The 55028-nt window shown below is 69.1% G+C and carries 58 protein-coding genes and 6 pseudogenes (1 of these 64 only partly in view); 33 read left to right on the forward strand and 31 right to left on the reverse strand.

Translation table 11 applies throughout. The features are described from left to right. A pseudogene (locus tag BN971_RS18375) lies at positions 1 to 165 on the forward strand (alpha/beta hydrolase); the annotation flags it as partial. Between the two features lies 1 nt (position 166). Here BN971_RS18375 and BN971_RS18380 read toward each other — a convergent pair. Both BN971_RS18380 and dut read right to left on the reverse strand, forming a co-directional pair. Next, a complete protein-coding gene (locus tag BN971_RS18380) occupies positions 167 to 895 on the reverse strand; it encodes a DUF3710 domain-containing protein (protein ID WP_085181252.1) in 729 nt (242 codons plus the stop codon). Continuing rightward, positions 895 to 1359 (reverse strand): dUTP diphosphatase, encoded by a 465-nt coding sequence (dut, locus tag BN971_RS18385; RefSeq protein WP_085181253.1) that lies wholly within the window; start codon positions 1357 to 1359, stop codon positions 895 to 897. Before dut ends, BN971_RS18380 begins: the two co-directional genes overlap by 1 nt. Before the next feature lie 25 nt (positions 1360 to 1384). On the opposite strand from dut, the gene BN971_RS18390 reads away from it, so the two are divergent. Further along, a complete protein-coding gene (locus BN971_RS18390; RefSeq protein ID WP_085181254.1) occupies positions 1385 to 1876 on the forward strand; it encodes a DUF3093 domain-containing protein in 492 nt (163 codons plus the stop codon). A 12-nt stretch (positions 1877 to 1888) separates the two neighbouring features. On the opposite strand, the gene BN971_RS18395 is transcribed toward BN971_RS18390, so the two are convergent. After that, positions 1889 to 2191: a DUF4193 domain-containing protein gene (locus BN971_RS18395; protein ID WP_067115263.1), complete on the reverse strand. Its 303-nt coding sequence runs from the start codon at positions 2189 to 2191 to the stop codon at positions 1889 to 1891. Positions 2192 to 2373: 182 nt separating this feature from the next. On the opposite strand from BN971_RS18395, the gene cei reads away from it, so the two are divergent. Continuing rightward, complete coding sequence (gene cei / locus BN971_RS18400; RefSeq protein ID WP_085181255.1) at positions 2374 to 3024, forward strand: envelope integrity protein Cei; 651 nt, start codon at positions 2374 to 2376, stop codon at positions 3022 to 3024. A 3-nt stretch (positions 3025 to 3027) separates the two neighbouring features. Here cei and BN971_RS18405 read toward each other — a convergent pair whose 3' ends face one another. Beyond that, a complete protein-coding gene (locus BN971_RS18405; RefSeq protein WP_085181256.1) occupies positions 3028 to 3891 on the reverse strand; it encodes an inositol monophosphatase family protein in 864 nt (287 codons plus the stop codon). A 103-nt stretch (positions 3892 to 3994) separates the two neighbouring features. Between BN971_RS18405 and ppgK the strand changes: the two genes are divergently transcribed. The 11 genes and pseudogenes from ppgK to BN971_RS26740 all read left to right on the forward strand — a co-directional run bounded on the left by ppgK (position 3995) and on the right by BN971_RS26740 (position 12662). Further along, positions 3995 to 4804 carry a polyphosphate--glucose phosphotransferase gene (ppgK, locus tag BN971_RS18410; protein WP_085181257.1) on the forward strand — a complete coding sequence of 270 codons (810 nt, stop codon included), beginning with the start codon at positions 3995 to 3997 and terminating at the stop codon, positions 4802 to 4804. 188 nt (positions 4805 to 4992) lie between these two features. Next, positions 4993 to 6374, forward strand: a pseudogene (locus tag BN971_RS18415) (RNA polymerase sigma factor). A gap of 91 nt (positions 6375 to 6465) precedes the next feature. Further along, a complete protein-coding gene (locus BN971_RS18420) occupies positions 6466 to 7395 on the forward strand; it encodes a tyrosine-type recombinase/integrase (protein WP_245836771.1) in 930 nt (309 codons plus the stop codon). Positions 7396 to 7575: 180 nt separating this feature from the next. Continuing rightward, positions 7576 to 7851 (forward strand): hypothetical protein, encoded by a 276-nt coding sequence (locus BN971_RS18425; RefSeq protein ID WP_245836773.1) that lies wholly within the window; start codon positions 7576 to 7578, stop codon positions 7849 to 7851. Positions 7852 to 7901: 50 nt separating this feature from the next. After that, entirely contained in the window at positions 7902 to 8150 is a 249-nt protein-coding gene (locus BN971_RS24770; protein ID WP_139027141.1) for a hypothetical protein, read from the forward strand. Continuing rightward, on the forward strand, positions 8150 to 9712 hold the full coding sequence (locus BN971_RS18430) for an AAA family ATPase (protein ID WP_085181259.1): 1563 nt from the start codon (positions 8150 to 8152) through the stop codon (positions 9710 to 9712). Before BN971_RS24770 ends, BN971_RS18430 begins: the two co-directional genes overlap by 1 nt. 178 nt (positions 9713 to 9890) lie before the next feature. Beyond that, on the forward strand, positions 9891 to 10400 hold the full coding sequence (locus BN971_RS26325; RefSeq protein ID WP_139027142.1) for a WhiB family transcriptional regulator: 510 nt from the start codon (positions 9891 to 9893) through the stop codon (positions 10398 to 10400). Positions 10401 to 10422: 22 nt separating this feature from the next. Then, positions 10423 to 10716, forward strand: a complete 294-nt coding sequence (locus tag BN971_RS18440; protein WP_085181260.1) for a hypothetical protein — start codon at positions 10423 to 10425, stop codon at positions 10714 to 10716. Beyond that, on the forward strand, positions 10709 to 11194 hold the full coding sequence (locus BN971_RS18445) for a hypothetical protein (RefSeq protein WP_085181261.1): 486 nt from the start codon (positions 10709 to 10711) through the stop codon (positions 11192 to 11194). The genes BN971_RS18440 and BN971_RS18445 overlap by 8 nt, the downstream gene beginning before the upstream one ends. A 174-nt stretch (positions 11195 to 11368) precedes the next feature. Further along, on the forward strand, positions 11369 to 12217 hold the full coding sequence (locus BN971_RS18450) for a phage major capsid protein (protein ID WP_085181262.1): 849 nt from the start codon (positions 11369 to 11371) through the stop codon (positions 12215 to 12217). 133 nt (positions 12218 to 12350) lie between these two features. Then, complete coding sequence (locus BN971_RS26740) at positions 12351 to 12662, forward strand: HNH endonuclease (RefSeq protein WP_085181263.1); 312 nt, start codon at positions 12351 to 12353, stop codon at positions 12660 to 12662. A gap of 378 nt (positions 12663 to 13040) precedes the next feature. On the opposite strand, the gene BN971_RS25155 is transcribed toward BN971_RS26740, so the two are convergent. Then, on the reverse strand, positions 13041 to 13190 hold the full coding sequence (locus tag BN971_RS25155; protein ID WP_169718600.1) for a hypothetical protein: 150 nt from the start codon (positions 13188 to 13190) through the stop codon (positions 13041 to 13043). 460 nt (positions 13191 to 13650) lie between these two features. Between BN971_RS25155 and BN971_RS18465 the strand changes: the two genes are divergently transcribed. From BN971_RS18465 to BN971_RS18475, 3 genes and pseudogenes are all read left to right on the forward strand, one after another. Continuing rightward, the gene (locus BN971_RS18465; protein WP_085181265.1) at positions 13651 to 14421 is read left to right on the forward strand and encodes a type II restriction endonuclease; all 771 of its coding nucleotides are present in this window, start codon (positions 13651 to 13653) and stop codon (positions 14419 to 14421) included. A gap of 44 nt (positions 14422 to 14465) precedes the next feature. Further along, positions 14466 to 15545: a DNA cytosine methyltransferase gene (locus BN971_RS18470; protein ID WP_211279812.1), complete on the forward strand. Its 1080-nt coding sequence runs from the start codon at positions 14466 to 14468 to the stop codon at positions 15543 to 15545. Between the two features lie 41 nt (positions 15546 to 15586). Then, positions 15587 to 15984 (forward strand): annotated as a pseudogene (locus tag BN971_RS18475) (very short patch repair endonuclease). Here the strand turns inward: BN971_RS18475 and BN971_RS18480 are convergent. Continuing rightward, the gene (locus tag BN971_RS18480; protein ID WP_139027143.1) at positions 15969 to 16289 is read right to left on the reverse strand and encodes a hypothetical protein; all 321 of its coding nucleotides are present in this window, start codon (positions 16287 to 16289) and stop codon (positions 15969 to 15971) included. The pseudogene BN971_RS18475 and the gene BN971_RS18480 sit on opposite strands and share 16 nt — an antisense overlap. A 373-nt stretch (positions 16290 to 16662) precedes the next feature. On the opposite strand from BN971_RS18480, the gene BN971_RS18485 reads away from it, so the two are divergent. Together BN971_RS18485 and BN971_RS18490 are read left to right on the forward strand one after the other, a co-directional pair. Then, positions 16663 to 17322, forward strand: a complete 660-nt coding sequence (locus BN971_RS18485) for a GAF and ANTAR domain-containing protein (protein WP_245836775.1) — start codon at positions 16663 to 16665, stop codon at positions 17320 to 17322. A 79-nt stretch (positions 17323 to 17401) separates the two neighbouring features. Next, on the forward strand, positions 17402 to 17791 hold the full coding sequence (locus tag BN971_RS18490) for a RidA family protein (protein WP_085181268.1): 390 nt from the start codon (positions 17402 to 17404) through the stop codon (positions 17789 to 17791). Here the strand turns inward: BN971_RS18490 and BN971_RS18495 are convergent. Beyond that, entirely contained in the window at positions 17764 to 18156 is a 393-nt protein-coding gene (locus BN971_RS18495) for a DUF952 domain-containing protein (protein ID WP_085181269.1), read from the reverse strand. The genes BN971_RS18490 and BN971_RS18495 overlap by 28 nt on opposite strands. 134 nt (positions 18157 to 18290) lie before the next feature. Between BN971_RS18495 and BN971_RS18500 the strand changes: the two genes are divergently transcribed. After that, positions 18291 to 18476: a DUF7455 domain-containing protein gene (locus tag BN971_RS18500; RefSeq protein ID WP_085181270.1), complete on the forward strand. Its 186-nt coding sequence runs from the start codon at positions 18291 to 18293 to the stop codon at positions 18474 to 18476. 67 nt (positions 18477 to 18543) lie between these two features. Then, a complete protein-coding gene (locus BN971_RS18505) occupies positions 18544 to 19584 on the forward strand; it encodes a YihY/virulence factor BrkB family protein (protein ID WP_085181271.1) in 1041 nt (346 codons plus the stop codon). Here BN971_RS18505 and BN971_RS18510 read toward each other — a convergent pair. Next, complete coding sequence (locus tag BN971_RS18510) at positions 19571 to 19810, reverse strand: DUF3039 domain-containing protein (protein WP_085181272.1); 240 nt, start codon at positions 19808 to 19810, stop codon at positions 19571 to 19573. The genes BN971_RS18505 and BN971_RS18510 overlap by 14 nt on opposite strands. Positions 19811 to 19868: 58 nt before the next feature. Between BN971_RS18510 and BN971_RS18515 the strand changes: the two genes are divergently transcribed. From BN971_RS18515 to BN971_RS18525, 3 genes are all read left to right on the forward strand, one after another. After that, entirely contained in the window at positions 19869 to 20327 is a 459-nt protein-coding gene (locus BN971_RS18515; RefSeq protein WP_372511838.1) for a DUF3099 domain-containing protein, read from the forward strand. A gap of 161 nt (positions 20328 to 20488) precedes the next feature. Then, positions 20489 to 21460 carry a sigma-70 family RNA polymerase sigma factor SigB gene (gene sigB / locus BN971_RS18520; RefSeq protein ID WP_085181274.1) on the forward strand — a complete coding sequence of 324 codons (972 nt, stop codon included), beginning with the start codon at positions 20489 to 20491 and terminating at the stop codon, positions 21458 to 21460. 133 nt (positions 21461 to 21593) lie between these two features. Then, positions 21594 to 22289, forward strand: coding sequence for an iron-dependent transcriptional repressor DtxR (locus tag BN971_RS18525; RefSeq protein WP_085181275.1), 696 nt, complete (start codon positions 21594 to 21596; stop codon positions 22287 to 22289). Here the strand turns inward: BN971_RS18525 and BN971_RS18530 are convergent. Further along, entirely contained in the window at positions 22286 to 23341 is a 1056-nt protein-coding gene (locus tag BN971_RS18530; protein ID WP_090350428.1) for a DUF4192 domain-containing protein, read from the reverse strand. The genes BN971_RS18525 and BN971_RS18530 overlap by 4 nt on opposite strands. Positions 23342 to 23454: 113 nt before the next feature. Here BN971_RS18530 and sthA point away from each other — a divergent pair, with 113 nt between their 5' ends. Next, a complete protein-coding gene (gene sthA, locus BN971_RS18535) occupies positions 23455 to 24870 on the forward strand; it encodes a Si-specific NAD(P)(+) transhydrogenase (protein WP_085181277.1) in 1416 nt (471 codons plus the stop codon). 3 nt (positions 24871 to 24873) lie between these two features. On the opposite strand, the gene BN971_RS18540 is transcribed toward sthA, so the two are convergent. After that, a complete protein-coding gene (locus BN971_RS18540; protein ID WP_085181278.1) occupies positions 24874 to 25692 on the reverse strand; it encodes a trypsin-like serine peptidase in 819 nt (272 codons plus the stop codon). A gap of 229 nt (positions 25693 to 25921) precedes the next feature. Between BN971_RS18540 and BN971_RS18545 the strand changes: the two genes are divergently transcribed. Together BN971_RS18545 and BN971_RS18550 are read left to right on the forward strand one after the other, a co-directional pair. Beyond that, positions 25922 to 26890, forward strand: coding sequence for a proteasome assembly chaperone family protein (locus tag BN971_RS18545; protein ID WP_085181279.1), 969 nt, complete (start codon positions 25922 to 25924; stop codon positions 26888 to 26890). A 55-nt stretch (positions 26891 to 26945) separates the two neighbouring features. Beyond that, positions 26946 to 27977 carry an alpha/beta fold hydrolase gene (locus tag BN971_RS18550; RefSeq protein WP_085181280.1) on the forward strand — a complete coding sequence of 344 codons (1032 nt, stop codon included), beginning with the start codon at positions 26946 to 26948 and terminating at the stop codon, positions 27975 to 27977. Between the two features lie 2 nt (positions 27978 to 27979). Here BN971_RS18550 and BN971_RS18555 read toward each other — a convergent pair whose 3' ends face one another. The 3 genes and pseudogenes from BN971_RS18555 to BN971_RS18565 form a co-directional block, all read right to left on the reverse strand. Continuing rightward, complete coding sequence (locus BN971_RS18555; protein ID WP_085181281.1) at positions 27980 to 28480, reverse strand: peroxynitrite isomerase; 501 nt, start codon at positions 28478 to 28480, stop codon at positions 27980 to 27982. 9 nt (positions 28481 to 28489) lie between these two features. Further along, positions 28490 to 28969, reverse strand: a complete 480-nt coding sequence (nrdR, locus tag BN971_RS18560) for a transcriptional regulator NrdR (protein ID WP_085181282.1) — start codon at positions 28967 to 28969, stop codon at positions 28490 to 28492. 126 nt (positions 28970 to 29095) lie between these two features. Next, positions 29096 to 29567: pseudogene (locus tag BN971_RS18565) on the reverse strand (hypothetical protein). A gap of 287 nt (positions 29568 to 29854) precedes the next feature. Here BN971_RS18565 and lexA point away from each other — a divergent pair. Beyond that, entirely contained in the window at positions 29855 to 30544 is a 690-nt protein-coding gene (lexA, locus tag BN971_RS18570) for a transcriptional repressor LexA (RefSeq protein WP_085181284.1), read from the forward strand. A 7-nt stretch (positions 30545 to 30551) separates the two neighbouring features. Here lexA and BN971_RS18575 read toward each other — a convergent pair whose 3' ends face one another. From BN971_RS18575 to BN971_RS18605, 6 genes and pseudogenes are all read right to left on the reverse strand, one after another. After that, positions 30552 to 32747 (reverse strand): LGFP repeat-containing protein, encoded by a 2196-nt coding sequence (locus BN971_RS18575; RefSeq protein ID WP_428978066.1) that lies wholly within the window; start codon positions 32745 to 32747, stop codon positions 30552 to 30554. Between the two features lie 414 nt (positions 32748 to 33161). Continuing rightward, the gene (locus tag BN971_RS18585; RefSeq protein WP_085181287.1) at positions 33162 to 34322 is read right to left on the reverse strand and encodes an acyl-CoA dehydrogenase family protein; all 1161 of its coding nucleotides are present in this window, start codon (positions 34320 to 34322) and stop codon (positions 33162 to 33164) included. Positions 34323 to 34485: 163 nt separating this feature from the next. Beyond that, the gene (gene hflX, locus BN971_RS18590; protein WP_085181288.1) at positions 34486 to 35919 is read right to left on the reverse strand and encodes a GTPase HflX; all 1434 of its coding nucleotides are present in this window, start codon (positions 35917 to 35919) and stop codon (positions 34486 to 34488) included. Between the two features lie 46 nt (positions 35920 to 35965). Continuing rightward, positions 35966 to 36877 (reverse strand): diaminopimelate epimerase, encoded by a 912-nt coding sequence (gene dapF, locus BN971_RS18595; RefSeq protein ID WP_276010755.1) that lies wholly within the window; start codon positions 36875 to 36877, stop codon positions 35966 to 35968. After that, a pseudogene (locus BN971_RS18600) lies at positions 36843 to 37349 on the reverse strand (tRNA (adenosine(37)-N6)-dimethylallyltransferase); the annotation flags it as partial. The gene dapF and the pseudogene BN971_RS18600, both read right to left, overlap by 35 nt. Before the next feature lie 107 nt (positions 37350 to 37456). Further along, complete coding sequence (locus BN971_RS18605; protein WP_085181291.1) at positions 37457 to 38428, reverse strand: DMT family transporter; 972 nt, start codon at positions 38426 to 38428, stop codon at positions 37457 to 37459. A gap of 371 nt (positions 38429 to 38799) precedes the next feature. Here BN971_RS18605 and BN971_RS18610 point away from each other — a divergent pair, with 371 nt between their 5' ends. Then, the gene (locus BN971_RS18610) at positions 38800 to 40161 is read left to right on the forward strand and encodes a DUF349 domain-containing protein (protein WP_085181292.1); all 1362 of its coding nucleotides are present in this window, start codon (positions 38800 to 38802) and stop codon (positions 40159 to 40161) included. A 3-nt stretch (positions 40162 to 40164) separates the two neighbouring features. On the opposite strand, the gene BN971_RS18615 is transcribed toward BN971_RS18610, so the two are convergent. The 7 genes and pseudogenes from BN971_RS18615 to pgsA form a co-directional block, all read right to left on the reverse strand. Further along, positions 40165 to 40746, reverse strand: coding sequence for an Rv2732c family membrane protein (locus BN971_RS18615; protein ID WP_085181293.1), 582 nt, complete (start codon positions 40744 to 40746; stop codon positions 40165 to 40167). Next, the gene (miaB, locus tag BN971_RS18620) at positions 40743 to 42287 is read right to left on the reverse strand and encodes a tRNA (N6-isopentenyl adenosine(37)-C2)-methylthiotransferase MiaB (protein WP_264026725.1); all 1545 of its coding nucleotides are present in this window, start codon (positions 42285 to 42287) and stop codon (positions 40743 to 40745) included. The genes BN971_RS18615 and miaB overlap by 4 nt, the downstream gene beginning before the upstream one ends. Positions 42288 to 42348: 61 nt before the next feature. Further along, positions 42349 to 42870 carry a recombination regulator RecX gene (gene recX, locus BN971_RS18625; protein WP_085181294.1) on the reverse strand — a complete coding sequence of 174 codons (522 nt, stop codon included), beginning with the start codon at positions 42868 to 42870 and terminating at the stop codon, positions 42349 to 42351. After that, positions 42836 to 43876 (reverse strand): recombinase RecA, encoded by a 1041-nt coding sequence (recA, locus tag BN971_RS18630; protein ID WP_085181295.1) that lies wholly within the window; start codon positions 43874 to 43876, stop codon positions 42836 to 42838. The genes recX and recA overlap by 35 nt, the downstream gene beginning before the upstream one ends. Before the next feature lie 242 nt (positions 43877 to 44118). Beyond that, a complete protein-coding gene (locus BN971_RS18635) occupies positions 44119 to 44313 on the reverse strand; it encodes a DUF3046 domain-containing protein (RefSeq protein WP_425436615.1) in 195 nt (64 codons plus the stop codon). Between the two features lie 22 nt (positions 44314 to 44335). Then, positions 44336 to 45052, reverse strand: a pseudogene (locus BN971_RS18640) (glycosyltransferase); the annotation flags it as partial. A gap of 1 nt (position 45053) precedes the next feature. Continuing rightward, entirely contained in the window at positions 45054 to 45656 is a 603-nt protein-coding gene (gene pgsA / locus BN971_RS18645) for a CDP-diacylglycerol--glycerol-3-phosphate 3-phosphatidyltransferase (protein ID WP_085181302.1), read from the reverse strand. Between the two features lie 56 nt (positions 45657 to 45712). Between pgsA and BN971_RS18650 the strand changes: the two genes are divergently transcribed. Further along, complete coding sequence (locus tag BN971_RS18650; RefSeq protein WP_170322195.1) at positions 45713 to 46228, forward strand: amino-acid N-acetyltransferase; 516 nt, start codon at positions 45713 to 45715, stop codon at positions 46226 to 46228. Positions 46229 to 46329: 101 nt separating this feature from the next. Here the strand turns inward: BN971_RS18650 and BN971_RS18655 are convergent, their stop codons facing one another. Continuing rightward, positions 46330 to 48621 (reverse strand): FtsK/SpoIIIE family DNA translocase, encoded by a 2292-nt coding sequence (locus BN971_RS18655; protein WP_170322196.1) that lies wholly within the window; start codon positions 48619 to 48621, stop codon positions 46330 to 46332. Between the two features lie 159 nt (positions 48622 to 48780). Between BN971_RS18655 and BN971_RS18660 the strand changes: the two genes are divergently transcribed. From BN971_RS18660 to BN971_RS18670, 3 genes are read left to right on the forward strand one after another with little or no spacing between them, the layout of a single operon-like run. Next, on the forward strand, positions 48781 to 49095 hold the full coding sequence (locus tag BN971_RS18660; RefSeq protein ID WP_085181305.1) for a putative quinol monooxygenase: 315 nt from the start codon (positions 48781 to 48783) through the stop codon (positions 49093 to 49095). Continuing rightward, the gene (locus tag BN971_RS18665) at positions 49095 to 49937 is read left to right on the forward strand and encodes a mycofactocin-coupled SDR family oxidoreductase (protein WP_085181306.1); all 843 of its coding nucleotides are present in this window, start codon (positions 49095 to 49097) and stop codon (positions 49935 to 49937) included. The genes BN971_RS18660 and BN971_RS18665 overlap by 1 nt, the downstream gene beginning before the upstream one ends. 6 nt (positions 49938 to 49943) lie before the next feature. After that, complete coding sequence (locus BN971_RS18670) at positions 49944 to 50816, forward strand: SAM-dependent methyltransferase (RefSeq protein WP_090350432.1); 873 nt, start codon at positions 49944 to 49946, stop codon at positions 50814 to 50816. A gap of 14 nt (positions 50817 to 50830) precedes the next feature. Here BN971_RS18670 and BN971_RS18675 read toward each other — a convergent pair whose 3' ends face one another. From BN971_RS18675 to BN971_RS18690, 4 genes are all read right to left on the reverse strand, one after another. Further along, on the reverse strand, positions 50831 to 52507 hold the full coding sequence (locus BN971_RS18675) for a ribonuclease J (RefSeq protein ID WP_090350434.1): 1677 nt from the start codon (positions 52505 to 52507) through the stop codon (positions 50831 to 50833). A gap of 7 nt (positions 52508 to 52514) precedes the next feature. After that, positions 52515 to 53417 (reverse strand): 4-hydroxy-tetrahydrodipicolinate synthase, encoded by a 903-nt coding sequence (dapA, locus tag BN971_RS18680; protein ID WP_085181309.1) that lies wholly within the window; start codon positions 53415 to 53417, stop codon positions 52515 to 52517. A gap of 213 nt (positions 53418 to 53630) precedes the next feature. Then, positions 53631 to 54395 (reverse strand): FAD-dependent thymidylate synthase, encoded by a 765-nt coding sequence (gene thyX / locus BN971_RS18685; RefSeq protein WP_085181376.1) that lies wholly within the window; start codon positions 54393 to 54395, stop codon positions 53631 to 53633. Positions 54396 to 54438: 43 nt separating this feature from the next. After that, positions 54439 to 55028, reverse strand: partial view of a winged helix-turn-helix domain-containing protein gene (locus tag BN971_RS18690; protein WP_085181377.1) — the end only. It continues 631 nt past the right edge of the window; the window shows 590 of its 1221 coding nt (coding positions 632–1221); the start codon falls outside the window, past its right edge; the stop codon is at positions 54439 to 54441.

The following is a 55028-nucleotide window of genomic DNA, read 5'->3' on the forward strand; positions in this document are numbered from 1 at the left end:
GCCGCGGTCGACGACCCGGTGCACCCGGCGCAGGTGGCCGTCGAGTGGGTCGGCGCAGCGCCGCGCGCGGCGCTGCGCACCGTGACGCTGGACGAGATGGGGGCCGACCCCGCCGCGCTGGGCGCGGCCTGCCTGGCCGCCCTGGCCGAGGCGGGCGAGGTCTGATCTAGCCGCCCGAGGTGGTGCTGCGCAGCTGCTGCATCGCCGACCCGTCGGCGCTGCGGCGCTCCGCGGGCTCGCCGGCGGCCTGCTGCTGCGCCTCCTGCTGGGCCTGTTGCTGGGCGGCCGCGGCCTGCCGCAGCTGTTCGGCCATCGGTTCGGGCAGCTGCACCGTCAGCGGCGTGCGCACCGGCAGCGGGGTGTCGCCGCGGCGAACCACGGTGTCCGCCAATGCCGCTCGCGCCTCGGCGTCCAGCGCGTCGATGGTCTCGTGCGGGCCGTTGATCACGCAGCGGATCATCCAGCGGTAGCCGTCGACCCCGATGAAACGCACCACCCCCGAGGCGACGCCCACGACCTCGCGGCCCCACGGGCCGTCCTTGATGCTGACCTTGGCCGAGTCCTTGCGCAACGATTCGGCCAGCTCGGCGGCCACCTCGCGCCACAACCCGCCGGTCTTCGGCGCCGCGTACGCGGCGATGGTGAAGCGCCCGTTGGGGGTGACGACCCATATCGCGCTCGGCACCCCGGTCTCGGTCAGCTCGACCTGAAGCTGGCCGGTCTCGGGCATCGGAATCAACACCGAGCCCAAGTCGAGCCGGGCCAGCTCCGCCAGGGCCGGGTCGTCGAAGTCGTCGATGTCGAACGGGCCGTCCAACTCCTCGGGCTCGTCGGCCGCCTGCGTCACGACCTCGTCGGGGTCGTCGTCTTTGCCTGAGCGCTTACCGAATGGCATCACAAACTCGCATGTCCGCCGGAGGAACCGTGGCCGCCGTCGCCACGGGAGGTATCTGCCAGTCCGGCCTCGTCGAACGACGAGACCTCGACCAAGTCCACCAACTCGACCCGCTGCACCAGCAACTGTGCGATGCGGTCGCCGCGATGGATCACGATCGGCTCGGCCGGATCGGTGTTGATCAGCGCCACCTTGATCTCGCCGCGGTAGCCGGCGTCGATCGTTCCCGGGCTATTGACGATCGAAAGGCCCACGCGCGCAGCCAATCCCGAGCGCGGGTGAACCAGGCCGACCATCCCGTAGGGAATGGCGACCGCGACGCCGGTCCCTACGAGCGCGCGGTGCCCCGGCTCCAGCCGGAGGTCTTCGGCGCTGTAGAGATCGATGCCGGCATCGCCGTCGTGGGCCCTGCTGGGCAGTGGCAGTTCGGGATCCAGGCGAACGATGGCCAGACTGGTCGACACGGGGCCACAGACTACCCTTGACCGCGTGTCTTCCACGCGCGTCGCGCCGCACAGCGTGCGATATCGCGAACGATTATGGGTGCCGTGGTGGTGGTGGCCGCTGGGCTTCGCCCTCGCGGCCCTGATCGCGTTCGAGGTCAACCTCGGTGTGCGCGCGCTGCCCCAGTGGGTGCCGTACGCGACGCTGTTCGCCGTCGCGGCCGGCGCCCTGCTGTGGCTGGGCCGGGTCGAGATCAAGGTCACAGCCGGCACCGAGAGGTCGGGGACCGACGTCGTGCAACTGTGGGCCGGGCAGGCGCACCTGCCCGTGACGGTGATCACCCGCTCCGCGGAGGTGGCACCCTCCGCGAAGTTCGCGGCGCTGGGCCGCCAGCTGGACCCGGCGGCCTATGTCCTGCACCGGGCGTGGGTCGGCCCGATGGTCCTGATAGTCCTGGGCGACCCGGACGACCCGACGCCCTACTGGCTGGTGAGCTGCCGTCACCCGGAGCGGGTGCTGTCGGCATTGCGCAGCTGACCCCGAAGCCCGTCAAGCCGCGCAGTCGGTGCAGATCATCACGCCGTTCTTCTCGCTCGCGAGACGGCTGCGGTGTTGCACCAGGAAGCAACTCGAGCAGGTGAACTCGTCGGCCTGCTTCGGGATCACCCGAACGGAAAGCTCTTCCCCCGAAAGATCCGCCCCCGGCAGCTCGAAAGATTCAGCGGTTTCGGATTCGTCGACATCGACGACGGCCGAGGCCGCTTCGTTGCGCCGCGCCTTGAGCTCCTCCAGCGAGTCCTCCGAGACGTCGTCGGTCTCGGTTCGCCGCGGCGCGTCATAGTCCGTAGGCATACCTATTCCCCTGCCCTAATCCCCTCTATCCCAAGCCTCGCTTTGTACCAGCGTCGAACGCATCCACCAAATGATTCGTGCCCGTATCGCCGCCCGGTATGGTGTGATTTGCATCACAGTAGCGGTGGGGGCCTTGTGTTCGGCTTTGAACAGTGGTTTTGGCGCCCCGCTAGAGTGCAGCTGTGGTCGCACAAATCACCGAGGGTACCGCTTTCGACAAGCACGGCCGCCCCTTCCGGAGGCGCAATCCCCGGCCCGCCATCATCGTTTTGACCATCCTGGTGGTGCTGACGGGGGTGGTGTGGACGGTCGCGCTGACCCGGCCGGCCAGGGTGCACGAGGCCGTGGTGTGCAACCCGCCGCCGCAGCCGGCCGGATCGGCTGCCCCGCAGCTCGGCGAGCAGGTGTCGCGCAGCGCGATGGCCGACGTCACACCGGCGAAGCTCGCCGACGCCAAGGTCCGGGTCCTCAATGCCAGCGGCCGCGGCGGGCAGGCCGCCGACGTGGCGGGTGCGATGAAGGATCTGGGCTTCGCCCAGCCGACCGCGGCCAACGACCCCGTCTACGCCGGCACCCGGCTGAACTGCCAGGGCCAGATCCGCTTCGGCACCGCCGGGCAGGCGAGCGCTGCCGCGGTGTGGCTGGTGGCGCCCTGCACCGAACTGTTCAACGACAACCGCGCGGACGACACCGTCGACTTCGCGGTCGGCACCGAGTTCACCGGGCTGGCGCACAACGACGACATCGACGCGGTGCTCGCCACGCTGCGCCCGGGCGCCACCGAACCGTCAGATCCCGCACTGCTGGCCAGGATTCACTCCAGCAGCTGCTGAGCGTCAGTCCGTGATCGGGGCGAGGCCGTCGAATCGCTCCAGCGCCGCCAGCAGCGCGTCGGCGACCCCCGGGGCGGCCGCGACCGTCAGGCCGGCCCCGTTCACCTCCGGGCCCGGCAACACCACCCGCGCCCCCGCCTCGGCCGCGATCAGCGCGCCCGCCGCGCGATCCCACGGCTGCAGGCCGTGCTCGTAGAAGGCATCCAGCCGGCCGGCCGCGACCATGCACAGGTCCAGCGCCGCCGAACCGATGCGACGCACGTCGCGGACCACCGGCAGCATCCGGGCCAGCAGCGCCGCCTGAGCCTTTCGCCGCCCCGGGGCGTAACCAAACCCGGTGCCCACCAACGACATCGACAGATCGTCAACGTCGGTGCACCGCAGCGGGTCCGTCCCCCGCCGGTGAATCACCTGCGCGCCAAGGCCGGTCGCCGCGGAGTACACCCGCCGCGCGACGACGTCGGCGACGGCACCGGCGACCGAGAGGCCGTTGACCTGGGCGCCGACCGACACCCCGTAGACCGGGATGCCGTAGACGAAGTTGACCGTGCCGTCGATAGGGTCGAGCACCCAGGTGACCGCGCCGTCGGGCGTGGCGGCGGGGTCGGTGGGCCCGCCGCCCTCCTCCCCGAGAATCGGGTCACCGGGCCGCAATTCCGCCAGCCGGCGCCGCAACAGCCGTTCGGTCTCGGTGTCGACCACGGTCACGGGGTCGGTGGGTGTGCTCTTCGACCGCACCGCGTCACCGTCGTCGGCGGCGCCGGAGAACACCTCGGCGCGGCGCCGGCGCACGAAATCGGCCGCCTCGGCGGCCAGCGTCTCGGCCACCGAGCGCAGCCGCTGCGGAGAGTCTTCGGGTCGCGTCACCGGTCCATCGCATCACAGGCGGCGGGGCTCCGCCGACATGCCCGATCGCCCGCACCATCGGGATAAAGTGAGCGGACATCCCGCGTCCCGCCGAGGGGGTTCGATGACCAGCACCGACTCGACCACTGATACGACCAGCCCGGGCACGGCCGACGGTGGACCGCAGCGTCGGGCCTTCGGCATCGACGTCGGCGGCAGCGGCATCAAGGGCGGGATCGTCGACCTGGCCACCGGGTTGCTGATCGGCGAGCGGTTCAAGCTGCTCACCCCGCAACCGGCGACGCCGTCCGCGGTCGCCAAGACCATCGCCGCGGTGGTCGAGCACTTCGGGTGGACCGGGCCGCTCGGAGTGACCTACCCCGGCGTGGTCACCCACGGTTGGGTCCACACGGCGGCCAACGTCGACGCGTCCTGGATCGGGACCAACGCGCGCGAGGTGATCAGCGCCGAGCTGAACGGCCAGCCGGTCACCGTGCTCAACGACGCCGACGCGGCCGGGCTCGCCGAGGAGCGCTACGGGGCGGGCAAGAACCAGTCCGGTCTGGTGGTGCTGCTGACGTTCGGCACCGGGATCGGCTCGGCGGTGATTCACAACGGGACGTTGATACCCAACACGGAGTTCGGCCACCTCGAGGTCGGCGGCAAGGAGGCCGAGCAGCGGGCCGCGTCGTCGGTCAAGGAGCGCAAGGGCTGGAGCTACGAGAAGTGGGCCGGCGAGGTGACGCGGGTGCTGGTGGCCATCGAGAACGCGATCTGGCCGGACCTGTTCATCGCCGGGGGCGGCATCAGCCGCAAGGCCGATAAGTGGGTGCCGCTGCTGAAGAACCGGACCCCGGTGGTGGCCGCCGCCCTGCAGAACAGCGCGGGCATCGTGGGCGCGGCCATGGCCGCCACGGTCGATGTGACGCACTGATTCTGGCCGGTAAGCCGGTGTGAGCGCCCGCGATCGTTACAATGGTGCTCGCCGGTCCTCGGCGAGCAGCCCAGACCGATAGCGTGCGAGTATTCACGCTCATACCAAACGCCGACATCGACATAGCAGACACTTTCGGTTCTTCGCGCCCATACCCACCGGAAGTGAGTCCAAACGAAGGGGTGTAAGTGGCAGCGACCAAGGCAAACCCGGCGACCGACGAGCCGGTGACACGCACCGCCACGAAGTCTCCGTCGTCCAAGCGACCGGCCGCCCAGCCTGCCAGGGCCGCCAACGCTCCGAGCCCGAGGAACTCGCCGTCCTCGAGGGCGACGGCGCGGCCGACGACCTCGACGTCGAGCCCGACCTCGAGGTCGAGGCTGTCGAAGACCTCGAGATCGACGCCGCCGACCTCAGCCTCGACGACCTGGACCCGGACGTGGAGGCCGACGTCGCCGAGGTCGACCTCGACCCCGTGGAAGCGGAGGACGAGGTGGTCCCCGCGGTCGCGCCGGCCGGGGCGGCGCCGGCCGAGGACGACGAGGAAATCGCCGAGCCCAGTGAGAAGGACAAGGCCTCCGGTGACTTCGTCTGGGACGAAGACGAATCCGAGGCGTTGCGCCAGGCCCGCAAGGACGCCGAGCTCACCGCGTCGGCCGACTCGGTCCGCGCGTACCTCAAGCAGATCGGCAAGGTCGCACTCCTCAACGCGGAGGAAGAGGTCGAGCTCGCCAAGCGCATCGAAGCGGGCCTGTACGCCACGCAGCTGATGTCCGACTACGCGGAGAAGGGCGAGAAGCTCCCCGCCGCGCAGCGCCGCGACATGATGTGGATCTGCCGCGACGGCGACCGCGCGAAAAACCACCTGCTGGAAGCCAATCTGCGGCTGGTCGTCTCGCTGGCCAAGCGCTACACCGGGCGCGGGATGGCGTTCCTGGACCTCATCCAGGAGGGCAACCTCGGCCTCATCCGGGCGGTCGAGAAGTTCGACTACACCAAGGGTTACAAGTTCTCCACCTACGCGACGTGGTGGATCCGCCAGGCCATCACCCGCGCCATGGCCGACCAGGCCCGCACGATCCGCATCCCGGTGCACATGGTCGAGGTCATCAACAAGCTGGGCCGCATCCAGCGCGAGCTGCTGCAGGACCTGGGCCGCGAGCCCACGCCCGAGGAGCTGGCCAAGGAGATGGACATCACGCCCGAGAAGGTGCTGGAGATCCAGCAGTACGCCCGGGAGCCGATCTCGCTGGACCAGACGATCGGCGACGAGGGCGACAGCCAGCTCGGCGACTTCATCGAGGACAGCGAGGCCGTGGTGGCCGTCGACGCGGTGTCCTTCACCCTGCTGCAGGATCAGCTGCAGTCGGTGCTGGAGACGCTGTCCGAGCGCGAGGCCGGCGTGGTCCGGCTGCGCTTCGGCCTCACCGACGGCCAGCCCCGCACCCTCGACGAGATCGGTCAGGTCTACGGCGTCACGCGCGAGCGCATCCGCCAGATCGAATCGAAGACGATGTCGAAGCTGCGCCACCCGAGCCGCTCGCAGGTCCTGCGCGACTACTTAGACTGAGGCATCCATCCTCTAACTGTTCTGACCAGCGGTTTTACTAGTCAATCCAGTTATATCAAGCTAGGACGTCGCTGTCAGTTAAGATATTGGTATGCCCACCGATAGCACCTCGCGCCGCGCCCGACCGCGGCCACCGCTCGATCTGGCCGCCCTGCTGCCGTCATGGGAGCTGGCCATGCGCGCCGAGCGCAAGTCCCGGGAGACCATCAAGGGGTACGGCGACGGGGTCCGCGGGTTCCTGCGTTGGTGTGACGCCAACGGGCACCGCCCGGCCCTCGAGCGCGATCTGGTCAAGGGGTTCGTCGCCGACCTGCTCGACAACGGCGCCGAGCCGTCCACCGCGCGGGCGCGCCAACTGGGGGTGCGGCGGTTCTCGGCGTGGCTGACCGAGGAGGGCGAGTTCGACGCCGATCCCCTGCTGGGGCTGAAGGCCCCCAAGCTGGACACCAAGGTCACCCCGTCGCTGACCGACGACGAGCTGCGCCGCCTGTTCAAGGCGTGCGTCGGCAAGGACTTCCGCGACCGCCGCGACGAGGCCATCGTGCGGCTGATGGCCGAGACCGGGATGCGGGCCGGCGAGGTCTGCGGCCTGTCCGTCTCCGACGTCGACCTCCAGCGCGGGTTGGTCACCGTCCATCGCGGCAAGGGCGGCAAGGGCCGCATCGCCCCGTTCGGCGACCAGACCGGTCTGGCGATCGACCGCTACCTCCGCATGCGGCGCACCCACCGCCTGGCCGACACCGACGCACTGTGGCTCGGCGACCGCGGCAAGGGGCTGAACTACCACGGCCTGCACCGGGCGCTGAAGGGCCGGGCCGAACTGGCGCGGCTGACGAATTTCCATCCGCACCTGCTGCGGCACACCGCGGCGTCGCGATGGCTGGCCGCGGGTGGCTCCGAGGGCGGGCTGATGGCGGTCGCCGGATGGTCGACCCGGGACATGATCGACCGCTATACGAGATCGACGGCCGCCGAACGGGCCGCCGACGAGGCCCGCACCCTGGGCCTTGGTGATCTTTGAAAACACAAACTCCCGCGTCGAATCGACCGGTCGAACCTACGTACTAGTCTGACCTAGACAGATCAAGCTTTGAGTTTCCGCACTGTTGACGCCTGAATTCATTCGGGTCGAGGTATCGAGGCGCGCGCGGCGCCACCGATGGCGTGAAGCGGCCATCCAGAATCCGAAGGGTTTCATGGCATGGCCGCGTCCAAAACACTCACGCCCGCCCAGCGGTCGCTGCGGGCATCGATCGCCGCCCACGCCTCCTGGGCTCACACCGAGGACCGAAGGGCTCGCACGGCCAACGCCACCAAGGCCAACATGGATCGCTTCGAGCGCCTGGTCGACCCCGAGGGGCGGCTGACGCCCGAGGAGCGTGCCAAGCGTGCCGAGAACGCGCGCAAGGCCCACTTCCAGCGCATGGCCTACAAGTCCGCCAAGGTGCGGCAGGCACGCAAAGCTGGTGCCGCCTAGACAAATTCACACCTCCGGTCCCGGCTGCGAACTGGAATCAGAGGAACACAATGTCGACCCACACAAAAGAGGAAAGACCCGGCCGCCGAAACGACCGGGCCCAACCCACACAAGGGGATTCCGAACCACCAGAATCCGAATCTACTATATCTCGTCGCGACGACCGCTACACCGCCGATGCGCGGTGGTGCGCGAACCTTCAAAGGATCGCCGAGCGCGCGGCGCGCGAGCCGCAGTTCTACGAGATCGCCGGGCGCGCAGCGCAAGCCATGGCCGATGACATCAAGGCCGGTCTCTGATGGCCGACATAATGGAGGCGCTCCGCGCCAAGGCCAATCCGTCACCACCGCGACCGCAGACGCCGACGGCACCACAACCAACGGACCTCAATCAGCGTCGTGTCTGGGGCGCCATCGACGCCGCATGCCGCGGCTGGGCAGGTCTGACCGAGGGGCGCTACACCGCCGCGCACAATGGCGGATATTGGCTGTACCGGAACGCTATATGGGCGCGCATCGATCTTCAGCAGGTGACAGATCGTCTGACGCAGACGTTCACCGGCAACGGGTACGCGACCAAGCCCGGCGCCAACCTGCCGCGCGCGCTCGACCGAGCACGTGACAGTGCCGTAGCGCACGGGCCGGAACCATTGGCGGACCGACCCATGCAGCACGCGCGGATAACCCCACCGGCGGCGCCCACGCTGACCGATGAGAATGGGCAGCCGATCACCGAGACGCGCACGGCGCCAGCGGGTTCGACGGATGCCGACACGACCGAGCAGCAGTGGGCTGCCGCGGTCCGCAATCGCGCAGCCCAGATCCGACTAGAGAACGAAGCGCGCGAGCTGTATCAGGCCTGGCGTGTCCAACAGACCGGCGTCCAGCCCCGTCATGGGATCAGTCTTGCCGAATTCCTCTCCGTCGCCGACGAAGACGCGACCTACCGCATCGATGATCTGTTGCCGATGGGCGGCCGCGCGCTACTTGCCGCGCAACAGAAGGCCGGTAAGACGTCGTTACTGGCGGCGCTGCTGCGGTCGCTCGTGGATGGCGCAGACTTCCTGGGCAGATACGGCGTTCAACCCGTCGACCGCGTCGACCTTTTCGACACCGAGCTCGACGAACGTATGCTTCGGCGCTGGCTGCGTCGGCAGGGCATCGCCAACATGGACCGCATCAGGGTGCACAGTCTGCGCGGCAGGCTGTCCACATTCGACTTTCGCGATCCCACGCTGCGCCGTCACTGGCTGGCCGAACTCCGAGGCAGCGACTTCGTGGTCCTGGACTGTCTACGGCCGGTGCTCGACACGATGGGGCTATCCGAGCACACCGAGGCGGGCGCGTTCCTGGTGGCATGGGATGAACTGCTGAACGATGCCGGCGTCGATGGCGCCGTGGTCGCCCATCACATGGGTCATGAGCAAGAGCGGGCACGCGGTGACAGTCGTCTACTCGACTGGCCCGACGTCAACTGGAAGATCGTCAAGGAATCACAGACGACCGTCAAGCATGTCGAGGCCAGCGATGAGCGGCGATTCTTCTCGGCCAACGGCCGCGACGTCGATGTGCCAGAGCAACTGCTGGTCCTCGACGAGGATGGCAGCCTGACCCTGCAGGGCGGCGCGACGCGCACCAGGGTCAGAGCCGACGACGCCAGGGCGGCGCTCATCAACATCCTGTCCGACCCCGAGGTTGGCGATGGCCTGACGCAGAACGTGCTGCGCGATCGGATGAACGACCGCGGTGTCAGTTTCCACCGCGCCCGCCAGGCCATCCGCAAGGCGATCGATGACGGCACGGTGAGGGTCGACCAGGGGCCGAACAAATCTCAGCTTCACGTCCTCGCGGGTGACCGATGATGCGGCCGAATCTCCGGTGTTGCGAAGTGTTGCGCAACACTGACCGCAACACCGCAACACCAGTACGCGTGTGGTGGTGTTGCGCCTATAGAAGCGCAACGCAACACCACCCCTTACGCGCTGGTGCATTTGGTTTGCGCGCACGGGCCGCAACACCGCAAAGACGGTGGGTCGTCGCATGATCACCCACCATCAACCCCGACCGCTGACGGCGACCCGTCTGGTGGGTGTGACGCAACTGACCGCCGTTGTCGGCGACATCCCACCTCTGCCGGGCGCGGCCTGCAAGGGTCAGCCCACACTGTTCGACCTCGAGCCCGGTGCCGACACAGCGGCGATCGAAGCGGCAGCCGCAGTATGCCGGTCCTGCCCGGCACTTCAGGCCTGCGCTGAGTGGGTGGCATCGACACCGCCGCGGCGGCGACCGTCCGGCGTCGTCGCCGGGCAACTGCTGCCGGCACCGGAACCCCCACCGGAGCCGGACACCACCACCGCGACCGGTCGCGCCACGGTGTTCCTGACCGAACGCCTGCACGACGGCCCGCGGCTGGTCGCCGATCTCATCACCGAGGCGGCCGCGGTCGGCCTGACACGCGGACATCTCGGTGAAGCCGCCAGGCGGCTCCGCGTGACCCGCACACGCAGTCAACACCGCAAATTCACGTGGGCGCTGTCCACACCCGCATAAGGAAAACCGAAAGGAATCACCCATGACTGGTCGCCGTATCGAATTCGAGCCCGATCGCGACATCAGCGAGCTGGCCGCGGTCATCGCCGACGCGCGACGGCATCGCGCACCGAAAGACGCGGTGCCGCGGGCAACCCCGGCTGAAGAGCTGCCGCCGTTGCCGGTCGGACCGGCGCCGGTAGTACACACCGAGGTCATCACCGACCGCGAGACCGGCATGCCGGTCGCCGTCGATCAGTTCACCAACACCGACTGGATCGCACCAGCCATAACCCCTGACACCCTCCGCACGAGAATGGAAACCACCAATGACTGACACCGACACCACCGAAAACGACGCCCAGATCGACGCTGGCGCACCGGAATCCGAAGGCCTAGCCGAAACCACACCGGAGACCGAAACCGACACCCACGACGAGACTGAGGCCGACGACGACAGGCCCGGCCGCCGAGAAGCCCGCTACCGCAAGCGAGCCCAGGAGGCCGAAGCGCAACGGGATGCACTGTCGGCCACCGTCGAACGCCTGCAGCGCCGACAGGTCGAGCAGGTCATCACCGCGGCCGGTCTGAAGCCCGCGGCGGTCTTCGCCGTCGCCGAGCTCAAGGACCTCCTGGCCGAGGACGGCACGCCGGATCCGTCGAAACTCGATGCCGCAGTGCGAACCGCGCGCGATCAACTCGGAATCACCCGGCCGATCGTCCAGCGTCAGATGGGTATGCGCTCTGGCGCATCAGGGCATCCGCAACCCAAGCGCAACGGATGGACGAAAGCGTTTTCTCCTCGCGACGAGTGACCCGTCACGGATACCGGATATACTGATCGAGCGGGTGGGTTAAGTTGCCGCTCCCACCCGCTCCATCAGCGCCGTATGGCGCGTCACGGCTTTCGACCCCGTACGGGGCAGCTGCGAAGTATTCCACCTGAAACTTTTCGCGATGGCTGCCGCGAACCTACGAAATGAGTCGAAATGGCTACTCTCACAACCACCACCGCCGACTTCGCATGGCGGCCCGACGACGTCGTCTTCGCCCCGGAAGATGTCGTCCCCCAGGCGCTCATCCTGACGACCAGCACCATCTCCGGTGACATCGACGGCGACCAGCCCAGCCTGCACGTGGCGTTCGTGACCGACGCCGGCCAGGACGGCACCGGCGCCGTTTACAAGGCCGAGGGCGCAGACCTGGCCGACGAGGAGCCCGGCCTCGACGAGGTCCTGGTACACACCAAGAAGCTGACCCGGCTGGCGACCATCTCTAACGAGCAGTTCCGGAAAGCGCCGACCGCGACCCAGGTCGCGACCTCGTTCGCGCGAGACCTAGTGCGCAAGGCCGACTATGACTACCTCGGTAGCGCGTCGAACCCCACCGGCCTGCTGAACGCCTCGGGCATCACGCACGCGGCCGCGCCCGTGCACGACAGCCTCGACGCCCTGGTGGACCTGCTGGCCGAGCTCGAGGTCAAGGGCGCCAACCCGTCGGCGATCATCCTGGACCCGCTGTCGTGGGCCGCATTCCGCAAGTTCAAGGTCGCCGAGACCTACAACGAGTCGCTGCTGGGCGCCGGCACCGCCGACGCGACGCCGATGCTGCTGAGCCTGCCGGTCAAGCGCAGCCGGTTCCTGCCCGAGAACACCGGCCTGGTGGTCGACAGGAGCGCGATCGCCAGTGCCGTTGGCCCGGTCCGGGTTTCACAGTCGGAACACGCCGCGTTCCGGTCCGACGCCACCGTGGTCAAGGCCACCTGGCGCATCGGCTGGACTCCCGTCCGCCCCGAGCGGATCGGTCAGTTCACCGTGGGCGACATCAGCGGCAGTTAAGACGGTCCTGGCGCGTCACCAACCTCGCACATTGGTGACTGCTGCCTGACCACCGTCGCCGTTGGGTTGCTGGTTAGTTCACCTTTCCCGGCAACCCAACGGCGGCACCCCACACACATGAGAGGCATCACCGATGGCCTGGCAATGCAGCGGCGCCAGCCGCACCAGCACACCCGCGTGGAAGCGGCTGCGCCGTATCGCCAGGACCGCACTGCCTTACGAGTGCGCCCGATGCCGCATGGACGGCGCAGACGTCCCGCTCGAGCTCGACCACATCGTCCCGGTCGCCGAGGGCGGATGTGACGAACTGGATAACGCGATGTGGCTGTGCACTCCGTGCCACAAGATCAAGACACAGGCCGAAGCCAAACGCGGTCGCGCACGCCAACCGCGGCGACGATCGGGTGTCCGACCAGCCCGTACCCACCCAGCGGATGTGCTCTGATGTTTGCTGGAGTCACGCATAGATATGCAGCCAGGCTCAGGCCTGGTGAGCACGAACACGCAGCACACCCAGGGGGGCGGCCCCTTTCCGCTGATCAGGGCGCACGGCCGGACTTAGCGCGGCGGACTGTGTGCAGAATCCCAACTTCCGACCCGAAGGGCTGTTCGGAGATCCACGCATGTTCATGAGTGGCCATGCGTTGCACAAATTTTGCTACGGCTTCGGGCGGCTGGGTGCCCAACGGAGTTTGGCGCATTTCGGCCACGAAGTTGATTTTCGTGCCCGCGGGATGTCGGTGTCACCACGTAGCCTTCAAGGCCTGCCGAAAACGAGAAGGCGGCACCACCTCGCGGTGGTGCCGCCTCCCGGCCAGCACGGTTAGGCGTACTGAATGAGCTGCCAGGTCACCGCGACCCCGTTATGGGGCGGCATGCGGTTGCCCTTGGCGATGGGAGCGGTCGTGCTGGGGTAGTCCAAGGACTTCCAGACGCCGCTCACCGGACAGGTTTGACCAGTATGAGCGGTCATGAGCCTCTTACCTCCTTCCTCGCCGTCAGTCATGAACCACCGCCCGCGACGGCGCAGTTCACAACAGCAGCAAGGTGATAAGAAGCTTTGGCAACAAGTGCCGGGTCGCAGTCGACCGGTACCGGTTCACCTGGTAGCTTGGCGGTCTACACGCCAGTAGGTTGCAAGCCTCAGGTCCAAAGCCCTTCCCGGATTTGGGCCCGGGGCCTTGCTTCTGTTAGCGCAAAGCCTACCCCTGGGGACCGACATCTCCCGGTGTACGCGCGCGTGTCACCGCAAAATGTTCCGAACACGTCATCATGCAGCGCGTCTGCCCATGGCACGACGCGACACGCTGAGAGAAACTCGACTTTATTCGTAACTGGTGGGGCAGAAGTGGAAGATGTGCATTGAACCGGCCGACACGCGGAGTAGTCGCGCATAGGTGCTGTCATCGGACTGATCTGGAAAGCTCCGGATCGTGGACGATGGAGGCGCAGCGGCCCAAGAATGGCTGCGCGAGCAGTGTGCCGAGTACGAGTTCGACCTCGCTGGTGTCTTCCGGCTCAACGGGCACCTTTCGTGGCCGATAACCGCCAGCGATGCAACTGAGCTGGCGCAAACACTCGCCGACGGTGGCCACATCCTGCCGCTGCCGCAGGAGCCCGCAGCGCTCGCCAACGTCCTCGAGGTCAGCCTGGTTGACTTCCTGTCGGAACGGGCCGACGCAGCCGACGGTGTAAGCGTCTTGCGCGGCACCGAGCGCGGCTACCCTGACCTCGAGCTGTCGGGCCCCCGCTTCGGCGGGGGCTTCCATGCCGTGGACGTCAAGGTCGCCAAGCGCAAGATCACCAAGACGGGAAAGCCGACGAATCTAACCCAAAGCCGGATCACGCTCTATACCGGCAACACCTACTTCAGGTACCCACAGCTCCACTGGCCCGGCACTTTTCGGCCCTTCAACGACTACACTTCGCACTTGGACCTCATCGGCATTTACACGCTCAACTACATCAGCCTCGCCCGGATTGAGGAACTGGAGCTTCTGGTCCATGAGCCATGGAGGATCGCCAGCAAGCAACGCTCATCCACGACCCGCGAGTACATTGGCGCAGTCCAGCACATCGACGCGCTGCGGGAGGGGCGTGGCGAGTTCAGCTCGCCTGAGGCTTTCTACGCGTTCTGGCGGAAGTACAACTTCCGGATCGGGAAGGTCGTCCAGCAGCAGCTCGACAAGCTGCTGAAGGGATAGGCCGGTTCCAGCGTGCCTAGCGCCGCCGTCATACCCCGCGTGTAATGCTGACGCTCATGGCGGGCGGCAAGAAAGCGGTGGCGATCTCTCTGTTCTCCGGTGCTGGAGGACTGGACTTGGGAGCGGAGGCCGCTGGCGCGGACGTTCGTGCTGCTGTCGAGTGGGACCGCGACTCAGCCCTCACGATGGAGAAGAACTTCACCGAGCTGGCCTCGCCGGTCATCCAGAGGGACATCCTCGACACGACAACGGCGGAGATTTTGCGCGCCGCCGGCCTGCGGAAGGGCCAGCGGCCGGACCTCCTCATTGGCGGCCCTCCTTGTACACCATTCTCGAAGAGCGGCTTCTGGCTCGAGTACAAACGGGCGGGTCTTGACCCCGGCGCATCACTCCTGCAGGCGTACACGCGAGTGCTGCGCGAGGCGCGACCCAAGGCCTTCGTCTTGGAGAACGTCTATGCGCTGACGTTCAACAATAAGGCGAGCCGACCGGCCCTTGAGCGCCTCTTGCGCGAGATCGATGAGGCCGGATACCACTGCTTTCCAAAGGTTCTCAATGCGGCCGACTACGGAGTGCCGCAGCTCCGACCCCGCCTCTTCATCATCGGCGCGCCGAAGGGTAGACGGCAGCCCAAGCATCCCGATGCCACCCACGGCGGCGCGTGGGAGCGCCGCTCTACCGGAAACGATGAACGCGCCCACGTCACAGCGGGCGAAGCGCTAGACGGGCTGGTCACAGACCCCGAGGTGGGCGAGAAAGTCGGCGGCCAGTTCGGCGGCCTTCTGCCCGACATACCGCCTGGGGGAAACTACTTGCACTACACTACGGAGCTTGGCCATCCGGAGCCAATCTTCAAGTGGCGCAGTCGATACTGGTCATTCCTGCTGAAGCTCGACCCAGACAAGCCGTCACCCACCATCCAGGCGCAGCCCGGACCGAACGTCGGCCCGTTTCATTGGGAGAACCGGCGGCTCCGCGTCGCCGAGATCAAGCGGCTCTTCACCTTCCCCGACGAGTTCGAGCTGGTCGGATCACGCATGAGCGTCCAGTCCCAGCTCGGCAACTCCGTGCCGCCGCTGCTAGCGCGCCGGGTGGTGGAGCACGTTCTTCCGGTGCTGCGTTAGCAGTGGTGACAGCCGGAGCGAGTGCCGCCGTCCGGAAGGTGATGCAGGCAAACCGGAGCAGAGATACTCGGCCCGAGCTGCTGTTGCGATCGGTCCTTCACAAGCGAGGCCTGCGGTACCGAGTTGCGGCCCGTCCAATCCACGGTGTTCGCCGGACGGCCGATGTGGTTTTCACCCGAGCGAAGGTGGCCGTGTTCGTCGATGGATGCTTTTTGGCATCGCTGCCCCAGACCACTACCGTCAACCGGGTAGCAACATCGAGTATTGGGTTGCGAAAGTCGAGCGCAACGTGCGGCGCGATGATGAGGTGGATGCGATCCTGCGCGATGCCGGCTGGACCGTGGTGCGGATCTGGGAGCACGAGAACCCAGTCACCGCGGCCGACCGGGTTGAGCGGCTGCTCCGGGCAGCGAAAAGCCCCGGCTATCGAATAGCCTGAGGGGCCTCCCGTTGAAAGGCGCAGGCTAAGCCCAGCTCGTCGGCCAGGAACGCGGCCACCGCCGCGACGTCACGCAGCACCTGGGCCTCCCAGACCTGCACGTCCGCGAAGCGGACCCCGGTGTCGTGATCAAGGATCTGGATGCGCGCCTCATGGGTCACCGTGCCGCCGTCGCAGATGTCCCGAATGATCTCGCCGAACACTTTGCCGGCCACCACGGTGACGATCGTGCCGGACCAGCCGTCGTCGGCTGGGATGGACGCTGGGTCGGGTGAATCCTCGCGGATCACTGATAGATTCGCCATGTCTGACGTCAACCTTTCCGGCATTGCGTCAGTCAAAGATATTCGAGCATCCTAGCTAACCCGATGATCTGCATTTCAGCATGTCAAGCACATTGCAAATCGGCCCCTAGTGCGCGACTACCTGGACTGAGGACCGCTTCGTCGATCCGGTTTTGCGCTCCGGTTCCCCGGAATGTGCGCTCCCGGGTGTCGCGGCGGTCTCAACGCGAGTAGCGTCCTAGGGGCGCCACAAAACGCACGCGGTTCGCCTGGTCGCATCGGGTTCACAACCGGCTTCTTCTTTCCTTCGGCCCGCTTCATTTCACTCTGTGATACCTGATCGGGCCGCAGCCACATGGACGACCGCGAGTACGCCGGACTCCTCCGGGAGACGATGACGGAACTGACCACCCACTTCGCCCGGCCCACCGAAATCGATGTCAGTTTACGAAGCGTGACGTCACGATGTGTGCACCTCATCGAGGGCGTGGACTGCGCGGACATCGCAATGATCTCCGGCGCCGACCATTTTCTGTCTGTGGCGCCAACATCACGGCTTGCCCTTCATATTCACGACCTCCAACGAGTGTTCCGCGAGGGACCCTGCCTGGACGCCGCCGCCGGAAACTCGCCGGTGCTGTCCAACGACCTCCGCGAAGACAAGCGGTGGCCCAACTTCGGCGGGGCGGCAGTCAGCGCCGGTGTCCACAGCCTCATGTCGTTTCAGCTGTACACCCACGACACTCGCGCGGGGGCGCTGAACATGTTCGCGCTTGAGCCCGACATGTTCACCGCCGAAGCCGAGGCTGTCGGCGCCATGCTTGCCACCCACGCGGCGATCGCACTCATTGCGGATGACGAACGGCTGCAATTTCGGTCCGCGTTGGCAAGCAGGGACATCATCGGCCAAGCCAAGGGCATGATCATGGAACGGTTCCATGTCGACGCTGTCCGCGCATTCGAACTGCTTGTCCGGCTTTCGCAGAACTCCAACATCCGCGTCGCGGAAATCGCCGAGGAAATCGTCTCGCGGGGAGCCGAGCCGAGGCCTTGAGGCGCAAGCTTTGCGCAAACGCGCTTGCCACGCATCGCAATTCGCCGTGCTGACGGCCTCGCCGTCGTAGGGTGGCCGCATGCCCGCCAAGCGCCAGCTCGTCTCGTCAGGCTCGGACTTCGAGGCGGCGGTCGGCTATTCGAGAGCTGTCCGCGTCGGCCCCCTGGTCTCGATCGCCGGGACCACGGGCGCCGGCCCGGCCGGTGACATCACCGCCCAGACGCGGGATGCCTTGCGCCGCATCGAGATTGCGCTGCAGCAGGCCGGCGCGACGCTCTCCGACGTGGTCCGCACCCGCATCTTCGTGACCGACATCTCGCGCTGGCGCGAGGTGGGCGCGGCGCACGCCGAGGTCTTCGGGGACATCCGGCCCGCGGCGACGATGGTCGAGGTGTCGGCGCTCATCGCACCCGAGCTGCTCGTGGAGATCGAAGCCGACGCCTACGTCGAATCCCCGCCAGCCCCCTGACGCGCCGGCGGGAAGGTCCCGTCGGTCGCCGGCCGGTAGTCGGTGACGTCGAACACGGCGCTCACCGGCAGGGTGCCGTACAGGTGCGGGAACAGCATGGAGTCGGGATCCGTCGGCACTCCCGGCTCCCAGCGCACGGGTGCATCGAGCCGCTTCGGGTCGATGTGCAGCAGGACCAGGTCGGTGCGGCCGCGGTAGAGCCGGTTTGCCGGCAGGTGCACCTGCTCGGGCGTCGACAGGTGAAGAAACGGCGAGCCGGGGGCCGGATCGATCGACCCCAGGGCACGGCACCGGATCCATTCGTCGGCACCGCACAGGTGCACGAGTACCCCGGGCGTGTCGGGAACCGCAGCACCGGGAGGCACAGCTTGCCACTTTAGACACGCGCCAAATGGGTATCAGAAAACTCGTGAGAAACGACACACCCGATAACGGTTAGGGAACACGGCGAAAACCCCATACGTCTGAGACAGTGAATGAACGCAAGAACGGAGAAGCCATGTATGCAACTCTGACCACACCCGAGCTCACCAGAGCGGACCGCTGCGACCGTTGCGGTGCCGCGGCTCGTGTCCGTGCCAAGCTGCCTTCAGGAGCCGAGCTTCTCTTCTGCCAGCACCACGCCAACGAGCACGAAGCCAAGCTGATCGAGGTGGCCGCCGTGCTGGAGGCCAGCGGGAACTAGCGGGACCGAACTCGCCCCGTCGGTCAATGTGGGCTGGGAGGCCGGTCATCGGTAATGCTGGGACGGTATGAGCGATCAGGTCGCGAAGCCATCCCGCCATCACGTCTGGCGAATCAGCCTTAGGACGCTGTCGAAAAGCTGGGACGATTCGATTTTCTCGGAGTCGGCGCAGGCCGGTTTCTGGTCCGCGCTGTCCCTGCCCCCGCTGCTGCTGGGGCTCTTGGGCAGCCTGGCCTACGTCGCGCCGTTGTTCGGGCCGGAGATGCTGCCGGCGATCGAACGGCAGCTGATCTCGACCGCCCACAAGGTGTTCTCCCCCAGCGTGGTCAACGAGATCATCGAGCCGACCATCCGCGACGTCGCCAACCACGCTCGCGGCGAGGTGGTTTCGCTGGGCTTCCTGATCTCGCTGTGGGCCGGGTCGTCGGCCATCTCGGCGTTCGTCGACTCGGTCGTCGAGGCCCACGACCAGACGCCGCTGCGCCACCCGGTGCGGCAGCGGCTCTTCGCGCTGTTCCTGTACGTGGTGATGCTGGTGACCACCGTGACGGCCGCGCCCTTGGTGGTCGTCGGCCCGCGCGAGGTGGGTGAGCGCATCCCGGCCGGACTGGCCAATGTGCTGGGCTACGGCTACTACCCGGCGCTGCTGCTCGGGCTGCTGGTGGGCGTCATGTTCCTCTACCGGGTTTCGCTGCCGCAGCCGCTGCCGTCGCATCGGCTGATCTTCGGCGCGATCCTGGCGACGACGGTGTTCGTGGTCGCCACCCTGGTCCTGCGGTTCTACCTGCGCTGGATCACCAGCACCGGCTACACCTACGGCGCGCTGTCGACGCCGATCGCGTTTCTGCTCTTCGCATTCTTCGGCGGATTCGCGATCATGCTCGGCGCCGAACTCAACGCCGCCATCCAGGAGGAATTCCCGGCGCCCAAGACGCATGCGCACCGGCTGCGCAAGTGGGTGGTGTCACGCGTGCGGACCGGACGCGTCTCCCAGGCCTCCGAGGCCGCCGAGGCCTCCGGTGCGGGGGCGCAATCCGAGCCCGAGCCCGGCCCGCCGCAGCCCAGCGTCGCCGCGGCCGAGCGGCAGGCGGAGATCAGGCCTTCTTGAGGCGGTCGAAAATCTGCTTGCAATCCGGACACACCGGCGACCCCGGCTTGGCCGCCCGCGTCACGGGAAAGACCTCCCCGCACAGCGCGACCACGTGGGTGCCCATCACCGCGCTCTCGGCGATCTTGTCCTTCTTGACGTAGTGGAAGTACTTGGGGGTGTCGCTGCCGGTCCCGTCATCGACGCGTTCTTCGGCATCGGTGCGTTCGATCGTCTGGGTGTCCATGCCTAACATTGTGCACCCCCCGACCTGCGAGAAACCGGGATGAGCCGGAATCCGTCGCGTGTGGGAGAGTGGAGTGATGAGGCGCGGCACCGACGATGGGTTCGGTGACAATTCGGCAGACCGGTTCGACGGTTTCGGCGACTTCGACGACAAGAGCCGGCCGGTGCTGATCACCGCCGCCGCACCGTCATACGAGGAACAGCACCGCGCCCGCGTGCGTAAATACCTGACACTCATGGCGTTCCGGATTCCCGCGCTCATCGGGGCCGCCCTGGCCTACGGCGCCTGGCACAACGGCCTGATCTCGCTCGCGATCGTGGCGGCGTCGATACCGCTGCCGTGGATGGCCGTGCTGATCGCCAACGACCGGCCGCCACGCCGATCCGACGAGCCCCGGCGGTTCGACGACATGCCGCGCCGCACCCAGCTTTTCCCGACCGCCGAACGCCCGGCGCTCGAGCCTCCGCTCCCCCGGGAGCCGCAACCGGGGCCGGTGCGCCCGGACGATCGCGGCTAGCGGCCCGCGCCGGCGCCCCCGGGGCGTACTTCTCAGCACTTTCTCAGGTCGGCGGCACATTTGTGCACGTCACGGCGTGTGAGATCCGAGAGGGGTGGGAACTCTGAGGCCGTATATGTCGTTAATCGACATGACAGCACAAAGTCGATCGGAGGGGCGCCATGGCCGAACCCACCACCAGGGCCACCACAAGTAGGTTTGACAGCGATCTGGATGCCCAGAGCCCGGCTGCGGACCTCGTGCGCGTGTACCTCAACGGTATCGGCAAGACGGCGTTGCTCAACGCGGCAGGTGAAGTCGAACTGGCCAAGCGAATCGAGGCCGGGCTCTACGCCGAGCACCTTCTCGAAACCCGTAAGCGCTTGGGCGACAACCGCAAACGCGAGTTGGAGGCCGTCGTGCGCGACGGCGAGGCCGCGCGGCGTCACCTGTTGGAGGCCAACCTGCGCCTCGTGGTTTCGCTGGCCAAGCGCTACACCGGTCGCGGCATGCCACTGCTGGATCTGATCCAGGAGGGCAACCTCGGACTGATCCGCGCGATGGAGAAGTTCGACTACACAAAGGGATTCAAGTTCTCCACGTACGCCACCTGGTGGATTCGGCAGGCCATCACCCGCGGCATGGCGGACCAGAGCCGCACCATCCGGCTGCCCGTCCACCTGGTCGAGCAGGTCAACAAGCTGGCGCGGATCAAGCGGGAGATGCACCAGAACCTGGGCCGCGAGGCCACCGACGAGGAGCTCGCCGCCGAGTCCGGCATCCCGATCGAGAAGATCAACGACCTGCTCGAGCACAGCCGCGACCCGGTGAGCCTCGACATGCCGGTCGGCTCCGAGGAAGAAGCCCCACTGGGCGACTTCATCGAGGACGCCGAGGCGATGTCGGCCGAGAACGCGGTGATCGCCGAGTTGCTGCACACCGACATCCGCAGCGTCCTGGCGACGCTCGACGAGCGCGAGCACCAGGTGATCCGGCTGCGCTTCGGCCTGGACGACGGTCAGCCGCGGACGCTGGACCAGATCGGCAAGCTGTTCGGCCTCTCGCGCGAGCGGGTCCGCCAGATCGAGCGCGACGTGATGTCCAAGCTGCGCCACGGCGAGCGCGCCGATCGGCTGCGCTCGTACGCCAGCTAGCGAACCGGTCCACATAGGCTAGTGCCCGACGGTATGCCCGCCGCGTCAGCGGCGGGCATACTGCTTGCCACAAAGGCGTTACACCCGTTTGCGCAGCTGGCCAAGTAGACTCGGCGTCGATGGAGGGTGCGGGATGAATGACCTGGTCGATACCACCGAAATGTATCTGCGGACCATCTATGACCTCGAAGAAGAGGGCGTGACGCCGCTGCGCGCGCGCATCGCCGAGCGCCTGGACCAGAGCGGGCCGACCGTCAGCCAGACCGTGTCCCGCATGGAGCGCGACGGGTTGCTGCACGTGGCCGGTGACCGCCACCTGGAACTGACCGACAAGGGCCGGGCGCTGGCCGTCGCCGTGATGCGCAAGCACCGCCTCGCCGAACGGCTGCTCGTCGACGTCATCGGGGTGCCGTGGGAGGAAGTGCACGCCGAAGCGTGCCGCTGGGAGCACGTGATGAGCGAGGACGTGGAGCGCCGGCTGGTCAAGGTGCTCAACAACCCCACCACGTCGCCGTTCGGCAACCCGATCCCCGGCCTGTTGGACCTGGGCGTGGGCCCCGAGTCGGGCGCCAACGGGGCCAACCTCGTCCGGCTGACCGAGTTGCCGCCCGGCTCGCCGGTGGCGGTCGTCGTGCGTCAGCTCACCGAGCACGTGCAGGGTGACATCGACCTGATCACCCGGCTGAAAGACGCCGGCGTCGTCCCCAACGCGCGGGTGAGCGTGGAGACCAGCGCGACCGGAGGCGGGGTCACCATCGTCATCCCGGGCCACGAGAACGTCACCCTGCCACACGAGATGGCGCACGCCGTCAAGGTCGAGAAGGTCTAACCCGCCCGGCGGCCGAAAAGCCGCCGCGGGGGCAGCCGCACGCCGAGCTCCCTCGCCAGCCGGTAGCCCGTGGCCGCCAGCTGCCGGATCTGTTCGGGCCCCATACCGGACATCAGCGCCGTGTCGAGCATGCCCGCCATCCGATGCTCGGGATCACAGCGCAGCGCGGCCTCCAGGGACACCCCCGCCAGCGGCCCGTCGCCACGGGCGTAGGCGCTGAACGCCAGCAACACCAGCGCCTCGACCCGCCACGGCCCGGGCAGGGTGCGAGCCAGCAGCGCCCACAACGACTCCGCCTCGCCGGCGGCTTCGCCGACCGCGAGCGCATACAGCGTGTCGCGCACCCGCACGTCGCTCAGCGCGCAGCCCAGATCGGCCAGCTCCGCATCGGACGGACTCTGGCCGCCGGCGAGGCGGGAGGCGGCGGCCACGGCGTTCTCCACGTCGCGGCGGCAGCAGCCGATGGGGTCCGAGCGATGCGCCAGTCCGCGGGCCACCGCCTGTCGTTCCAGGACGCCCGCCAATTCGGCGCTGCGACCCGGGTCGTCGACGGCGATGACCGCCTGCAGGTCGGCGCGCCGCGGGTAGAGGCGCCGCCCGTCGAGCACGGCCGCGGCCGCCAACGGGGACGCCGACGGGTCGTCGACCGGCCCGCTTCGACCGCAGCCTTCCGCGCAGTGCCAGCGCCCGCCGGGGGCGATGCGGTCCACCACGTGCGCGGCCCACAGTTCAATGTCGTAGCGGCCCAACTCTTCTGCCAGCGTCGCGCACAGCTGCCGGTACTCCTCGTTGCAGCTCGGGCAGTGCGCGCCGTCGGCGGCGACGATCACCGCGACCACCGACTCGGGCCGAGCCGCCGCGGCAACCTCGGCGAGGTGCCCGAGTCGGTCGGCGAGGTCGTCGGAGAGGTCGGCCCGCATCACCGCACCAAGCTGGCCGTCGCTCAAAGACACCAGGATCAGTGAATTTTCCGGAACGAAGCCGAGAACGGCGGGAAGCGCGGCGATCAGCGCCCCGGGGCGGCTGAGGGGGAAATCTGGCGGATGCGTCATGGGCATCACGCTGACCTGCCCGACCGTCAGCCGGCGCTCGCCCGGGCCGGGGCGTTCCGCCTGCTGTGCATGAACCCAGCACTGTGAGTCAAGCTGCTTTACTGTTGGTACCCATGGCGGCGACGCGTGAATACGACATGGTGGTTATCGGCTCGGGGCCAGGCGGCCAGAAGGCCGCCATCGCCTCGGCCAAGCTGGGAAAGTCGGTCGCGATCATCGAACGCGGCCGGATGCTGGGCGGGGTTTGCGTGAACACCGGGACGATCCCGTCAAAGACGTTGCGGGAAGCCGTCCTTTACCTCACCGGGATGAACCAGCGCGAGCTGTACGGGGCGAGCTACCGCGTCAAGGAGAAGATCACGCCGGCGGACCTGCTGGCCCGAACACAGCACGTGATCGGCAAGGAAATCGACGTGGTGCGCAACCAGTTGATGCGCAACCGCATCGATCTGCACATCGGCCACGGGCGCTTCCTGGATCCGCACACCGTCCTCGTCGAGGACCACGCCCGCGGGGAAAAGTCCACGGTCTCCGGCGATTACATCGTCATCGCCACCGGCACCCGGCCGGCGCGGCCGTCCGGCGTCGAGTTCGACGAGGACCGGGTGCTGGACTCCGACGGGATACTCGACCTCAAGACGCTGCCCACGTCGATGGTCGTGGTCGGCGCCGGGGTGATCGGCATCGAGTACGCCTCGATGTTCGCCGCACTGGGCACCAAGGTGACGGTCGTGGAGAAGCGCAACGACATGCTCGACTTCTGCGACCCCGAGGTGGTCGAGGCGCTCAAGTTCCACCTGCGCGACCTGGCGGTGACGTTCCGCTTCGGTGAGGAGGTGACCGCGGTCGACGTCGGCTCGTCGGGCACCGTCACCACGCTGGCCAGCGGCAAGCAGATCCCCGCGGAGACGGTGATGTATTCCGCTGGGCGCCAGGGGCAAACCGACCACCTGGACCTGGACAAGGCCGGCCTGGAGGTCGAGAGCCGCGGCCGGATCTTCGTCGACGACAAGTTCCAGACCAAGGTGCCCCACATCTACGCCGTCGGCGACGTCATCGGCTTCCCCGCACTGGCCGCGACGTCGATGGAACAGGGACGGCTGGCCGCCTACCACGCGTTCGGGGAGCGCGCCGAGGGCATCACCCCGCTGCAGCCGATCGGCATCTACTCCATCCCCGAGGTGTCCTACGTCGGGGCGACCGAGGTGGAACTGACGAAGAACGCGATCCCCTACGAGGTCGGGGTGGCGCGGTACCGGGAACTGGCGCGCGGGCAGATCGCCGGCGACTCCTACGGCATGCTCAAGCTGCTGGTGTCCACCGAGGACCTGCGGCTGCTCGGCGTGCACATCTTCGGCACCAGCGCCACCGAGATGGTGCACATCGGGCAGGCCGTGATGGGCTGCGGCGGCACCGTCGAGTACCTGGTCGACGCGGTCTTCAACTACCCGACCTTCTCCGAGGCGTACAAGGTGGCCGCGCTCGACGTGATGAACAAGGTGCGCGCGCTCAACCAGTTCCGCCACTGACGGCTAGCAGACGTCCGGGGCGTCCTTGGGGACGGCGTCGGCGGGGCCGCCGGAGTCGGCGCGCGCCAGCAACTCCCCCACGTGTTCGTCGAATGGTGCCGAGTACGACACGTTTTCGGCGCAGCCACCGCCCTCCAGGCCGCCGATCAGCCCGGTGACCGTCGTACCGCTGACCCACGGCGCGCCGCTCGTGCCGCCGACCAGCCCCTCACACGCCAGCGAGGGATAACCGCTGTCGGTGACCGACGTGCTGGTCTGGCAGCCGATCGGCGAGCCGCCCACGCCCGACGGATAGCCCATGACGGTGACGCGGCTGCCCGGCGGCGGCGCGGCGCCCAGCGTCAACGCCAGGCCGGTGCGCGCTTCCACCGAGCCGCCGGTGGCGCTGCTGACCCGCGCGATCGCGTAGTCGGCGTGCGGATCCTTCGCCGAGATCCACCGCGGATCGAGGTAGACCGCGTCGGCCGTCCACACCTCGGTGGCCGGGGCGTCCCCGGCGAAACCGGGAACGAACGCGATCTTCGACGCCCCCGCCAGGCAGTGCGCGGCCGTCAGCACCAGGTTGCCGCTGGCCGAGTGCACCACCGAACCCGTGCACACGTGCTGAGTGGCGCCGTCCAGGAAGATGGGCCCGACCCGCAGGTCGGGGTCCATCGGCGCCGCCACCGCCTGGCGTTGCGGCTGCCCGAGCCGCTGCACCGGCGCACTGGTCTTCGGCGATGTGGGGCTCGGCGCCGTCGCATGACCGCTGGGCCGGACGCACGACGTCAGCAACGTCGCCACGCCGACCAGCGGACACAGCACCAGCATCGATACGCGCATCGTGGTCCCATCATGCCTGACCGCCGGGGCGCGGGCGCACTTCACGCGCCCCCGGGCACGGGCTGCGTCGGCCGGGTCGTCGGGCGCGCCCGACCGCGCCGGGCGCGGATTGCCGGGGAGCGCGGCCGCGTTTCAGTGTCCGGATTCGCCGTTCGTTTATGGGTGCCCGTTGATTTGGGGGACACTCGGTAGGGCACCCTGGAGAGACCTCGAGAGGAGGCAATCCCCGATGGCCCACCACCACGATGACGACTACTACGAGCCCGGCGAGCACGGCATGTACGAGCTCGAGTTCCCGGCGCCGCAATTGTCGACGTCGGATGGCCGCGGCCCGGTGTTGGTGCACGCCCTGCAGGGCTTCTCGGACGCCGGCCACGCGATACGCCTGGCCTCCGCCCACCTGAAGGGGGCCCTGGACGCCGAGCTGGTCGCGTCGTTCGCCATCGACGAGTTGCTGGATTACCGCTCGCGGCGACCGGTGATGACGTTCAAGACCGACCACTTCACCCACTACGACGACCCCGAGCTGAGCCTGCACGCCCTGCGCGACAGTGTCGGTACGCCGTTCCTGCTGCTGTCGGGGCTGGAGCCGGACCTGAAGTGGGAGCGGTTCATCACCGCCGTGCGCCTGCTGGCCGAGCGGCTCGGCGTGCGCCAGACGATCGGCCTCGGCACGGTCCCCATGGCGGTCCCGCACACCCGTCCGATCACGATGACGGCGCATTCCAACAACCCCGAGCTGATCGCCGAGTTCACGCCCTGGATCTCGGAGATCCAGGTCCCCGGCAGCGCGTCCAACCTGCTCGAATTCCGGATGGCCCAGCACGGTCACGAGGTCGTCGGGTTCACCGTGCACGTCCCGCATTACCTGACCCAGACCGACTATCCCGCCGCCGCGCAGGCGCTGCTGGAGCAGGTGGCCAAGACGGGGTCGCTGGACCTCCCGCTCTCGGCGCTGTCCGAGGCCGCCGCCGACATCCGCGCCCGGATCGACGAACAGGTCCAGGCGAGCGCCGAAGTGGCTCAAGTGGTGACCGCACTCGAGCGCCAGTACGATTCCTTCATCGACGCTCAGGAGAACAGGTCGTTACTAACTCACGACGAGGATCTGCCTAGCGGCGACGAGCTTGGCGCAGAGTTCGAGCGATTCTTGGCCCAGCAGGCGGAGAAGAAGTTCGACGACGACGACCAGGCCTGAGTTTGTCTGAGTTCCATTACCGGCCATTGCCCGGCCCGACACCAAGGTTGGCGAGATGACCGAGCGGAAGCGCAGTGCCAACCTCCGCCCGGTGCGCGAAGTGACCGCGCCCAGGCTGGAGTTCCGCACCATCCACGGCTACAAGCGGGCCTACCGGATCGCCGGCTCCGGCCCGGCGATCCTGCTGATCCACGGCATCGGTGACAACTCGACGACCTGGAACACCGTGCAGGCCAATCTCGCCCAGCGATTCACGGTGATCGCCCCGGACCTGCTGGGGCACGGGCAGTCCGACAAGCCGCGCGCCGACTACTCGGTGGCCGCCTACGCCAACGGGATGCGCGACCTGCTCAGCGTCTTGGACATCGAGCGGGTCACCATCGTCGGGCATTCGCTCGGCGGCGGGGTGGCCATGCAATTCGCCTACCAATTCCCGCAGGTGGTCGAGCGGCTGATCCTGGTCGGCGCCGGCGGCGTCACCAAGGACGTCAACTTCGTCCTGCGCTGGGCCTCACTGCCGATGGGCACCGAGGCGCTGGCATTGCTGCGGCTGCCGCTGGTGCTGCCGGCCGTGCAGATCTTCGGCCGCGTGCTGGGCACGATGCTCGGCAGCACCGGACTCGGCCGCGACCTGCCCAACATGCTGCGCATCCTCGACGACCTGCCGGAGCCGACGGCCTCTGCGGCGTTCAGCCGGACGCTGCGTGCGGTGGTGGACTGGCGCGGGCAGATCGTCACCATGCTGGACCGGTGCTATCTGACCGAGGCGATCCCGGTGCAGATCGTCTGGGGCGCCAAGGATTCGGTGGTCCCGGTGGGGCATGCGCGGATGGCGCACGCCGCGATGCCCGGCTCGCGTCTCGAGATCTTCGAGGGCTCGGGGCATTTCCCGTTCCACGACGACCCGGCCCGGTTCATCGACGTCGTGCAGCGGTTCATCGACTCGACCGCGCCGTCGGAATACAACCAGACCGCGCTGCGCGAGTTGCTGCGCAGCGGCGGCGGCGAGAAGACGGTCACCGGCCCCGCGACCACGCGCGTCGCCGTGCTCAACGCCATGGGTTCCGACGAGCGCAGCGCCACCTGATTTCAACGCCGGCGGCGCAGCACCGCCGTGAGGTGGTCCTGCAGCGGTTGCCCGACCGCCGCCATCCGCAGCGTGTACGAGAGCTCGTCGCCCTCGATGCGGAAAGCACGGGCCAGCGCGGTGACCTCTTTGGCGGTGGGGGCCAGCCCGACGGAACCCCCGGCCCCACCGGCGGTGGACATCTCGATGTCGATGCGCCCGCCGTCGACCGAAAAGGTGCCCACCTCGATTTCGGTGATCCCGCTGGGGTGGGCCAGGATCAGCTCGACCCCGCCCGGCGCGGGCGCCCGCAGAAAGCCCGCCTCGGCGTGTAGCGGCCTGCCGTCGGCGACTGCCGTGGTCTTCTGGGTGTAGGCCAGGAACGGCTTGCCGGCATGGGAGAAGACGACTTCCTCGACATACTCGAAGGGTTGGATCGTGGGGTAGAAGCCCTCTCCCCGACCGGTCCAGGTTCCCAGGAGCGGTGCCAGCGCCTCGAGATCAGGATGCAGCTCGGGCGGCATGAGGACAGCTTAGCGAGCGGCGGGCGACGGATCGGTCGGCGCTTTGCGGTGCGCGCGCAGCGCCTCGATCTCGCGCTCGAAATCGTCCGCGGACTCGAAGGAGCGGTACACCGACGCGAATCGCAGGTACGCAACCTCGTCGAGGTCCCGCAGCGGCCCCAGGATGGCCAGGCCGACCTCGTGACTGGGGACCTCCGGCGAGCCCGCGGCGCGCACGGTGTCCTCCACCTGCTGGGCCAACAGGTTCAGCGCGTCGTCGTCGACCTGTCGGCCCTGGCACGCCCGGCGGACCCCGCTGATGACTTTTTCCCTGCTGAAGGGCTCGGTGACACCGCTGCGTTTGACGACGGCCAGCACGGCGGTCTCCACGGTGGTGAACCGCCGGCCGCACTCCGGGCACGCGCGGCGTCGCCGAATGGCCTGTCCCTCATCGGTTTCCCGAGAGTCGATCACCCGCGAGTCGGGATGGCGGCAGAACGGACAGTGCATGACCGCTCCTTCACCGTGCCGACTGGCGTGCCCCGCAGAACCCGAGCGTACCTGTGCGCTCGGAAGCCGGGCCATCATCGACACGGCGGTGCCGCGAAGCGTTCGTCGCGCGGGGCGGTGCCGCGGTCAGCCGACCGGGGCGATCAGCGTTTGGCCGGCCGCCACGGCCGGCGAACTCAGATCGTTGAGCTGGCGGATGCGTTCGGCCACCTGACGGGCCGGCGCGTCCGGCGCCACCCGGTGGGCGACGTCCTCGAGCGACTCGCCGCAGGCGGTCGGGCACCCGCGCCGCGGAGCCGGCGGAGTCACCGTTGAGCGCCTGCCCGATGTTCGCGACCAGGCCCAGCCAGAGCGTGATCAACCCCGCCAGCAGCGCCAGCCCGACCGTCGTCGCGACCGTCACCGGCCGCCTGCGGTGCGGGGCCGCGGACACCGGGATTCCGCTGCCGTGGTAGCGCAGCGGGGCCACCGCCGGGCGGGTCGACCCGGGGCGCCTCGACCCCGACAGCCCCTCGCGGCCGTACCGCAACCCCTGCGCCGGCCCGCTGACCGGGCGGCGAACGCTGCTGCGAGGTGAGAGTGTGTGAATGATCGTCATCTGCGTCCCTCCGGTCAACCCATGTCTCGCTCAGGTGTTCGACTATATCGCTCGTCTGTTCGAATTCCGAACATGTGAGCGAAGCGTGTCGAGCAAAACGCTAGACCGCACCACCGACAAGTCCGGCGGCCCTTACCACTGCCATGGGTCAGAGATACCCTCTCGACCCAAGAGTTACACCATTGTTATTACCCAGGTGCGGCCCAATTTCCGGCGCGACGGCGGCCGCGACACGCCAGTCGAACACATGTTTGATTCTCGGCCGCTCCGGCGTTACCCTCAGTGCCATGAGCGACAGCAACGACACCCCGGCCGCCTCGGCGGCAACCCGGGATTCATCGCTGACCGAGCGTCAGCGCACCATTCTCAATGTCATTCGCGCGTCGGTCACCAGCCGCGGCTACCCGCCGAGCATTCGCGAGATCGGCGACGCCGTCGGCCTGACGTCGACCTCCTCGGTGGCCCACCAGCTACGCACGCTGGAACGGAAGGGCTACCTGCGCCGCGACCCGAACCGTCCGCGTGCCGTCGACGTCCGCGGCGCGGACGACGCCGGCGCCGCGACGCCGGTGACCGAGGTCGCCGGGTCGGACGCCCTGCCCGAGCCCACCTTCGTCCCGGTCCTCGGGCGCATCGCGGCCGGCGGGCCGATCCTCGCGGAGGAAGCCGTCGAAGACGTCTTCCCCCTGCCGCGCGAGCTGGTCGGTGAGGGCACGCTGTTCCTGCTGAAGGTGGTCGGCGACTCGATGGTCGAGGCGGCGATCTGCGACGGCGACTGGGTGGTCGTGCGGCAGCAGAACGTCGCCGACAACGGCGATATCGTCGCGGCCATGATCGACGGCGAGGCCACCGTCAAGACGTTCAAGCGGGCGGGCGGTCAGGTGTGGCTGATGCCGCACAACCCTGCGTTCGACCCCATACCGGGCAACGACGCGACCGTGCTCGGCAAGGTCGTCACGGTGATCCGCAAGGTATAGGGAGACCTCAGTCGGCCTTGATGAAGCCGTTGGCCTGCGCGACTTCCTCGGTGGACAACCAGATCTCGGCGAGCGTGTCGTGGTACAGCGCGCTGCCGGGCGTGTAGTACAGCCCAAAGCTGGTATTGGCCTTGATGGGGTAGCCGTCCGGAACCTGATAGGGGTCGTCGAGCGGCAGGTGGATCGTCGGGCGAACCGCCCCGGCCGGGACCGGCTCCTCGGTGCCCGGCGCCGCGTGCCGCCCGGTTCTCGGCTCGGGTTCAAAGGCGGCGGCCGCGACGAGAGCCTCCGCCGTGTGCGCCTCGGGAGCCGCGGCCTCGGGAGTGGCCAGGGCCTCGTCGGCGTGCGGAGCGGCGACGTCGGGATAGCCCACCGGCTCACCCTCCTGCTCATCCTCGTCGGCGCCGCCGCGCTCGTACCCGGCCTCGGGGTGAGCGGCCTCCTCGTGCTCGAGGTATGAGCCTTCCGGCTCCGCCTCGACGTCGAGATGGGCCTCGGGATGGGCCTCGGCATGGGCGCTCTCGGAATATCCGGCCTCGTAGTCGTCGTACCCGGCGTCGTCGTACCCGGCGTCTTCGTATCCGGCGTCGTCGTATCCGGCGTCTCCGGCGTCGCGGTATCCCGCCTCGTCGTACCCGGGGTGGCCCGCAAGGACGGGGATGGAATCGGTGTCCACCTCGTCGGGGTCTCGCCCATCGTCGGCGGCGACGGCCGCCGGTCCCCGCCCCCAGCTGACCCGAGCCGGCTCGTCATCGGTCGGATGGTCCGGCGCGGCAAGGTCGCCGAACGGGTAATCGTCGTAGCCGCCGTCCAGGTCGTGCTCGGGCTGATAGGACGCGGCCTCGCGTTCGGAGCGGCGGCGACGCCAGCCGAACGCCACCAACGCCGACAACACGATCAGCACCAGCACCGGGATCGCCGCCAGTAACCACCACCACTGCCAGGTGAACTTCTTGGCGTGGCCGGGCGCCGGCGCCGCGCCGCTCGCCTGGTTCTGCCCCGGCACCTGCAGGCCGGACAGCAGCGGCGCCAGGTTGGCCGGGTCGGTGCTGAACGAATTCTTGGCCCGGTTCCACGAGATCTTGCCGCCGGTGAACGACTGGGAGATCACGTCGCCGTCGACGGCCTGATCCCCGACCGGCGCACCGAGCTTGCCCGATGGGCCCCGCAGCTTGTCCCACGCCGCCTTCATGGCCCCGCGCACGACGAAGGCCCCGTGGTCGGGGGTCCAGAAGATCACCGGCTTGTCGGCCGCCGAGAAGGTACAGATCCGGCTGGAGGGCCCGAGGCCGCCGTCGGACTCGTTGGCGACGGGAAAACCGAGGTCGCTGCCGGCCGGGCCGCCCAGCGACTCGTACTTGGCCAGGATGTCGCTCTCGACGGCGTTCGCCCCGGTCGCCGGGCTGAAGAAGACCTTCCCGCCGGCGAAGTTCTGGGCGATTCCGTCGCCGCCGATGGGGTATTGGCCGCCCTGCTTGGCGCCCAGGGGTCCCTTGAGACCGCCGGCCGAGCGCCAGGCCATGTTGATGGCCGCGGTGGGATCGATGGGCACCTGCAGGCCCTTGAGCTGGTCGGCCAGCGTCGCCGGTTCGGTGGCGAACTCCTTGGTCTGCCTGTTCCAGGAGACCTGTCCGCCGCTGAACTTCTGAGAGGTGGTCTCGCCGTCGTAGGTCTCGTCCGCGACCGGAGCGCCCAGCACGCCGCCCGAGCTGCCGAGTTTGTCCCACGCGGCGTTGATCGCGCCGCGCACCACGAAGGCCCCGTGGGCGGTCGTCCAGAAGATCACCGGCTTGTCGCTGGCCGAGAAGGTGGCGACCCGGCTGTCGGGCCCCGCGAGCCCGGGCACCTCGTTGATCGTGGGGAAGCCGAGGTCGCTGCCCGCGGGACCGCCGAGCGATTCGTACTTGTCCAGGATGGGCCCGTAGACGAACTTGGCGCCGGTGTCGGTGGTGTAGAACATCTTGCCGCCGTCGAAGTCCAGCGCGAACCCGTCGCCGACCGGATAGACGTCACCCTTGCGGGCGCCCAGCGGTGAGCCGTCGCCGCCGGCCTTCTCCCACGCCGCCATGATGGCGGCCTCGGCGTCGCCGATCGGGGACGCCGCGGCAACGGGCGCCAGCAACGCCACGGCCACCGCGGTGGTCGCCAAACTGACCAGCGCGCTTCCGATCAGCTTGCGCATGTTGCTCCTGTGCCCGTTCACCCAACCTCCCAGCCGACGGATATGGCACCGCCGGCCGCCATGCCCGCACCCTGCAGCTCCGGCGAGCGGCCGCGCCGCCACCGGGGGGAAACATCCCCAATACCATCCGCCTTCTCGCCGGGCTCGCATAACTTTGCTCCAGCCAACAAGAAATGCGAAGTCGAATTACAAATTTTACGAAAACGGATACCGTGCCGATGTCGAATTGATGCACGGTCGCGCCCGCCCGGATATACGGCCGCGGCAATGCCGACCGAATGGTCGCCCCGCTCGCCGGCACGGCGATACGCGGCCACCCAATCCACGCACGAATACCGCATGGGGCGACGGTACGTGAAGCCCTGCGCCGGACAAACATCCACCCGACCGAAACGGACGACGACGGCGTGATCGCCGTGGTGATACCGCGCCGGATCAGACCCCGAGGCTGCGGCCGATGATCTCCTTCATGATCTCGGTCGTCCCGCCGTAGATCGTCTGCACGCGGGCGTCGAGGTACGAACGGGCAACGGGATATTCGCGCATGTAGCCGTAGCCGCCGTGCAGCTGCAGGCAGCGGTCGATCACGTACACCTGCTTTTCGGTGGAGTACCACTTGGCCATCGCCGCCTGTTCGGCCGTCAGCTTGTGGTCCAGGTGCAAACGGATGAATTCGTCGACCATCATGCGGACCACGGTGGTCTCGGTCGCCAATTCGGCGAGCACGAAGCGGCTGTTCTGGAAACTGCCGATCGGCTTGCCAAAGGCCTTGCGCTCCTTGGTGTATTGCAGGGTCTGCTCCAGCACCTGCTCCATGGCGGCGGCCGCCATGATCGCGATCGAGATGCGTTCCTGCGGCAGGTTCTGCATGAGGTAGATGAACCCCATGCCCTCTTCGCCCAGCAGGTTCTCGGCCGGAACCTTGACGTCGGTGAACGACAACTCGGCGGTGTCCTGGGCGTCCAGCCCGATCTTGTCCAGGTGCCGGCCGCGCTCGAAACCTTCCATGCCGCGCTCGACGACGAGCAATGAAAAGCCTTGCGCGCCTTTGTCCGGATCCGTCTGTGCGACGACGATCACCAGGTCGGAGTTGATCCCGTTGGTAATGAACGTCTTTGACCCGTTAAGCACGTAATGGTCGCCCTGCTTGACCGCGCGGGTCTTGATGCCCTGCAGGTCACTGCCGGTCCCGGGCTCGGTCATGGCGATGGCGGTGATGATTTCGCCGGTGCAGAACTTCGGCAGCCAGCGCTGTTTCTGCTCCTCGGTGGTCAGCGCGAGCAGGTACGGAGCCACGATGTCGTTGTGCAGGCCGAAACCGATTCCGCTGTAACGCCCGACGCTGGTTTCCTCGGTGATGATCGTGTTGTACCGGAAGTCGGGGTTACCCCCGCCGCCGTATTCCTCGGGCACGGCCATGCCGAGGAAGCCCTGTTTGCCGGCCTCGAGCCACACCCCGCGGTCGACGATCTTCGCCTTCTCCCATTCGTCGTGATAGGGCGCGACGTGGCGGTCGAGGAAGCCCCGGTAAGACTCCCGGAACAGATCGTGTTCGGGCTCGAAAAGAGTGCGCTGGTACTTGACGGCACTGCTCATGGGACGACCTTCCGGCGAATGGAGACTGTGCCGCCCAACATATACCAACCGGACGGTTGGTAGACAGTGAGGCGACCCGTCGGCGCTCCTTTTGGCGGCGCGACACTGAACTCACGCACACGACACGCCGGGACGGGTGTGCGTGGTTACAGCCTCAGCGCGCTTAGCGGGCGGCAAACGCCTGCAGGCTGGCCGCCAGCGCGGCCGGCACGCGCGCCTTGATCCGGGTGCCCTCGGGGTTGTGTTCCTCCTGCTGCACCCGGCCGTCGGCGTGCAGGCGTGCGACCAGGTCCCCGCGGTCATACGGGATCACCACGTCGACGGCCGCGTCGCTGGGGGCGGCGAGCTCGCCGATGCGCCGCCGCAGGGCGTCGATGCCGTCGCCGGTGCGCGCCGAGACGAACACCGCGCCGGGCAGGGCGTGCCGAAGCTTGGCCAGCGCCAGGTCGCTGGCCGCGTCGATCTTGTTCACCACCAGCAGCTCGGGCGGGGCGTCGCCGCGATGGTCGGCGACCACCTCCCCGATCACCTGGCGCACGGCGTTGATCTGCGCCAGCGGGTTGGCGTCGGAGCCGTCGACCACGTGAACCAGCAGGTCGGCGTCGACGACCTCCTCCAGCGTGGAGCGGAAGGCCTCAACCAGCTGGGTGGGCAGGTGCCGGACGAAGCCGACGGTGTCGGTGAGCACGAACGGGCGGCCGTCGGAGAACTGCGCGCGCCGGGTGGTGGGTTCCAGCGTGGCGAACAGCGCGTCCTGAACGAGCACGCCCGCCCCGGTCAGCGCGTTGAGCAGGCTGGACTTGCCGGCGTTGGTGTAGCCGACGATCGCGACCGACGGCGCGTCGCTGGCCAGCCGCCGGCTGCGCTGGGTGTCGCGGACCTGCTTCATGTCCTTGATGTCGCGGCGCAGCTTGGACATCCGCTCGCGGATGCGGCGGCGATCGGTCTCGATCTTGGTTTCACCGGGACCCCGCAGGCCCACTCCCCCGCCGCTGCCGCCGGCGCGGCCGCCGGCCTGCCGGGACATCGACTCACCCCAGCCGCGCAGCCGGGGCAGCATGTACTCCATCTGGGCCAGCGACACCTGCGCCTTGCCCTCCCGGCTGGTGGCGTGCTGGGCGAAGATGTCCAATATCAGCGCGGTGCGGTCGATGACCTTGACCTTGACCGCCTTCTCCAGCGCCGTGAGCTGCGCCGGGGACAGCTCGCCGTCGCAGATGACGGTGTCGGCGCCGGTGGCCAGCACCACCTCACGCAACTCGGCGGCCTTGCCGGAACCGATGTAGGTGGCCGGATCCGGCTTGTCGCGGCGCTGGATGAGCGCCTCGAGGACCTGCGAACCGGCGGTTTCGGCCAGGGCCGCGAGCTCGGCCATGCTGGCCTGGCTGTCGGCCGAGGTGCCGTCGGTCCAGACGCCCACCAGGACGACGCGCTCCAGCCGCAGCTGGCGGTATTCGACCTCCGAGACGTCGGTGAGCTCGGTCGACAGGCCCGCGACGCGGCGCAGCGCGGAGCGGTCTTCGAGGGCGAGTTCGCCGGTGCTGGGCTCGGGCAGCGGCTCGCGCAGCGGCTGGGGAGAGTTCTCGGGATTCGTCATAGGCAATAACAGATGATGCACGCGAAATCGGTGGCGTGCATCCGAATTAACGCTGCTGTGCGTGCCACCATTCCCCGCTGATCTCCCCGTGGGCCACCAGCACCGAAGGGCCCCGCAGGTAACTGGTCGCCTCGGTGATGCTGACGACGACGTCGCCGCCGGGCACGCGCACCGTCAGGCTCCCGGTCTGGGCACCGTCGCCGGCCAGCGCGGCCACCGCGGCCGCGACCGTTCCCGTGCCGCAGGACCGGGTTTCCCCGACGCCGCGCTCGTGGACGCGCATCCGGACCACCCCGCCTGCCGGGGCCGTCAGCACCTCGACGTTGACCCCGTCCGGGAACTGGCCGCGGTCGTAGCGCACCGGCGCCGCGACGTCGAGGGCCGCCAGCCCCTCGGCGGTCAGGTCGCGGTCCATGCACGCCAGGTGTGGATTGCCCACGTCCACGGCGAGGCCGGCGAACCGCCGTCCGCCGATGACGGCCTCTCCCGGCCCGAGCGCATTGGCTTTGCCCATGTCGACGGTGACGTCGGCGCAGCTGGCGTCCACGCGGTGCACGGTGACCGGCCGGGGGCCGGCCAGCGACGCGACCACGAAGTCGGCGCGGGATTCCAGGCCGCTGGTCCGCAGGTAATGCGCGAACACCCGGACGCCGTTGCCGCACATCTGGGCGGTCGAGCCGTCGGCGTTGCGGTAGTCCATGTACCAGTCGCCCGCGTTCACCCCGTCGGGCAGGCGGTCCAGCACGCCGGCGGCCAGCGCCGCGCCGGCGGTGGTGACGCGCAGGACGCCGTCTGCGCCCAACCCCCGTCGCCGGTCGCACAGCGCGGCCACCCGGGCCGCGTCCAGCGTCAGCCCGGCGTCGAGGTCGGGCAGCAGCACGAAATCGTTTTCGGTGCCGTGGCCCTTGGCAAATCTCACCTGTTCAGGGTACGTGCCGCCACGCCCGCACGGCGGCATCGACCAGTTCGGCATCGCGGGCGTCCAGCCACTGCACCCGGTGGTCGCGGCGGAACCACGACCGCTGCCGTCGCACGTAGCGCCGGGTGCCCACGTAGGTCTGCTCGCGCGCCTCCCGGATCCGCTCGGGCCCCCCGCCTGCGTCGATCGCGGCGATCACCTGGGCGTACCCCAGGGCGCGCGAGGCGGTGACCCCGTCGCGCAGACCCGCGCGCAGCAGCCCCTCGACCTCGCCGAGAAGCCCCCGGTCGAACATGGCGTCGGTCCGCCTGGCCAGCCGCTCGTCGAGAACGTCTGTGTCGCAGTCCAATCCGACGATCGCGGTGTCCCACCTCGGGGCGCCGATCCTCGGCGCCGACGCGGCGAACGGCCGCCCGGTCAGCTCGACGACCTCCAGCGCCCGCACCGTGCGGCGGCCGTCGGTGGGCAGGATCGCGGCGGCCGCGTCCGGGTCGCGGCGGGCCAGCTCGGCGGCCGCTCCCGCGACCTCGGGGACCAGCACGGGCGCCGAGGGGACGATCGCAATGGCGCTCAGCACGCCACCAAACTAGTGCCTCGCCGGCGGGGCGCGCGGCGAAGCTAGGTGATCGTCCGGCCGCCGTCGGACGAGGCGGGGGCTACCCCCTCGCCCGGGGCTTCCGGCGCGATGCTTTCGTGCGCACCGTCGAGGTCGACGTCGCGGCCCACCTCGGCGGCCATCGAGGCGGCCTCGCCGCGGGCCAGCGCAACGGTGGCGACGATGACCATCGCCACCGCGGCGACGAGAACGACCGCCAGGGGGCCCCGTGCGCCGAGCGTCTCGCCGAGCACGGTGACGCCCAGGACGCCGGCCACCACGGGCTTGGCGACGGTCATCGTCGGCAGGGAAGCGGTCAGTGCACCGGCGCGAAACGCCGACTGCTGGAAGACCATTCCGCACAGGGCGACCAGCAGCCACGGATAGAACTCGGGGGCGCGCAGCACGTTCCCCGGCCCTCCTTCGGCCACCTCGACGACCCCCTTGGTCAGCACGGCGAACAACGCCAGCGACGAACCCGCCACCAGCGCCAGCAGGATCGCGGCGATCGGACGCCCCCGCCAGACCCGCGCCGCGAGCACGCACAGCACCAGCGCGGGGCCCATCACCACGGCGACGATCAGCCACGTGGACAGCGACGCCCGTTGCCGGCCGGACGCAGGGTCACCAACGATGATCACCACCGCCAGCGAGGCGGCCAGCACGACCGCCCACATCCATTCCCAGCGGGTCGTGCGGTGGTGGCTCAGCTTCGCATAGATCGGCAGGGCGAACAGCAGCGCGGACACCTGCAGGGCCGTGACCAGCACCACCGAGCCCCAGGCCAGGGCCCCGGCCTGCAGGCTGTAGTTGACGATCGCCGCCAGGCCCCCCATCCACCAGCGCTTGTCGCGCAGGGACATGCGGAACAACTCCAGATGCCCGACTTCCTTGTCGGTGATCTCCTGCGCGGACCGTTGCCGGATCACGTCGCCCACCGCGGAGGCCAGCGCCGCGCACAGCGCGATCAGCGCCGCGACGTCCACCTTCGTCATGGGAACCCCCTTACCAGCGTTGCGACCAGCGTTCCCTACGAAAGCTGCCTGTACACGTGACGTTTGATACCGGTTAAGCCAGAACCACTGTAGTGCGGGCGGGCCGGCGGTCTCGATACGACGGGCCGCGATCGTCCAACTACTTGTACTCGACGATGCTATGCCCGACTGGGCGCGGCCTTCGCGCCGGCAAATCCCGCCCGCAAGGTTGCACCGTGCGCCCCGCCAAGCTGCTTGAATACTGTGGGAACGGTTACGGAGCACCCGATGGACGCCTAGCGACGCCGTCGGGGCCGGGCCGATCGCACGGGTGCCGCTTCGCGCGGCAGGTGCGCGGGCTTGCACCCGCGCGAAAGGGTGGTGACGAGCGCATGACGGCTGACGAGCCCCGCACCGACGAAGCGGCCGGCCCGGTTTCGGTGCCCCCTCCGGGGCCCCCGCCCCGTCCCAGGCCCGGTCCCCGGCCCACCCCGGGTCCGCGGCCCAGCCACCCGGTGGCCCGCCCGGTCGCGGCGGCCCCGCACAGCGATCCGCGCAAGTTCGGACGAGTCGACGACGACGGCACGGTGTGGCTGATCAGCGCGGCCGGCGAGCGCGTCATCGGCTCGTGGCAGGCCGGTGAGCCGGACGCGGCGTTCGCCCACTTCGGCCGCCGGTTCGACGACCTGAGCACCGAGATCACGCTCCTGGAGGAGCGGCTGGCGGCCGGGACCGGCGACGCCCGCAAGATCAAGGCCAGCGCCGGCGCGCTGGCCGAGGCGCTGCCGACGGCGTCCGTGCTGGGTGACGTCGACGCCCTGGCGGCCCGCTTGACCGGCCTGGCCGAGCGGGCCGACGCGGCCATCGCGGCGGACCGCTCCCGGCGCGAGGAGCACCGGGCCGCCCAGACGGCCCGCAAGGAGGCGTTGGCCGCGGAGGCCGAGGACCTCGCCGCGAACTCGACCCAGTGGAAGGCGGCCGGCGACCGGCTGCGCGCGATCCTCGACGAGTGGAAGACGATCACCGGCCTGGACCGCAAGGTCGATGACGCGCTGTGGAAGCGGTATTCCGCGGCCCGGGAGTCCTTCAACCGGCGGCGCGGCTCGCACTTCTCCGAGCTGGACCGGGAACGTTCCGGGGTCCGGCAGGCCAAGGAACTTCTGTGCGAGCGGGCCGAGGAGCTGTCCGGCTCGACGGACTGGGGCGCCACCAGCGCGGAGTTCCGCAAGCTGCTCACCGAGTGGAAGGCGGCGGGGCGGGTCTCCCGCGAACTCGACGATGCCCTGTGGCACCGGTTCAAGGCCGCTCAGGACGCGTTCTTCACCGCCCGCAACGCGGCGACCGCGGAGAAGGACGCGGAGTTGCACGCCAACGCCGCGGCCAAAGAGGCGCTGCTGGCCGAGGCGGAGAAGCTCGACACCGCCAACCACGAGGCCGCCCGGGCCGCGCTGCGTTCGATCGCGGACAGGTGGGATGCGATCGGCCGGGTGCCGCGGGAACGTTCCGCCGAGCTGGAGCGGCGGCTGCGCGCCGTGGAGAAGAAGGTGCGCGACGCCGGCGACACCGGTTGGTCCGATCCGCAGGCGCAGGCCAGGGCCGAGCAGTTCCGGACCCGGGCGCAGCAGTACGAGCAGCAGGCGCAGAAGGCGGCCGCGGCGGGACGCACCAAAGAGGCCGAAGAGGCCAGCGCCAACGCCGAACAGTGGCGTCAGTGGGCCGATGCGGCCGCGCAGGCGCTGACCCGCAGGTCGTAGCGGTCAGGACCCCGGCGGGCGCTTGTCGTCGAAGGTGTCCAGCAGCGTGACCGACTGCTGTTCCTTGGCCAGCCGGCGCCGTTCCTCCTCGGCCGCGAGTTGGACGATGGTCCGCGTCCAGACCACGCGGGCCCATTGAAACGTCAGGGCGGCGACGGTGACCCAGGCGAGGATCAGCCCGATGCCGGGGCCGGGGTGGCCCGAGGCGACGGTCTGGCGCGACCAGACGGCCAACAGCCCGGCGGCGCAGGCGATCGCCGACCCCGCCAGCGCGATCCAGGCCAGCGCCCAGCGCCGGGTCATCAACGCCAGCATCGAGAAGCCGACGCCGAAAACCAGCGTGAGCCAGGTGAATACGCGCGACGGCAGGGCCACCGCCGCGGCGCTGGCGCCGTGGCTGCCGAACAGCACATCCCAGCCGCGCACGCTGCCGGTGTGGGGCAGCACGAACGTTCCCAGCAGCACGAACACCAGAATGGCCAGCACGAAACCCCTCGGACCGGGGTCGATCTCGCTGGCCACCCGCCGTTCGGCGGCCTCGATCTCGATGCGCAGGGCGGCGAGGTCGGTGTGTTCTTTCTTCATCGTGCACATCCTTCCGCGGAGGCTTGCGGTGGTGAGGGGGCCAGCCCGACGGCGGGCATCCCAAGGCCCACGCCGGAGGCGCGCTGACCGGCCGCGTGCGCGTCACCCGCGCGGGTGCGGCGGTGGGCGAGGATGCCCGCGTCCGCGATGAGGTGATGGGGCGCCGCCTCGGTGACCACCGTGGTGACGATGTCGCCGGGGCGCACCGCCGGGTCGGCCGCGAAGTGGACCAGCCGCCCGTCGCGTGCGCGGCCGGTCATGCGCGCCGTGCGGCTGTCCTTGCGTCCCTCGCCGGTGGCGACGAGCAATTCGACGGTCTGGCCGATCAGCGCGCGGTTACCCTCCAGCGATATCGACTCCTGCAGCTCCACCAGCCGCTCATAGCGTTCCTGGACAACGGCTTTCGGCACCTGCCCGGGCAGCTCGGCGGCCGGGGTGCCGGGCCGCTTGGAGTACTGGAAGGTGAAGGCCGCCGCGAACCGGGCCTGCCGGACGACGTCCAGCGTTGCCGCGAAGTCCTCTTCGGTCTCACCGGGGAAGCCGACGATGAGGTCGGTGGTGATGGCCGCGTGCGGCATGGCCGCCCGCACCCGGTCGATGATGCCGAGATAGCGGTCGGCGCGGTAGGACCGGCGCATCGCGCGCAGCACCCGGTCGGATCCCGATTGCAGCGGCATGTGCAGGGCGGGGCAGACATTCGGCGTCTGCGCCATCGCCTCGATCACGTCGTCGGTGAACTCGGCCGGATGCGGCGAGGTGAACCGCACCCGTTCCAGGCCGTCGACGGCGCCGCAGGCGCGCAGCAGCTTGGCGAAGGCGCCGCGATCCCGGGGCTGCGCCGGGTCGGCGAACGAAACCCCGTAGGCGTTGACGTTCTGGCCGAGCAGCGTCACCTCCAGGACGCCGTCGTCCACCAGCGATCGCACCTCGGCCAGGACGTCGGCGGGGTTGCGGTCGACCTCCTTGCCGCGCAGCGCCGGGACGATGCAGAACGTGCACGTGTTGTTGCACCCGACCGAGATGGAAACCCAAGCGGCATAGGCGGATTCGCGGGCACTCGGCAGCGACGACGGGAACTCCCGCAGGGCCTCGGCGATTTCCACCTGGGCGACCTTGTTGTGCCGCGCCCGGTCGAGCAGCGTGGGCAGCGACCCGATGTTGTGGGTGCCGAACACGACGTCGACCCACGGCGCCTTGCGCAGCAGCGCCTCCCGGTCCTTCTGCGCCAGGCAGCCGCCGACCGCGATCTGCATCTCGGGGTTGCCCCGCTTGCGCGGCGCCAGGTGGCTGAGGTTGCCGTACAGCTTGTTGTCGGCGTTCTCGCGCACCGCGCAGGTGTTGAAGACCACCACGTCGGCTTCCCCGAACTGGGCACCCTCGGCCGCCCGCTGGTAGCCGGCCGCTTCGAGCAGGCCCGCCAACCGCTCGGAGTCGTGGACGTTCATCTGGCAGCCGTAGGTGCGGACCTGATAGGTGCGCGCCGACGCGGGGCCCGGCCCCGACGGCGCCGCCGGCGCCCCCAGGGCCTCTCGCGCCACCAACGAAGTCACGGAGCCATGGTACGGCGACCGGACGGCGGCCGAGAAACCGCAGCTCAGGGCTCTAGACTCGTCGGCGTTCCCGCTCGGCGGCCAGCTCCCCGAACACCACCTCGCACGCCAGGTTCTGGCTGTAACCCCGGCGCGCGAGCATTCCCACGAGCCTTCGGGTGATGCGCGTGTCGTCCTGGCCCAGCGTTTCCCGGCGCAGCCTCGACCGCACCAGCTGCTCGGCGCGTTCACGCTCGGCGCCCGCGTCGATGCCGGCCAGCGCCGTCGTGATCACGTCGTTGTCGACGCCCTTGGTGTGCAGTTCGGCGGCCAGCGCGCGCCTGCTCTTGCCGGCGTTCGCCCGCCGGGACGACACCCACTGCCGGGCGAAGTCGGTGTCGTCCACCAGCCCGACCGCCGCCAACCGGTCGAGCACGGCGGCGCTGACCTGGTCGGGATAGCCGCGCTTGGCCAGCTGTGCGGACAACTCCGAACGCGTGCGCGCCCTCGCGGTGAGCAGGCGCAGGCACAGCGCCCGCGCCTGCTCCTCGCGGGAGGGCTCAGAAGTCGACGGGGGCGGGCAGGACGTCGTCATCGGTCACGACCGCACCAATGCCAAGCTTTTCCTTGATCTTCTTCTCGATCTCGTTGCCGACGTCGGCGTTGTCCACCAGGAAGGTGCGGGCGTTTTCCTTGCCCTGGCCGAGTTGCTCGCCCTCGTAGGTGAACCAGGAACCGGACTTGCGGATGAAGCCCTGATCCACGCCCATGTCGATCAGCGAGCCCTCCCTGCTGATGCCATGGCCGTAGAGGATGTCGAATTCCGCCTGCTTGAAGGGCGGCGACACCTTGTTCTTGACGATCTTGACCCGGGTGCGGTTGCCGACCGCGTTGGTGCCGTCCTTGAGCGTCTCGATCCGGCGCACGTCCATGCGCACCGACGCGTAGAACTTCAACGCCTTTCCGCCGGTGGTGGTTTCGGGGCTGCCGAACATCACCCCGATCTTTTCGCGGAGCTGGTTGATGAAGATCGCCGTGGTGCCCGAATTGTTCAGGGCGCCGGTCATTTTCCGCAGCGCCTGGCTCATCAGCCGGGCCTGCAGCCCGACGTGGCTGTCCCCCATCTCGCCCTCGAGCTCGGCGCGCGGCACCAGGGCCGCCACCGAGTCGATGACCAGGATGTCCAGCGCGCCGGAACGGATCAGCATGTCGGCGATCTCCAGGGCCTGCTCACCGGTGTCGGGCTGGCTGACCAGCAGCGAATCGGTGTCGACGCCGAGTTTCTTGGCGTAGTCCGGGTCCAGGGCGTGCTCGGCGTCGATGAACGCCGCGACGCCGCCGGCGGCCTGGGCGTTGGCCACCGCGTGCAGCGCGACGGTGGTCTTACCCGAGGACTCCGGTCCGTAGATCTCCACGACCCTGCCGCGCGGCAGGCCGCCGATGCCCAATGCCACGTCCAGTGCGATGGATCCGGTCGGGATGACCGAGATCGGCTGACGCATCTCGTCGCCGAGACGCATCACCGAGCCTTTGCCGTAGTTCTTTTCGATCTGGGCCATCGCCAGCTCGAGAGCCTTCTCGCGGTCGGGGGCTTGCGTCATGGTGCCTCTCCTGTAGTCGGTGTGTTCGCCTGACCGGTATCGGTCGGTTGGCCGTGACACTAGGCCCGGGGTCCGACAAGTCGATCCCTCCGAACACTCCCCACAGTAGACGAACAGGTGTTCGATTCAAGTTTGACACGCCGGGCCGTCGGCGAGTCTGCGTCGGCGGCGTCGAGCCTGCGGTGGTGGCGCCGGTTCCTCACCGGCGGCCGCCCTGAGCGCAGGCTCGGCGCGAAACGCGATCACCATTGCTCGCGGGGCACGTCGAAGTCGGCGCACAGGGCCCGCCAGACGTCGCGAGGCTCGGCGCCTTCCTCGATCGCCTGCGCGGCGGTCCGGCCCCCGAAACCGGTCAGCACGTGGTCTACCAGCACCGATGAACCGTAGGCGGCGCCGAATCGCAGCACGACCCGCTCGTGGAACTCCGTTAGCCGCACGCCAGCCAACATACCCAGCGATTCACCCCGCCAAAGCAAGCGCTTCGCGGCACACCCGCACCGGGTCGGCGACCCCGGCGACGCTCGAACTGGCCGCCCGCGCCGCCTCCCGGTAGCCGGGCGAGGCCAGCACCTCGCCCACCGCGGCGGCCAGCGCGTCGGCGGTCAGCGGCCGGATCAGCCTCCCGCTGCCGTGGCGCACCACCCGGTTGGCGATCTCCCACTGGTCCCCGCCGCCGGGCACCACCACCAGGGGGACCCCGGCGAGCAGTGTCTTGGCCACCATGCCGTGGCCGCCCCCGCAGATCACCACGTCGGCGCGCGTGAGCAGGTCGTCCTGGCGTCCCAGCCCCACCACCGCCCACGGCGGCACCGGCACCTGCGGGCCGCCCAGCCGGGACACCACCAGGCGCGAACCCTCGGGCAGCGTCTCCCCGGGGACAAGGCACCCCAGCGCGACCTCGGCCAGCCCTTCGGTGCCGGTCAGGGCGGTCGACGGCGCCACCACCACCACGGGTCCCCGGCCCGGCGGGATGTCCAGCACGCGGTCGGTCGGCTCGAAATGCAGCGGGCCCACCACCACCGCCTCCGCCGGCCAGTCCGGACGTGGGAGCTCCAGGGCGGGCAGGGTGGCGATCAGCCGCCGCAGCGGCCCGGGATCGGTGGCGGGCAAACCGATCTCGGCCCGAACGGCCGCGCGCTGGCGCAGCCCGGCCCGCCAGGACCGCGCGGTGAGCGACTCAGCGGCCGGGCGTCCGACGGACCTCCCGGACGGTCGAGGCCACGTAGTCGATGCCGGTGACGATCGTCAGCAGGATCGCGACCGCCATCACCACCGAGGCCGCCACGATGAATGGGCCGGAGAGCGGCAGGATGAACAACCCGATCGCGACGGCCTGGACCACCGTCTTGAGCTTGCCGCCCATGCTGGCGGGGATGACGCCGCGGCGAATGACCGCCAACCGCAGCAGGGTCACCCCGACCTCGCGGACCAGGATCACCACGGTGACCCACCACGGCAGCTCGTGGAGCATCGACAGCCCTATCAGCGCCGACCCGATCAGCGTCTTGTCGGCGATCGGATCGGCGAACGCGCCGAATTCGGTGGCCATGCCGTAGTTGCGGGCCAGCAGACCATCCAGCCGGTCGGTGATGCAGGCGACCGCGAAAACCACGAAAGCCACTAGCCGAAAGGCGGTTTGGCGGCCGTCCCCGGCAAAGAGCGCGAGCAGGAAAATCGGCACCAGCACCAGCCGCAGCAGCGTCAGAACGTTCGCCAGGTTGGCGATGCGGACGGGGTCCGGAGGTCCCGTCACTGGACCCGTTTCCGGCTGCCCCGACACGGCAACAGAATAGCGGTTGACCAGCGCGACCGATCCCGATGCCGATACTGTTACCCGTGACCGAAAGTCGACAGGATCACCGGCCGACAGTCCGGCGTGCGCGCACCTCTGACGTGCCCGCCATCAAACACCTCGTCGACACCTATTCCGGGAAGATCCTTCTGGAGAAGAACCTCGTCACGCTCTATGAGGCCGTTCAGGAGTTCTGGGTGGCCGAGATTGACGGCAGGGTGGTGGGCTGCGGGGCGCTGCACGTGCTGTGGGCGGACCTCGGCGAGATCCGCACCGTCGCGGTCGATCCGGCAATGACCGGCCGCGGCATCGGGCACGCGATCGTCAACCGGCTCCTGGAGGTCGCCCGCGAACTGCAGTTGGAGCGGTTGTTCGTGCTGACCTTCGAGACCGAGTTCTTCGGCAAGCACGGGTTCACCGAGATCGAGGGCACCCCGGTGACCGCAGAGGTGTTCGAGGAGATGTGTCGCTCCTACGACATCGGCGTCGCCGAGTTCCTGGATCTGAGCTACGTCAAGCCCAACATCCTGGGCAACTCCCGGATGCTGCTGGTCCTCTAGCCCCGCGAGCTGGGGGCGCCTCCCGCGAGCAGACGCAGAATCGCACTAAATGCGCTCTTCCAGTGGGATTCTGCGTCTGCTCGCGCCAAGGGGCTACCGCGCTACTCGGGGTCGCCCCCGTCGGCGTCGGCCCCGCCGCGGATCAGCGCCAGCGTGCCGGCCAGCTCGTCGGGCTTGACCAGCACCTCCCGGGCCTTGGACCCCTCGGAGGGCCCGACGATGCCGCGGGTCTCCATCAGATCCATCAGCCGGCCGGCCTTGGCGAACCCGACGCGCAGCTTGCGCTGCAGCATCGAGGTGGAGCCGAACTGGCTGGATACCACCAGCTCCACGGCCTGCAGGAACACGTCCATGTCGTCGCCGATGTCGGGGTCGACGTCGGTGCGCTCGCCGGTGGGCTTGGCGGTGGTGACGCCCTCGGTGTACTCGGGTTCGGCCTGGTCCTTGCAGGCGGCGACGACGGCCTGGATCTCCTCGTCGGTGATGTAGGCGCCCTGCAGCCGGATCGGCTTGCCGGCCCCCATGGGCAGGAACAGGCCGTCGCCCATCCCGATCAGTTTCTCGGCGCCGGCCTGGTCCAGGATCACCCGGCTGTCGGTGAGCGACGACGTGGCGAACGCCAGCCGCGACGGCACGTTGGTCTTGATGAGCCCGGTGACGACGTCGACCGACGGCCGCTGGGTGGCGAGCACCAGGTGGATGCCGGCGGCGCGCGCCTTCTGGGTGATCCGCACGATCGCGTCCTCGACGTCGCGGGGCGCCGTCATCATCAGGTCGGCGAGCTCGTCGACGATCGCGACGACGTACGGGTAGGGCCGGTACTCCCGCTGGCTGCCCAGCGGGGCGGTGATGGCCCCCGAGCGCACCTTGTCGTTGAAGTCGTCGATGTGCCGCACCCGCGAGGCTTGCATGTCCTGGTAGCGCTGTTCCATCTCCTCGACCAGCCACGCCAGCGCGGCCGCGGCCTTCTTCGGCTGGGTGATGATCGGCGTGATCAGGTGCGGAATGCCTTCATACGGCGTGAGTTCCACCATCTTCGGGTCGATCAGGATCATCCTGACCTCCTCGGGTGTGGCCCGGGTCAGCAGCGAGACCAGCATCGAGTTGACGAAGCTGGACTTGCCGGATCCGGTGGAGCCCGCGACCAGCAGGTGCGGCATCTTGGCCAGGTTGGCCGAGATGAAGTCGCCCTCGATGTCCTTGCCCAGCCCGATCACCAGCGGGTGGTGGTCGCGGCGGGTGGACGGCGCGGTCAGCACGTCGGCCAGCCGCACCATCTCGCGGTCGGTGTTGGGCACCTCGATGCCGACCGCGGACTTGCCCGGGATCGGGGCCAGCATGCGGACGCTCTCGGTGGCCACGGCGTAGGCGATGTTCTTCTGCAGGGCGGTGATCTTCTCCACCTTGACCCCGGGCCCCAGCTCCACCTCGTAGCGGGTGACGGTGGGGCCGCGCGTGCAGCCGGTGACGGCGGCGTCGACCTTGAACTGGTTGAGCACCTCGCCGATGGCGTCGGCCATGACGGTGTTGGCGGCGCTGCGCTTCTTGGGCGGGTCGCCCGCGACCAGCAGGCTCAGCGGCGGCAGGGTGTAGGGCCCCTCGACGACGCGGTCCACGATCTGCGTTTCCTGCTTCTTGGCGCGACGGCGGCTTCGCCCCGGCTCCGGAATGGTCGGAGAGTCGTCGGCGATCGGCTCGTCGAGCGCGGCCGGTGCGGCCTTGGCCGACGGCCACGCCTGCGGTTCCTCCGCCGGCGACTCGTCGTAGTAGCCGTCGGAGAAGTCTTCGCGGGGCTGGTCGTCGTCGAACTCGTCTGCGTAGTCGTAGGCGACGTCGTCATCGCGCATGAGCCGGGTCCCGAACATGGCACGCACCACGTCGGGCACCTCTTTGATCGTGGTCCCGGTCAGCAACAGCAGGCCGAACAGCGCCCCGATGAACAACAGCGGCGCGGCGATCCAGGCAGACAGCCCGTCGGACAGCGGCCCGCCGATCGCAAAGCCGATGAATCCGGCTGCGCGACGGCGCAATTCGGGGTCTTGCGGGGAGCCCGACCACAGGTGGCGCAGGCCCAGCACGGACAGTGCGATCAGGCTGGCGCCCAGGATCAGCCGGGGCCGCGCGTCGGGGTTCGGCTCGGTTCGCATCAGCGCGACCGCCACCGCCGCGGTGATCAGCGGCAGCACCAGGACACCCGAGCCGATGAAGGTCCGCAGCACGGTGTCCACCCAGGCGCCGACGGGCCGGGCGGCGTGGAACCACGAGCTCGCGGCGACGACGACGGACGCGCCGAGCAGCGGGGGCGCCGGTCGGGCGCGTCTCGATGCGCTCCGCGAAGCGGCCTTTGACCTGCTCGTTCGGGTCCCGGAGCGGGCGACGGTCTTACTCGGCATGGGGACCAGCCTAGTCGCTATCGCCTCAAATTCACCATCTGCCACACTGGTCACAAAAGTGTGTCGGTTCGGCCGCCGCGGGATCACCGAAGCGGCCCGCCGGCGAGTGGGTAGGGTGACAGCCGTCACCCCGTGCCACACACCCGAGGAGCCCCCAGCATGCCCGTCGTCGTCGTCGCCACCATGACCGTCAAACCCGAGTCGGTCGACACCGTCCGCGACATCCTGACCACCGCTGTGTCAGAAGTGCACGACGAACCCGGCTGCCAGCTCTACTCGCTGCACCAGAGCGGGGAGACCTTCGTCTTCGTCGAGCAGTGGGCCGACGAGGAGGCGCTCAAGACCCACAGCACCGCGCCGGCGATCGGCAAGATGTTCGCGGCGGTCGGGGAGCACCTGGCCGGCGCGCCGGACATCAAGATGCTGCAGCCGGTTCCGGCGGGCGACGCGGACAAGGGACAGCTGCGCCGCTGATGAGCGGCCCCACGAGCGCACCCCGCGGCGGCCCCCTGAGCGGGAAGGTCGCCTTAATCACCGGCGCCGCGCGCGGCCAGGGCCGGGCGCACGCGGTCCGGCTGGCCGCGGACGGTGCGGACATCATCGCGGTCGACCTGTGCGACCAGATCGCCAGCGTCCCCTACCCCCTGGCCACACCCGAGGATCTGGCCGCCACCGTGAAACTGGTCGAGGACACCGGCGCCCGCATCGTGGCCAAGCAGGGCGACGTGCGCGACCGCCGGTCGCTGTCCGCCGCGCTGCAGGCCGGGCTCGACGAGCTCGGCCGGCTCGACATCGTCGTGGCCAACGCCGGCATCGCCCCCATGCAATCCGGCGACGACGGCTGGCGCGACGTCATCGACGTCAACCTCACCGGCGTCTACCACACCATCAAGGCGGCGATCCCGACGATGGTCTCCCAGGGCGCCGGCGGGTCGATCGTGTTGATCAGTTCGGCCGCCGGGCTGGCCGGTGTCGGCAGCCCGGACGCGGGTTCGGTCGGCTACGCCGCCGCCAAGCACGGGGTGGTCGGGTTGATGCGGGTCTACGCGAACCTCCTTGCGGGGCAGAATATCCGGGTCAACTCCATCCATCCCACCGGCGTGGAAACCCCCATGATCAACAACGAGTTCACCCGGGAGTGGCTGGCCAAGATGGCCGCGGCGACGGACACGCCGGGAGCCATGGGCAATGCGCTGCCGGTGGAGGTCCTGCAGGCCGAGGACATCGCCAACGCGGTGGCATGGCTGGTGTCCGACCAGGCCCGTTACATCACCGGGGTCACCCTGCCGGTCGATGCGGGCTTCCTGAACAAGTAGCCCGCCATGAGCCGGAACATGGTGGCGCAGACGGCCTTCGGGCCGATGGTCCTGGCGGCCGTCGAGCAGAACGAGCCACCCGAGCGCCGGCTCGTGGACGACGACCTGGCCAACCTGTTCTTGCCGGCGCCCCTACGCTGGCTGGTGACCGCCACCCGGGTCGCCCCCGTGCGCCGCGCGATGATCCGGGCATCGGAGTGGTCGGGCCGCGGGCTGTGGGCAAACCTGGCCTGCCGCAAGCGATTCATCGGCGACAAGCTCGACGAGGCGCTCCCGGGAATCGAGGCCGTGGTCATCCTGGGCGCCGGCCTGGACACCCGTCCGTACCGGCTGACCCGGCGGGTCCGCATCCCGGTGTTCGAGGTGGACCTGCCGGTCAACATCGCCAGGAAGCTGGAGACGGTGCGGCGGGGGGTGGGGGGGGCGCCGCTGTCGGTGCGGCTGGTGGCGCTGGACCTGGAGCGCGACGACCTGCTGACGTCTCTGGCGGAGCACGGTTTTCGCACCGATTACCGCGCGTTCTTCATCTGTGAGGGCGTGACGCAGTACCTCAGCGAGGAAACCGTCCGGCGAACCCTGGAGGGGTTGCGCGCGGCCGCGCCGGGCAGCAGGCTGCTGTTCACCTACGTCCGCCGGGACTTCATCGACGGGACGAACCGATACGGCACCCGCACCCTGTATCGCAGCGTGCGTGAACGCCGGCAGCTGTGGCACTTCGGATTACAGCCCGAGGAGGTCGGCGATTTCATCGCCGCCTACGGGTGGCGGCTGGTGGAACAGGCCGGGCCCGACGACCTCGTCCGGCGCTACGTTGAGCCCACCGGCCGGAAACTCAAAGCCTCCCAGGTGGAATGGTCGGCCTTCGCGGAGAAGGTCTAGGCCGCAAAGAGCCCTCAGACCTCGATGACTGTCGGCACGATCATCGGCTGCCGGCGATAGGTCTCCCCCACCCACTTGCCGACGGTGCGCCGCACGGCCTGCGCGATGCGCGCGGGATCGGTGACCCGCTCAGCGGCGAGGGATTCCAGTTCCGCCTCGACCTTGCGCACGACGGGCTCGAGCGCCTTGGGGTCCTCGGAGAAGCCGCGGGAATGCAGGTGCGGCACGGCCACCGGTCGGCCGGTGCCCCGGCCGACCACCACGGTGACCGCGACGAACCCGGACGACAGGATCAGCCGCTCCCCCAACGTGATGTCGCCGACGTCGCCGGTGATCAGGCCGTCGACGAACATCTTGCCGACCGGCACGGCACCGGCGATGCCGGCACGGCCGGCGATCAGGTCGACGCTGACGCCGTTCTCCGCCAACACGATCGACTCCTCGGGCACCCCGGCGCGCGCGGCCAGCTTGGCGTTCGCCCGGAGCATCCGCCAGGTTCCGTGCACCGGCATCACGTTGCGCGGCCGCACCCCGTTGTAGAGGAACAGCAGTTCACCCGCGTAGGCGTGGCCCGAAACATGAACCCGTACTTGCTGATTGGTGACGACGCGGGCGCCGATCTTGGCCAGGGAGTCGATCACGCCGTAGACGGCTTCCTCGTTGCCCGGGATCAGTGACGAGGACAGGATGATCAGGTCATCGGATGTCAGCGTGATGCTGCGATGCTCGCCGCGCGACATCCGCGACAACGCCGACATGGGTTCGCCCTGGGTTCCGGTGGTGATGAGCACCAGCCGCTCCGGCGGCGCCATCTCGGCGGCGGCGATGTCGAGCAGGTCGGCGTCGTCCACCCGCAGGAAGCCCAGCTCCCGCGCGATGGCCATGTTGCGCACCATGGACCGCCCGACGAACGCCACCCGCCGGCCCAGGGCCACCGCGGCGTCGATGATCTGCTGCACCCGGTCCACGTTGGAGGCGAAGCACGCCACGATGACCCGGCCGTCGGCGCCGCGGATGAGGCGGTGCAGGGGCGGGCCCACCTCGCTCTCCGAGGGCCCGACGCCGGGGATCTCGGAGTTGGTCGAGTCGCACAGCAGCAGGTCCACCCCGGCGTCGCCCAGCCGGGACATCCCGGGCAGGTCGGTGGGACGCCCGTCCAGCGGCAGCTGGTCGAGCTTGATGTCGCCGGTGTGCAGGACGGTGCCCGCGCCGGTGTGGACCGCGATGGCCAGCGCGTCGGGGATGGAGTGGTTGACCGCGAAGTATTCGCACTGGAAGACGCCGTGGGTGGTGCGCTGCCCCTCGGCGACCTCGATGAAAGCCGGCTTGATGCGGTGTTCGCGGCATTTGGCGGCGACCAGCGCCAGGGTGAACTTGGAGCCGACGACCGGGATGTCGGGCCGCAGGCGGAGCAGGAACGGGATGGCGCCGATGTGATCCTCGTGCGCGTGCGTCAGCACCAGGGCCTCGACGTCGTCGAGCCGGTCCTCGATGTGCCGCAGGTCCGGCAGGATCAGGTCGACGCCGGGCTCGTCGTGGGTGGGGAACATGACCCCGCAGTCGATGATCAGCAACCGGCCGAGATGTTCGAAAACCGTCATGTTGCGGCCGATTTCGTTGATGCCGCCGAGCGCGGTGACCCGCAGCCCGCCGGGAGGCAGAGGTCCCGGTGGGGCGAGGTCCTGGTTCACGCGCGACTCACCTGAGCACCGCGGCCGCGCGCATGTCGGCGGCCAGCGCGTCGAGTTGCTCCGGCGTGGCCGGCATCTGGGGCAGCCGCGGGTCGCCGGCGTCGATGCCCTGCAGGCGCAGGCCCGCCTTGGACATCGTCACGCCGCCGAGGCGGGCCATCGCGTTGCACAGCGGGGCGAGGTTGACGTTGACCTTCCGCGCGGTCGCGACGTCCCCGGAAGCGAACGCGGACAACATGTCTCGCAGCTGGCCCGCGGCCACGTGGGAGATCACGCTGATGAAGCCGGTGGCGCCCATCGCCAGCCAGGGCAGGTTCAGCGCGTCGTCGCCGGAGTAGTACGCCAACCCGGTTTCGGCCATCAATTCCGCGCCGGAGTGCAGGTCGCCCTTGGCGTCCTTGATGCCGACGATGTTCGGGTGGGCGGACAGGGCGCGGATGGTCTCGGGCTGGATCGGGATCACCGACCGCGGCGGGATGTCGTAGAGCACCACCGGCAGGTCGGTCGCGTCGGCGACGGCGGTGAAATGGGCGATCAACCCGCTCTGCGGCGGCTTCGAGTAATAGGGCGTGACCACCAACAGCCCGTGCGCGCCCTCGGCCGCGCACGCCTTTGCCAGTCGGACGCTGTGGGCGGTGTCGTAGGTTCCCGCGCCCGCGACGATCCGGGCCCGGTCGCCCACGGCTTCCAGCACGACCCGCAGGAGCTCGAGTTTCTCGTCGTCGGTGGTGGTCGGCGACTCGCCGGTGGTTCCCGAGACCACCAGGCCGTCGCAGCCGGCGTCCACCAGGTGGTTCGCCAGGTGCGCGGCGGCGGCGGTGTCCAGAGAGCCGTCGGCGCGAAACGGTGTCACCATCGCGGTCAGCAGGGTCCCCAAGCGTGCGGGGGCGTCGAATCCGACGGTGTTCACGGTGTTCAGGTTACCTGGCCCCGGCAAGCCGATTTGCATCCGCGGGCGGGCGCGGCCTGGGCGTCACACCCGTCACAGAAAGCTGGGGACGTGCCGATGTGCCCGCCTTCTAGCGACAATCCCGGTGGCGTCGGGGTGGTTGTCGCTATGAGGCGGGCACAACGTCGCACGCCTCCCGAGCCGTGACGGGAGTGACGAGAGTGGTCCCGCGGCTCAGGCCTCGGTGGCCAGCGGGCTCGTGGCGACCTCGGTGCCGTCGGCCAGCGTGACGACCTCGAAGTCGGCGAACACCGCGGGGGCCACGCCGGTGAGCTGGCGCAGGCACTCGATGGCCAGGCGGCGGATCTCCAAGTCGGCGTGCTCGCTGGCGCGCATCGCGATGAAATGCCGCCAGGCCCGGTAGTTCCCGGTCACGACGATGCGCGTCTCGGTCGCGTTGGGCAGCACGGCGCGAGCGGCCTGGCGGGCCTGCTTGCGCCGCAGCACTCCCACGTTTTCGTCGGCCTGGCCCGGCGCGAACTTCGCCTCGAGCCGGGCCAGCAGGTCGGCGTAGGTGGCGCGGCTCGCGTCGGCCGCGTCCGCCAGGATCTGCCGCAACTCGGGGTCGTCGTCCAGGCCCGGCGGCACGACGATCTGCGAATCCCCTTCCGGCACATACCGCTGCGAGAGCTGCGAGTAGGAGAAGTGCCGATGCCTGATCAGCTCGTGGGTGCACGACCGCGAGACGCCGGTGATGTAGAACGACACGCTCGCGTGCTCGAGCACCGAGAAATGCCCGACGTCGATGATGTGCTTGAGGTAGCCGGCGTTCGTCGCGGTCCGGGGATTGGGCTTCGACCAGCTCTGGTAGCAGGCGCGGCCGGCGAACTCGACCAGCGCCGAGCCGCCGTCGGCGTCGGTGGCCCACGGCACGTCCGCGGGCGCCACGAAATCGGTCTTGGCGATCAGTTGCACGCGCAGCGGCGCGGTCTCGGCCATGGCGCTCACCATATCCCGGCAGTCGGGCGCGCCCGCGCCTCCATCAGCCCGCGCGCTGCAGCTCCCCCGCCAGATCGCCCCGGTCGGCCACGCTGAACCCGGCGAGGCCCAGCCACGACGCCATCGACGCGAGCTCGCCGGCCAGCGCCGCGGCGACCCGGGCCCGGGGCACGGGATCACTCACCGAGGCCTCGGCGAAGGCGCCGACGACGCGCAATGTGCCCGCGACCCGGTCGGCCTTGAGGTCGACCCGCGCGACCAGCCGCCCGTCGAGCAGCAGCGGCCACACGTAGTAGCCGTAGCGGCGCTTGTGGGCCGGGGTGTAGATCTCGATGCGGTAGTGGAAGCCGAACAGCCGCTCCACCCGCGGCCGGAAGAAGATCAGCGGATCGAACGGGCACAGCAGCGCCGTGCCGTTGTCCCGGCGCGGCACCGCCTGGCCGGCGCGCACATAGGCCGGCGCCGACCAGCCGTCCACGGCTACCGGCTCGATCTCGCCGGCGGCCACGAGGTCGGCGATGGCGGGCGTGACCTGCTGAGCCGACAGTCGAAAGTAGTCGCGGATGTCCGCCTCGGTGCCGACGCCCAGCGCGCCGGCGGCCCGCAGGGTGAGCTCGCGCACGGCCTCGTCGT

It is taken from the genome of Mycobacterium bohemicum DSM 44277 (genome assembly GCF_001053185.1).
GTDB classification, from domain to species: domain Bacteria; phylum Actinomycetota; class Actinomycetes; order Mycobacteriales; family Mycobacteriaceae; genus Mycobacterium; species Mycobacterium bohemicum.

Coding starts and splice junctions, on each gene's coding strand:
- BN971_RS18380 (WP_085181252.1), bottom strand. CDS start 895: ATGCCATTCGGTAAGCGCTCAGGCAAAGACGACGACCCCGACGAGGTC.
- BN971_RS18395 (WP_067115263.1), bottom strand. CDS start 2,191: ATGCCTACGGACTATGACGCGCCGCGGCGAACCGAGACCGACGACGTC.
- ppgK (WP_085181257.1), top strand. CDS start 3,995: ATGACCAGCACCGACTCGACCACTGATACGACCAGCCCGGGCACGGCC.
- BN971_RS18420 (WP_245836771.1), top strand. CDS start 6,466: ATGCCCACCGATAGCACCTCGCGCCGCGCCCGACCGCGGCCACCGCTC.
- BN971_RS18425 (WP_245836773.1), top strand. CDS start 7,576: ATGGCCGCGTCCAAAACACTCACGCCCGCCCAGCGGTCGCTGCGGGCA.
- BN971_RS24770 (WP_139027141.1), top strand. CDS start 7,902: ATGTCGACCCACACAAAAGAGGAAAGACCCGGCCGCCGAAACGACCGG.
- BN971_RS18430 (WP_085181259.1), top strand. CDS start 8,150: ATGGCCGACATAATGGAGGCGCTCCGCGCCAAGGCCAATCCGTCACCA.
- BN971_RS26325 (WP_139027142.1), top strand. CDS start 9,891: ATGATCACCCACCATCAACCCCGACCGCTGACGGCGACCCGTCTGGTG.
- BN971_RS18440 (WP_085181260.1), top strand. CDS start 10,423: ATGACTGGTCGCCGTATCGAATTCGAGCCCGATCGCGACATCAGCGAG.
- BN971_RS18445 (WP_085181261.1), top strand. CDS start 10,709: ATGACTGACACCGACACCACCGAAAACGACGCCCAGATCGACGCTGGC.
- BN971_RS18450 (WP_085181262.1), top strand. CDS start 11,369: ATGGCTACTCTCACAACCACCACCGCCGACTTCGCATGGCGGCCCGAC.
- BN971_RS26740 (WP_085181263.1), top strand. CDS start 12,351: ATGGCCTGGCAATGCAGCGGCGCCAGCCGCACCAGCACACCCGCGTGG.
- BN971_RS25155 (WP_169718600.1), bottom strand. CDS start 13,190: ATGACCGCTCATACTGGTCAAACCTGTCCGGTGAGCGGCGTCTGGAAG.
- BN971_RS18470 (WP_211279812.1), top strand. CDS start 14,466: ATGCTGACGCTCATGGCGGGCGGCAAGAAAGCGGTGGCGATCTCTCTG.
- BN971_RS18480 (WP_139027143.1), bottom strand. CDS start 16,289: ATGGCGAATCTATCAGTGATCCGCGAGGATTCACCCGACCCAGCGTCC.
- BN971_RS18485 (WP_245836775.1), top strand. CDS start 16,663: ATGACGGAACTGACCACCCACTTCGCCCGGCCCACCGAAATCGATGTC.
- BN971_RS18490 (WP_085181268.1), top strand. CDS start 17,402: ATGCCCGCCAAGCGCCAGCTCGTCTCGTCAGGCTCGGACTTCGAGGCG.
- BN971_RS18500 (WP_085181270.1), top strand. CDS start 18,291: ATGTATGCAACTCTGACCACACCCGAGCTCACCAGAGCGGACCGCTGC.
- BN971_RS18505 (WP_085181271.1), top strand. CDS start 18,544: ATGAGCGATCAGGTCGCGAAGCCATCCCGCCATCACGTCTGGCGAATC.
- BN971_RS18510 (WP_085181272.1), bottom strand. CDS start 19,810: ATGGACACCCAGACGATCGAACGCACCGATGCCGAAGAACGCGTCGAT.
- sigB (WP_085181274.1), top strand. CDS start 20,489: ATGGCCGAACCCACCACCAGGGCCACCACAAGTAGGTTTGACAGCGAT.
- BN971_RS18525 (WP_085181275.1), top strand. CDS start 21,594: ATGAATGACCTGGTCGATACCACCGAAATGTATCTGCGGACCATCTAT.
- BN971_RS18530 (WP_090350428.1), bottom strand. CDS start 23,341: ATGACGCATCCGCCAGATTTCCCCCTCAGCCGCCCCGGGGCGCTGATC.
- sthA (WP_085181277.1), top strand. CDS start 23,455: ATGGCGGCGACGCGTGAATACGACATGGTGGTTATCGGCTCGGGGCCA.
- BN971_RS18540 (WP_085181278.1), bottom strand. CDS start 25,692: ATGCGCGTATCGATGCTGGTGCTGTGTCCGCTGGTCGGCGTGGCGACG.
- BN971_RS18545 (WP_085181279.1), top strand. CDS start 25,922: ATGGCCCACCACCACGATGACGACTACTACGAGCCCGGCGAGCACGGC.
- BN971_RS18550 (WP_085181280.1), top strand. CDS start 26,946: ATGACCGAGCGGAAGCGCAGTGCCAACCTCCGCCCGGTGCGCGAAGTG.
- BN971_RS18555 (WP_085181281.1), bottom strand. CDS start 28,480: ATGCCGCCCGAGCTGCATCCTGATCTCGAGGCGCTGGCACCGCTCCTG.
- nrdR (WP_085181282.1), bottom strand. CDS start 28,969: ATGCACTGTCCGTTCTGCCGCCATCCCGACTCGCGGGTGATCGACTCT.
- lexA (WP_085181284.1), top strand. CDS start 29,855: ATGAGCGACAGCAACGACACCCCGGCCGCCTCGGCGGCAACCCGGGAT.
- BN971_RS18585 (WP_085181287.1), bottom strand. CDS start 34,322: ATGAGCAGTGCCGTCAAGTACCAGCGCACTCTTTTCGAGCCCGAACAC.
- hflX (WP_085181288.1), bottom strand. CDS start 35,919: ATGACGAATCCCGAGAACTCTCCCCAGCCGCTGCGCGAGCCGCTGCCC.
- dapF (WP_276010755.1), bottom strand. CDS start 36,877: ATGCCGCCGTGCGGGCGTGGCGGCACGTACCCTGAACAGGTGAGATTT.
- BN971_RS18605 (WP_085181291.1), bottom strand. CDS start 38,428: ATGACGAAGGTGGACGTCGCGGCGCTGATCGCGCTGTGCGCGGCGCTG.
- BN971_RS18610 (WP_085181292.1), top strand. CDS start 38,800: ATGACGGCTGACGAGCCCCGCACCGACGAAGCGGCCGGCCCGGTTTCG.
- BN971_RS18615 (WP_085181293.1), bottom strand. CDS start 40,746: ATGAAGAAAGAACACACCGACCTCGCCGCCCTGCGCATCGAGATCGAG.
- recX (WP_085181294.1), bottom strand. CDS start 42,870: ATGACGACGTCCTGCCCGCCCCCGTCGACTTCTGAGCCCTCCCGCGAG.
- recA (WP_085181295.1), bottom strand. CDS start 43,876: ATGACGCAAGCCCCCGACCGCGAGAAGGCTCTCGAGCTGGCGATGGCC.
- BN971_RS18655 (WP_170322196.1), bottom strand. CDS start 48,621: ATGCCGAGTAAGACCGTCGCCCGCTCCGGGACCCGAACGAGCAGGTCA.
- BN971_RS18660 (WP_085181305.1), top strand. CDS start 48,781: ATGCCCGTCGTCGTCGTCGCCACCATGACCGTCAAACCCGAGTCGGTC.
- BN971_RS18665 (WP_085181306.1), top strand. CDS start 49,095: ATGAGCGGCCCCACGAGCGCACCCCGCGGCGGCCCCCTGAGCGGGAAG.
- BN971_RS18670 (WP_090350432.1), top strand. CDS start 49,944: ATGAGCCGGAACATGGTGGCGCAGACGGCCTTCGGGCCGATGGTCCTG.
- thyX (WP_085181376.1), bottom strand. CDS start 54,395: ATGGCCGAGACCGCGCCGCTGCGCGTGCAACTGATCGCCAAGACCGAT.